This window comes from Terrabacter aerolatus, assembly GCF_007991735.1.
GTDB lineage: Bacteria > Actinomycetota > Actinomycetes > Actinomycetales > Dermatophilaceae > Terrabacter > Terrabacter aerolatus.
Map to the genome: position 1 here is coordinate 1 of NZ_BJYX01000013.1, position 57,671 is coordinate 57,671.

A 57,671-nucleotide genomic window follows, 5' to 3' on the forward strand; every position below is an offset into this window, starting at 1 on the left:
GGCTCCGGCGTCGTCGACGCCCGCCGCACCTGCGGCCCCCGCCGCCCGCGCGGCAGCTCCGTCGCCCGCCCGGGCGACTCCCGCACCCTCGGCTCCGGCCCCCAAGGCTCCGGCACCGGCTGCTCCGGCGCCGGCCGCCCCGGCACCGGCGGCTCCCGCCGCGCCGGCCGCCTCGGCTCCGAGCCGGGTGCAGTCCAGCCGTGACGGTGGTCAGCAGACCTCCGGCGTCCCGGCCTCCCCGCGTCCGGCTCCCCGTCCGGGGCAGCCGCGTCCGGGCAACAACCCGTTCGCCCCGAGCCAGGGCATGGGCCAGACCCGTGCTCCCCGTCCCGGTGGCGACGCCGGGCCGCGCCCGGGCAACAACCCGTTCAGCACGAGCCAGGGCATGCCGCGTCCGCAGCAGCGTCCCGGCGGCCAGGGTGGTCCCGGCGGCCAGCGTCCCGGCGCTCCCGGCGGCGCACCGCGTCCCGGTGCCGCTCCCGGCGGTCGTCCTGCTCCCGGTGGCGCACCGCGTCCCGGTGGTCCGCGTCCCAGCCCGGGCATGATGCCCGAGCGCAGCACCGTCGGTCGTCCGGGCCAGCGCCCGGCCGGCGGCCCGGGCCGTGGTGGCCCCGGTGGCGGTGGCCGCGGTGGTTTCGGTGGTGGCCCCGGTGGCGCCCCCGGCGGCCCCAACCGCGGTGGCTTCGGTGGCCCCCGTGGCGGTGGCGGCGGTCGCGGGTCGACGGCTGGTGCCTTCGGCCGCGGTGGCGGTCGTCCGGTGCGAGGCCGCAAGTCCAAGCGCGCCAAGCGCCAGGAGTTCGAGCAGATGCAGGCCCCGAGCCTGGGTGGCGTCACCGTCCCCCGTGGCGACGGCAAGACGACCATCCGCGTCCGTCGTGGCTCCTCGCTGACCGACTTCGCCGACAAGATCAACGCCAACCCGGCATCGCTCGTCACCGTGCTCTTCCACCTCGGTGAGATGGCCACGGCCACGCAGTCCCTCGACGAGGACACCTTCAAGGTGCTCGGCGCCGAGCTCGGCTACGACATCCAGGTCGTCTCCCCGGAGGAGGAGGAGAAGGAGCTCTTCGACGCCTTCAACATCGACCTGGAGACGGGTATCGAGGGCGAGGACGACGAGGACCTCGAGGCGCGCCCGCCGGTCGTCACGGTCGTGGGTCACGTCGACCACGGAAAGACGCGCCTGCTCGACGCGATCCGCAACGAGGACGTCGTCGCCGGCGAGGCCGGTGGCATCACCCAGCACATCGGTGCCTACCAGGTCCACCGCGAGCACGAGGGCGTGGAGCGCGCGATCACCTTCATCGACACCCCGGGTCACGAGGCGTTCACCGCCATGCGTGCCCGTGGTGCCAAGGTGACCGACATCGCGATCCTCGTCGTCGCCGCCGACGACGGCGTCATGCCGCAGACCATCGAGGCGCTCAACCACATGCAGGCCGCCGACGTGCCCATCGTCGTGGCCGTCAACAAGATCGACGTCGAGGGTGCCAACCCGGCCAAGGTGCGCCAGCAGCTGACCGAGTACAACCTCGTCGCCGAGGAGTACGGCGGCGAGACGATGTTCGTCGACGTGTCGGCCCGCCAGGGTCAGAACATCGACGGGCTCCTCGAGGCGGTCCTCCTCACGGCGGACGCAGCCCTCGACCTCCGGGCCAACCCGGAGAAGGAGGCCCGCGGTGTCGCGATCGAGGCCAACCTCGACCGCGGTCGAGGCGCCACGGCCACGGTGCTCGTCCAGACCGGAACGCTGCACGTCGGTGACTCCATCGTCGCCGGCTCGGCCCACGGTCGCGTCCGCGCCATGCTCGACGAGCACGGCCAGAACGTCGACGAGGCCGGTCCGTCCCGCCCGGTCCAGGTGCTCGGTCTCAGCTCGGTGCCGCGCGCCGGTGACACGTTCGTCGTGGCGCCGGACGACCGCACGGCCCGTCAGATCGCCGAGCGGCGTGAGGCTGCCGACCGTCAGGCCGTGCTCGCCAAGGCCCGCAAGCGCATCTCGCTCGAGGACCTCAACGAGGCCCTCGCGGCGGGCAAGGTCGAGACCCTCAACCTCATCCTCAAGGGTGACGTGTCGGGCTCGGTCGAGGCGCTCGAGGACGCGCTGCTCAAGATCGACGTCGGCGACGACGTGGACCTGCGCATCATCGACCGCGGTGTCGGCGCCATCACGATGAACAACATCAACCTCGCGATGGCCTCGAACGCCGTCATCATCGGCTACAACGTCCGGGCCGAGGGCCAGAACGCCGACTACGCCGAGCGCGAGGGCGTCGAGATCCGCTACTACTCGGTGATCTACCAGGCCATCGACGAGGTCGAGGCGGCGCTCAAGGGCATGCTCAAGCCGGAGTTCGAGGAGGTCGAGCTCGGCACGGCGGAGATCCGCGAGATCTTCCGTTCGAGCAAGTTCGGCAACATCGCCGGCTCGATCGTGCGCAGCGGCGAGATCAAGCGCGGCACCAAGGCGCGCATCACCCGCAACGGTGTCGTCGTGTCCGAGAACGTCGAGGTGGCCGGTCTGCGCCGCTTCAAGGACGACGTCACCGAGGTCCGTGAGGGCTTCGAGTGCGGTATCAACCTCGGGTCGTACAACGACCTGCAGCTCGGTGACCTCATCGCCACCTACGAGATGCGCGAGAAGCCGCGCGCCTGAGCACGGCTGCACGTACGCGACGGCGCCGGCCCCCACGGGGGTCGGCGCCGTCGCCGTCCGCAGGGACCACCCGACCTGCGACGCACCGGGCCGGGGAATGCAGCACGTCCCCGGCCCGCTACTAGGGTGAACACCACGCCGACCCGGCTCGACCCGGTCCGGCCGCACGACACACGAAAGCAGAGGTAGCCATGGCTGACCCCGCCCGCGCCCGCAAGATCGCCGACCGGATCAAGGTCATCGTCGCCGAGTACCTCGAGTTCCGGCTCAAGGACGAACGCCTCGGGTTCGTCACCATCACCGACGCCCGCGTCACGGGTGACCTGCAGCAGGCGTCCGTCTTCTACACCGTCTTCGGCAGCAACGAGGACCGTGCGGCCACGGCCGAGGTCCTCGAGGCCAACAAGGGGCGCATCCGCTCGGCCGTGGGCAAGGGCATCGGCATCCGCCTGACGCCGTCGATCGAGTTCATCGCCGACGCGCTGCCCGAGGGCGCCGCGCACCTCGAGGACCTCGTGGCGCAGACGCGTGCCCGCGACGAGGAGCTCGCCCGTGCCGCCGCCAACGCCAAGCCCGCGGGCGACGCCGACCCCTACCGCAAGCCGGTCGACCGCTCCGAGGACGAGGGTGACGGCAGCGACCTGACCGGTGCCGGGGTGGACGCCGACGTCGACGCACGATGACCGACCGTTCGGGAGGCCTGCTCGTCGTCGACAAGCCGGCCGGCTGGACGAGCCATGACGTCGTGGCGCGGGCACGCCGGCTCTGCGGCACCCGCCGCGTCGGTCACGCCGGCACCCTCGACCCCATGGCGACGGGCGTGCTCGTGCTCGGTGTCGAACGGGGCACGAAGCTGCTGACCTTCCTCGTCGGCTGCGACAAGTCGTATGCCGCCACGATCCGTCTCGGGATGGCCACCCTGACCGACGACGCCGAGGGGGAGACGACGCAGGCGCTCGGTGTCGACGACGTCCCTGCCCTCGAGGCGGCACTCCCGGCCGCCGTGGCCGCGCTGACCGGTGACATCGAGCAGGTCCCGAGCTCCGTCAGCGCCATCAAGGTCAAGGGCGTGCGCAGCTACACGCGGGTGCGCCAGGGCGACACGGTCGACCTGCCGGCCCGTCCGGTGACGGTGAGCCGCTTCGAGGTCCTGTCGGTGCGTCCGGCGTCCGAGACGCCCGAGGTCGGTCCGCCGATCGACGTCGTCGACGTGGACGTCGAGGTCGACGTGTCCTCGGGCACCTACGTCCGCGCGCTCGCCCGCGACCTCGGCGAGGCCCTCGGTGTCGGCGGGCACCTGACGGCGCTGCGGCGCACGCGCGTGGGACGCTTCGAGATCGGTGACGCGGTGTCGCTCGACGACCTGACGGCCACGTCCGAGACCGACGGGCCGGACGGCATATCCCTGCTCCCCATCGCCGCCGCGGCCCGCGCCCAGCTGCCCGTGCACGAGGTGTCGGCCCAGGAGGCCACCGCGCTCGGCTACGGCCAGCGCATCCCGAGCGCGGTGCGGGGCGCCGACGCCGTCGCGGCGATCGACCCGGACGGGCGTCTGGTCGCCGTGCTCGACGAGACCCGCGACACGGCACGGGCCAAGGTGGTCTTCGCCGCCTCCGGGACCGGCGCCTGATGTCCTCGGGCGGGCACACGGGCGGACCCTCGGGCGCCCGCTCGGACGCGGCCACTACAGTGGGCGCCGTGCAGCGCTGGTACGGACTCGACGACATCCCTGCCGACCTCGGGCCCACCGTCGTCACCCTCGGCAACTTCGACGGGGTGCACCGCGGGCACCGCGAGGTCCTGACGCGCGTCGTGCGCGAGGCCGCTGCCCGCGACGCCCTCCCGGTCGCGGTGACCTTCGAGCCGCACCCCATCGCGGTGCTCTACCCCGAGCGGGCGCCGGCCGCCGTCATGTCGTTGGCGCAGCGTCTCGACGCGCTCGAGGCCGTCGGCCTCTCGGCGGTGTTCGTCATCGAGTTCACGCACGAGTTCGCCCAGCAGACGCCGGAGCAGTTCGTCCGCAGCACCTTCGTCGACGCGCTCGGAGCGTGCGCCGTGGTCGTCGGCAAGGACACCCGGTTCGGGGTGCGCAACTCGGGCGACGTCGCCACGCTCCGTGAGCTGGGGGAGGCGCACGGCTTCGACGTCGTCGCGCTCGACGACATCGGCGAGGGCGCCGCGGAGGGGGCTCGCTGGAGCTCCACGCAGCTGCGGGCCGAGCTGCTCGGCGGCAACGTCGACCACGCCACCCAGATCCTCGGGCGCCCCCACCGCGTCACCGGTGCCGTCGTGCACGGCGACCACCGCGGCCGCGAGCTCGGCTACCCCACGGCGAACCTCTCCCAGGACCATGAGGGCCTCGTGCCCGCCGACGGGGTGTATGCCGGGTGGCTCGTCCGCTTGGACCTCGACGGGAGTGCCCCCGACCGCACGCTGCCGGCGGCGGTGTCGGTCGGCACCAACCCGACGTTCGACGGGCACCAGCGCCGGGTCGAGGCCTACGTCCTCGACCGCACCGACCTCGACCTCTACGGGGAGCGGGTCGCGGTCGAGTTCGTCTCGCACCTGCGGCCCACGCTGAGGTTCGACACGATCGACTCGCTCGTCGAGCAGATGGCCCAGGACGTGGCCCGGTGTCGCGAGATCCTCTCGGCGATCGTCCCGTCCTAGCGCGGACGGCGGTCCGACCCGCACGGAACGTCTCGCCGGTGAACTCCGGTGAGGGCATCAGGGGCGTCAGGGGCAGGGCCTCGACGTGGCTGCGCAACGACGTCGGGCTGCTCATCGGAGCCCTCGGGCTCTCCCTCGTGGGGGTCGTGCTCGTGTGGTCCGCGACGCGGGCCTCCTCAGGAGGCTCCGCGGCGCTCAAGCAGCTCGTCGCGCTCGCCGTGGGGATGGGCTGCGCGGCCGCCGTGACGCGCCTCGACGTGCGTACCGTGCGCGCCCTCGCCCCCGTCGTCTACGTGCTCGCCGTCCTCGGCCTGGCAGCCGTCGTCACACCGCTCGGCTCGACGGTCAACGGCTCGCGCTCCTGGATCCGGCTGCCGGGCGGCATGAGCCTGCAGCCGTCGGAGTTCATGAAGGTGGCCCTCGCGGTCGGGCTCGCCATGCTCCTGGCGGAGCGCGCCGAACGCGGGCTGCGCCAGCGCCACCGTGACGTCGTGCTCGCGTGGGTCGTGGCCGGCATACCCGTCCTGCTCGTCCTCGCCCAGCCCGACCTCGGCTCGGCGCTCGTGCTCGTGGCGATGTCCGTCGTCATCATCGCCGCGGCGGGCGCGCCGTGGCTCTGGACGGCGGCGGTGCTCGTCGCGGGGGCGGGGGCCGTGGCGGCGGCCTTCCTCACCCCGGTGCTCTCGGGCTACCAGCGCAACCGGCTCCGGGCCTTCCTCGACCCGACCCTCGACCCGCAGGGCATCGGCTACCAGACCCGGCAGGTGCGCATCGCGATCGGCTCGGGCGGCCTGGGCGGCCAGGGCCTGTTCGCGGGACGACAGACCCAGGGCGGGTTCATCCCCTTCCAGGAGAGCGACTTCGTCTTCTCCGTCGCCGGGGAGGAGCTCGGCTTCCTCGGGGCCGCGGGCGTGGTGCTGCTCATCGGGTTCATCGTCGTGCGCTGCCTCGTCGTGGCCCGGCGGGCCGATGCCTTCGGGCGCCTCGTCGCGATCGGCGTGGCCGTGTGGCTGGGGGTGCAGGCCTTCGAGAACGTCGGCATGAACCTCGGGCTCATGCCGGTGACGGGCCTTCCCCTGCCGTTCGTGTCGAGCGGGGGCTCCTCGCTCATCGCCTCGTGGGTCGCGGTGGGTCTCGTCGGCAACGTCGCGAGGGCGTCCGGTCGGGTGCGTCGCACCGTGCCGCGGCAGGCGACCGGCTGACCTCGGCAGGGACCTCGGCAGGGACCTCAACCGGGGCGCCGTGGCCCGACCTCGTGGGTTACCCGGCGGTCACGTTTCGATGAGGAACGTCGACAGTGCGTGACTGAGGAGGCGATTGTTGACATCATCCCGGCATGGCGGGCGCCCGCTGACGCCGATGACGGGCAGGCCCGCAGTGACGAAGGAGTCCACCATGCCTCTCCAGGCCCTTGCCGACCGGACCGTCGACCAGAACGTCCTCGACGGCCGCGCCCCGAGTGTGGGCGCGCTCTTCCGCAGCCGGGTCCGGGCCACGCCCGAGGCGCCCGCCTACCTCTACTTCGCCGAGGGATCGAGCGAGCTGACGACCCTGACCTGGGCGCAGACCCACGAGGTCGTCGAGCAGTGGGCAGCCGGACTCATCAGCCTCGGGATGCAGCTGGAGGACCGCGTCGCCATCGCGTCGACGACGCGCGTCGAGTGGATCCTCGCGGACCTCGCCGTCATCTGCGCCGGTGGCGCGACCACGACCGTCTACCCGACGACGATCGCCGAGGACGTCGCCTACATCCTGGCCGACTCGGGCAGCGGCATCGTGTTCGCCGAGAACGAGGAGCAGGTCGCCAAGCTCCAGCGCGTGCGCTCCGAGGTGCCCGGCGTGCGCCAGGTCATCGCCCTGACCGGCCCCGGCAGCGACGACGGCTGGGTCATCACGACCGACGAGCTCGCCGAGCGCGGGCGTGAGTGGCTCGCCGCGACCCCCGACCTCGTCGACTCGCGCATCGACCAGCTGACGCCCGAGTCCCTCGCCGTCGTCATCTACACCTCCGGCACGACCGGCCGACCCAAGGGCGTGCGGCTCGTCCAGGACAGCGTCGTCTACGAGGGTGCCGTCATCGACGCCATCGGCACGTTCACCAGGGACGACCTGCAGTACCTGTGGCTTCCCCTGTCGCACGTCTTCGGCAAGATGCTCCTCGCCACGGGGCTGCAGATCGGCTTCCCGACGGCCGTCGACGGCCGGGTCGACAAGATCGTCGAGAACATGGCGATCGTCAAGCCGACCTTCATGGCCGGTCCGCCGCGCATCTTCGAGAAGGCGTACGGCCGGATCGCGTTGATGTTCGCGGGGGAGACGGGCGTCAAGAAGCGGCTCATCGACTGGGCCCTCAAGGTCGGTGGCGAGATGCGCGATGTCCAGGCCCGGGGCGAGCAGCCCTCGTCGGGGCTGCAGCGTCGGCACGCCCTCGCGACGCGTCTCGTGCTGCACAAGGTCCAGGAGCGTTTCGGTGGCCGGGTCCGTTTCATGATCAGCGGCTCGGCCCCGCTCAACGCCGACGTCGCCCGCTGGTTCGGCTCGGTCGGCCTGCTCGTCCAGGAGGGCTACGGCCTCACCGAGACCTCGTCCGGCACGACCGTCAACGCCCCCGACCACGGCGCCTACCAGTACGGCTCGGTGGGCTGGCCGCTGCCAGGCACCGAGGTGCGCATCGCCGAGGAGGATGGCGAGATCCTCGTCAGGGGCCCGGGCGTCATGCGTGGCTACCACAACAACCCCGAGGCGACGGCCGAGGTGCTGACCGAGGACGGGTGGTTCCACACCGGCGACATCGGCCGCATCGACGAGCGCGGGTTCCTCTACGTCACCGACCGCAAGAAGGACGTCTTCAAGACCTCGGGCGGCAAGTACATCGCGCCGGCCGAGATCGAGGCGCGCTTCAAGGGCCTCTGCCCGTTCGTCAGCCAGTTCCTCGTGCACGGCGCCGGGCACAACTACGCCACGGCGCTCGTGACCCTCGACCCGGACGCGGTGACCGGCTGGGCGCCGACCGTCGGGCTGGCGGGCAAGCCGTATGCCGAGGTCGTGGCCTCGTCGCAGGCCCGCGCGCTCGTCCAGCGCTACGTCGACCAGCTCAACGACGGCCTGAACCGGTGGGAGACGATCAAGAAGTTCACGATCCTCGACGCGGACCTGACCGTGGAGGGTGGCGACCTCACCCCGAGCATGAAGCTGCGCCGCAAGGCCGTGACCGAGAAGCACCGCGCCGAGCTCGACGCGATGTACGACGGCGCCTGACCTCCGGCCTCAGGCCCGCGCCGGCAGGTCGACCACGACGCCGGAGTCGGCCCGGTCGGGCTGGGGGAAGACGACCCGGTGGCCGTGGGCCCGGACGAGCCCCGGGTCGGCCCAGCGCGCCGTGCGGGCGGTGCGGTAGTTGAAGCACAGCGTCGGCCCGGCCGGCGCGTCGAGCACGACCCGGGCGATGGCAGGGTCGTCCGGGTGGTGGAAGACGTCGCCGTTGGTCGAGACGAGGTAGTGACCGGCCGGCGCCGCGGCGAGGAGCGCCGCCACGACGTTGGCCTGGCTGCCGTGGTGCGGGAGCTTGATCGCGTCGACGGGGAGGCTCTGCTGACCCCGGGCCCGGGCCACACCGTGCAGTCCCGCCGCGAGCACGTCGCCGTAGGCGTCGGCCCCGAGCACGATGCTCGCGCCGCGGTGCTCGAGGAGCAGCGCGATGCTGCTGCCGTTGGGCACCGACGAGTCCGTGGGTGTTCGCTCGCCGGCGAGGTGGGGCAGGTCGTCGAGCGGTCCGAGCACGTCGACGGGCGGCGTGAGGCCCCGGTCGCGGGGTTGCAGCGCGGCGTGCAGGGTCGAGGTCCAGGTGGCGGCGAGCTTGGCGAGACCTGCTGGGGTGGGCGAGAGCACCGTGAGCGTGGGGCCGTCGGGAACCGTGACCGTGGTGGGTCCGCCGCTCGGTGCACCGGCCGGTGCGGCCTCGACGGGCCCGCCCCCGAAGGCGGTGTTCCACGGCAGGGGGTGATTGGGGGTCTGCGCGCCGGGCCTGCCGGACTTCGCGGTGCCGAGCGGTCCGAGCAGGGCGGTGACGAGGCTCTCGCCCTGCTCGATGCTGCGGGTCGCGCCGGGGGCGCTGGGGGACAGGTGCGTGCGGCCGTTGAACCAGAAGTCCCCGACGTCCGCCGCGAGGTCGCTCGAGAGGAAGGGGATCATGCCCCCGATGTGGTCGTTGTCGACGTGGGTGACGACCACGACGTCGATGTGGCGGTCGGCGGGGTCGAGGCGGCGCAGTCGCGCCTCGAGGAGGGGCCACGTGTCGGGGGGGCCGCCGTCGACGACCATCCGCCAGGTCGGGCCTCCGGGGCGTGGGCACTCGACGAGGAGGCAGTCGCCCAGGCGCGCGGGCAGCACCTCCACGTGGATCGCCGTCGGCACCGTCGCCACCCTTGCCTCCTCGGGCCCAGACTAGGACGGCCCGCGGTGCGTGTCCGGGGGTTCGTGCAGCCGGTGCGCTCTCTGGTGTTTTCGCACGCCCGGCGCCCCCACGTACGATGGTCCAATGCCCGGTGAGTCACTGTTCAACGCCCTCGAGCCCCTGCTGGAGCGGGTCAACAAGCCCATCCAGTACGTCGGTGGCGAGCTCAACTCGACGGTCAAGGACTGGCACGTCGGTGGCCACGGCCCCGGCGGCGAGGAGCTGACCACGCGGTGGGCGCTCATGTACCCCGACGCCTATGAGGTCGGTGTCCCCAACCAGGGCGTCATGATCCTCTACGAGGTCCTCAACGAGCGTGCCGACGCGCTCGCCGAGCGGACGTATGCCGTGTGGCCCGACATGGAGGCACAGCTGCGCGAGGCGGGCCTGCCGCAGTTCACCGTCGACGGGCACCGCTCCGTGCGGGACTTCGACCTCTTCGGGCTGAGCTTCTCGACCGAGCTCGGCTACACGAACATGCTCACGGCGCTCGACCTCGCGGGCATCCCGTTGCACTCGGGCGATCGCGACGTCGACGACCCGATCGTCATCGCGGGTGGCCACGCGGCGTTCAACCCCGAGCCGATCGCCTCGTTCATCGACGCCGCCATCGTCGGCGACGGCGAGCAGGCGGTGCTCACCGTCACCGACATCGTGGGGGAGTGGAAGGCCCAGCGCCGGCCCGGTGGTCGCCGCGAGGTGCTGCTGCGCCTCGCGCGGACCGGCGGTGTCTACGTGCCCGCCTTCTACGACGTGTCCTACCTGGCCGACGGCCGCATCCAGCGTGTCGCCCCCGCAGCCGATGCTCCCGGCGTGCCGTGGCGCGTGTCCAAGCACACCGTCATGGACCTCGACGCGTGGCCCTACCCGAAGCAGCCGCTCGTGCCGCTCGCCGAGTCCGTGCACGAGCGCATGTCGGTCGAGATCTTCCGCGGCTGCACGCGCGGCTGCCGTTTCTGCCAGGCGGGCATGATCACCCGTCCCGTGCGCGAGCGGTCGATCACCGGCATCGGCGAGATGGTCGAGCGCGGTCTCGCCGCAACGGGGTTCGAGGAGGTGGGTCTGCTCTCGCTGAGCTCGGCCGACCACTCCGAGATCGCCGACCTGGCCAAGGGCCTCGCCGACCGCTACGAGGGCACCCAGACGGGCCTGTCGCTGCCGTCGACGCGTGTCGACGCGTTCAACATCGACCTCGCCAACGAGCTGACCCGCAACGGTCGCCGCTCGGGCCTCACCTTCGCCCCCGAGGGCGGCTCCGAGCGCATCCGCAAGGTGATCAACAAGATGGTGTCCGAGGAGGACCTCATCAAGACCGTCGCCGCCGCCTACGGCGCGGGCTGGCGCCAGGTCAAGCTCTACTTCATGTGCGGCCTGCCCACCGAGACCGACGAGGACGTGCTCCAGATCGCCGAGCTCGCCAAGAAGGTCATCGAGACGGGCCGTCAGGTCTCGGGTCGCCGTGACATCCGGTGCACCGTGTCGATCGGTGGCTTCGTGCCCAAGCCGCACACGCCGTTCCAGTGGGCCTCCCAGCTCGGCGTCGAGGAGACCGATGCCCGGCTGCTCAAGCTGCGCGAGGCGATCCGCGCCGACAAGCGCTACGGCTCGTCCATCGGCTTCCGTTACCACGACGGCCAGCCGGGCATCGTCGAGGGACTGCTCTCGCGCGGTGACCGCCGGGTCGGCAAGGTCATCGAGGCCGTGTGGCGTGACGGAGGTCGGTTCGACGGGTGGAGCGAGCACTTCTCCTACGAGCGCTGGATGCGCTGCGCCGACGAGGCCTTCGCCGACGTGCCCGTCGACCTCGCCTGGTACACCACCCGTGAGCGTGGCGAGTCCGAGGTGCTGCCCTGGGACCACCTGGACTCGGGCCTCGACAAGGACTGGCTGTGGGAGGACTGGCAGGACGCGCTCGACGAGACCGAGGTCGACGACTGCCGCTGGACCCCGTGCTTCGACTGTGGCGTGTGTCCCCAGATGGGCACCGAGATCGAGATCGGCCCCACCGGCAAGACCCTGCTGCCGCTGACGGTCCTCGGCTCCGGCCGCCAGGACCTGCTCGAGCACCAGCACTGACGCGTCCGCCGCTCGCTCAGGACGGCCCGACCGGTGAACCGGTCGGGCCGTCCTGTTCCAGGTGGTGCTGCCTGCTGTGGTGGTCCGGCCGCCCCGTCGGCCGGTCCACGGGCTCTCAGTTGGTGATGGTGAGCTGAGTCGACTCGCAGTGGTTGCTGCCGGACACGAGGTCGTTGGTGCTCGTGAAGACCACCTTCCAGGACACGGTCTTGGACGTGCCGACCGAGACCGTGGTGTTGCTCGTCGACTTCGTCGCGGGCGAGGCCTGGTCGACCGGCACCGTCTCGGTGGCACGAAGGACGGTGCCCGTGCAGTCGGGGCTGTCGTACAACGTGAAGGCGATCGAGCCCTTGAGGGCGGTCCCGCCGACCGAGGTGATCGTGGCCGAGTCGTTCGGCAGCCACGTCTGCGCGGAGGTGGCTCCCGTGGTGTCACTCACCGTGAAGCACTCGCTGACCCTGGAGTCGCTCGAGTTGGTGTAGTTGTCGGTGCTCGACTTGTACTCGGCACGGAAGCACCAGGTTCCCACCACGTCGGCGACGACGGCGTTCGAGTCCGCCGTTGCCGTGTTGGTGCCCGTGACGGCTGACAGAGGCTTGCCGGGCTGCGCCGGCGTCGCGGTGCCACCGGTGTTGCAGGTGCCGCCGTTGGCCGTGACCTGGCTCGGGTTGCAGATGTAGAAGTCCACCGATCCAGCGGGTGCGCCGCCGGCAGCGGTGCCCGTGACCACGGCGTGGTCGGTGACGGACGTGTTGACTGCGACGTTGCCGGAGATGGGTGAGCCGGACACCTGAGGTGTGGTGACGGTGGTCGTGGAGTCAGGGTTGACCTTCACGCACTCTGTGGTGCTGCCGGTGTCGTCGGACGGATCGTAGGTGGAACCCGAGGGGACGTACGTGGCGCGGAAGCACCACACCCCGGCGATGCTGCCTGTGACGGCACCCGACACCGCTGCTGCGGCGGGCGGGCTGCTGCTCGCGACAGCCGACAGGGTCTTCGGGTTGCCGGTCACTGCGGTGCCGGTCCCTGCGGCGCAGGCTCCGCTGGTCAGCTGGTTCGGGTTGCAGACGAAGAAGTTGACTGCGCCTGTCGGAGTCCCGCCCACGGCGGTCCCCGTCACGACCGCACGGTCGAAGAGGGACGTCCCCAGGGGGACACCGGTCGTGGTGGGGTTGGGGATGGCGACCCCGGAGCTGTCGCTCGGCGTCGTGACGGTCGTCGTCGGGATGGTCCGCACGACGAAGCACTCGGCAGCCGAGTTGGTCTCGGTCAGGGCGTCAGGGTAGTTGCTGTCGCCCGCATAGCTCGCCCTGAAGCAGTACCGGCCGGGCACGAGGGCCTTGGTCGAGGTGTTCACCGCAGAGGACGTCGCCTGGACCTGGCCCGCGACCGGCGGACTGGCCGCAGCGAGCGCGACAGGGCTTCCGACCTGAGTGCCTGCTGGCGCGACGCAGTTCCCGGTGGCGATCGGCCCGCAGAGGAAGAACGTCACGTTGCCGGTGGGGAGCACGGTGGATCCCTTGAAGGCCACGACGGCCGTGTCGGTCACCGGTGTCCCGGGAGACACCGCTCCGCTCGGGGTCTCATCGGCGCTCGGCGTCGTCGTCATGGACGCGCTGCAGAGGGCGAACTGCCCCAGGACGAAGTCCTTGAGGGTCGCGGTGGTCGAGGTCGAGGATCGGGTCTCGGCCGCGAAGCTCGAGAAGCACTCGCCGCCGAGGTTGATCGCAGGATCGCTCAGGTTGACGCCGCCCTCGTAGAACTCGCCGTTGAGGTAGCTGCTGTTGCCGCTCTTGTCCTTGAAGGGCCAGGGTGCAGCGGTCGCGTTGTTCGGGTTGACCAGTCCGCAGAACACGTCGTTGGTCGACGTGCCGCACTCTGCGCTGGCGCTGCCGTTGAGCAGCGTGAGCGTCCCGCTGGAGGCGGATCCGGTCCACCGGTAGATGTTGATGGTCGACGTCGTGCCGCCGTTGCTGAAGTCGCTGAGGATCAGCAGGTCCCCGTCCTTGTGCTGCGCCGGGTTGCCCTTGCTGTCGACGAAGGCCCCGGTCGTGGGGTCGACCTTCACGGTGTTCTGGAAGAACCAGAAGCCCTGCTGGGCGTCTCCGCTGTTGTCGAAGCGGTCGGAGCCGAAGTAGAGCACCTCGCAGTTCGCAGCCGTTGCCGGGGCCTTGCAGGACGTGGTGTTCTTCGGGACGGAGTAGCGCGCAGCGAAGGCGTGCTGCAGGTTGTCCTTGTCCGGAAGACCACCGAGCTGGTCCTTCGAGGCCCACCCCGACAGCGGCAGGGGGTCCTTGGACCCTCCACCGGTGAAGATCGTGGCGTTCTGTGCGCCGTCGTCCGCCCAGGCAGCCGCCGTGTTGCTGGTCGCGAGCGCGCCGGCGGCGGTACAGAGCGGGGTCGCCGCCGTGGCGGTGACGGCCCTGCAGACCTCGTCCCAGTCGTCCGGTGCGTGAGTCGTGGCGTTCTGTGCCCCGTTGGTCACGGCGTTGCCGTCCAGCTCGAGGAGGTTCAGCTCGTGCACGGCCAAGGCGGAGGGCGCGAGGAAGAGAGCTCCTGAGAGGGCCAGTGCGGCCGAGGCGACCATGACGGTGGCTTTGCGGTGCGGCGTGGTGTTGCGTGGCCTCGACGAGGCCTTCCCCCGAGACACGTTCCATGAAAGGTGCATGTGTGTCTCCATGTGTGCAGGTGTGAACCCGTCCCCCCGCGCCGGGATGGAGAGCGCTGTCCGGCGATGTGACCGCGGCTCGCGGGACAAGGGGTCGACCACGAGAGATGCCGGTGTCACGAAGTCGCCCACACAGGGTCGGCCAACGCTCAGTTGTCGACGTTAGGCCCGTGCTCCGGGTCACACGGGCGATCCTCAGAAGCCGTCCCTTATGGGAGGCAAGTCCATGACCAAGTCACGAACTGTCCTGTCTTTCAGGCTATTCCAACCGGTAGGCGCCTTTAGACGGGGAAACCCACGTGCGCCAGGGCCTGGCGGACGAGGACGCCGTGGGAGCCCGGCATCTCACCCCGAGCCGCGAGCGACGCGGCCTCCTCCGGGGTGACCCAGGAGAGGTCGAGGGCGTCCTGCTGCGGACGGCAGTCGCCGCTGACCGCGATGACGAAGGCCAGCGACACGGCGTGCTGGCGCGGGTCGTGGAAGGGCGTCACGCCGGGGGTGGGGAAGAACTCGGCGACCGTGAACGGCTGCGGCGAGAGCGGGATGCGGGGGAGGGCCATCGGGCCGAGGTCGGACTCGACGTGACGCACGAGCGCGTCGCGGATCCGCTCGTGGTAGAGCACCCGACCCCCGACGACCTCCTGGCCGATGCCACCGTCGCTGTCGGCGCGCAGCAGCAGCCCGACGTGGGTCACGACGCCGCGGTCGTCGACGCGGACCGGGATCGCGTGGACGTAGAGGATCGGGAGTCGGTCACGGGCGTTGTCGAGGTCTTCGCGGCTCAGCCACGCACCCGTCGTGTCCACTTCGGTCATGACGTCATCCTGCCAAACGTGGGCGGGGACCTCGGGCGGGGTCCGTCCGCGGCGCGTCGCGCAGGTCCGCTCGGGCCGGCCCGGCGCGCCGAGAGGCTAGACTGACGCCCACAGGCGTTCGAGCCGTCATCAGCGGTGAGCCTCCGGAAGAACAGGGCGCAAGCTCCCACTAGACCCGGACGGGTGGGCCCGTCACAGCCTTCGACAAGAGCGGCCGTATGCCGTCTGCCCGAGCGGGTGGGAGCGTGCGGCAAGCGGGGTGGTACCGCGGCAGCCTCCGGCAGGAGACGTCGTCCTCGTGGCACGGATGAGTGACCAGCACGAGTGACCAACAGACGCGAACGCAGGAGACCACGAGCATGACCTACCCCAGGGTCACCACGAACGACGACGCCGACCGGCCCGCCACCGGCGGGGTCCCGTCCAACCCGCGCTTCCCCGAGATCGAGCAGCGGGTCCTCGCGTACTGGGCCGAGGACGGCACGTTCCTCGCGTCCGTCGAGGGCCGTGACGCGGGCACCGACGGCGACAACGAGTTCGTCTTCTACGACGGTCCGCCGTTCGCCAACGGACTGCCGCACTACGGCCACCTGCTCACCGGCTACGTCAAGGACATCGTGCCGCGCTACCAGACGATGCGCGGCAAGCGGGTCGAGCGCCGGTTCGGCTGGGACACCCACGGACTGCCGGCCGAGCTCGAGGCCCAGCGCCAGCTCGGCCTCAAGACGAAGCAGGACATCGTCGAGCTCGGGATCGACCGCTTCAACGACGCGTGCCGGAGCTCCGTGCTGAAGTACACCGGCGAGTGGCGCGACTACGTGACGCGCCAGGCCCGCTGGGTCGACTTCGACCACGACTACAAGACGCTCGAGCCCGACTACATGGAGTCGGTCATCTGGGCGTTCAAGCAGCTCCACGACAAGGGCCTCGTCTACGAGGGCTTCCGCGTGCTGCCGTACTGCTGGAACGACCAGACGCCGCTGTCCAACCACGAGCTGCGCATGGACGACGACGTCTACAAGATGCGCCAGGACCCGGCCGTCACCATCGGCCTGCGCCTCGAGACCGGCGAGCTCGCCCTCGTGTGGACGACGACGCCGTGGACCCTCCCGGCCAACCTCGGCATCATGGTCGGCCCCGACATCGACTACGTCGTCGTCGAGTCCGACGTCACGGGCACGACGGAACGCTACGTCATCGGCGAGGCCCGCCTCGCGGCATACGCCAAGGACCTCTTCGGCCCGGACGTCGACCGCGACACGCTCGACGAGCGGGTCGTCGAGCGCCTCAAGGGCTCCGACCTGCTGGGTCGCGCGTTCACCCCGCCGTTCTCCTACTACCGCGGCCACGAGCGCGCCCACCGCGTGTTCCCGGCCGACTTCGTCACCACCGAGGACGGCACGGGTCTCGTCCACACGGCCGGTGCCTTCGGTGAGGAGGACAAGATCGTCACCGACGCGGCGGGCATCGAGCCCGTCATCCCGGTCGGGGCCGACGGCCGGTTCCTCTGGCCCGTCACCGACTACGAGGGCATGCACGTCTTCGACGCGAACGCCCACATCATCGACCACCTCAAGGCCGCCACCCGTGGCGAGGGCGAGACCGGCTCCGTCACGCCCGGCACGGTGCTGCTGCGCCGCGAGACCTACGACCACAGCTACCCCCACTGCTGGCGCTGCCGCGAGCCCCTCATCTACATGGCCGTCTCGTCGTGGTTCGTCGAGGTCACGAAGATCAAGGAGCGGATGCTCGAGCTCAACCAGCAGATCGAGTGGACGCCCTCGCACATCAAGGACGGCCAGTTCGGCAAGTGGCTGGCCAACGCCCGCGACTGGTCCATCTCGCGGAACCGCTTCTGGGGCAGCCCGATCCCGGTGTGGAAGTCCGACAACCCCGAGTTCCCGCGCATCGACGTCTACGGCTCGTTCGAGGAGCTCGAGCGCGACTTCGGCGTCGAGGTGAAGGACCTGCACCGACCGTTCATCGACAGCCTCACCCGGCCCAACCCGGACGACCCGTCCGGGCGCTCCACCATGCGCCGTGTCGAGGACGTGCTCGACGTGTGGTTCGACTCCGGGTCGATGAGCTTCGCCCAGGTGCACTACCCGTTCGAGAACGCCGACTGGTTCGAGCACCACTTCCCGGGCGACTTCATCGTCGAGTACATCGGGCAGACCCGCGGCTGGTTCTACACGATGCACATCCTCGCGACGGCGCTCTTCGACCGGCCCGCGTTCAAGACGTGCGTCAGCCACGGCATCGTGCTCGGCTCCGACGGCCAGAAGATGAGCAAGTCGCTGCGCAACTACCCCGACGTCTCCGAGGTCTTCGACCGCGACGGCGCCGACGCGATGCGCTGGTTCCTCATGAGCAGCCCCATCCTGCGCGGTGGCAACCTCATCGTCACCGAGCAGGGCATCCGCGACGGCGTGCGCCAGGTGATGATCCCGCTGTGGAACGCGTGGTCGTTCTTCTCGCTCTACGCCAACACCGCCCGCGGCGGCGAGGGCTACGAGGCCAAGCGCTCGACGAGCTCCGCCGACGTGCTCGACCGCTACCTGCTCGCCAAGCTGCGCGAGTTCGTCGGCGACATGACCGAGCAGCTCGACACCTACGAGATCGCCGCCGCGTGCGACACGATGCGGGGCTTCCTCGACGTGCTCACCAACTGGTACATCCGGCGCTCCCGCGACCGGTTCTGGGGTGGTGAGACCGACGAGTCCCTCGCCGCCTTCGACACCCTGTGGACCGCGCTCGAGACCGTCACGCGGGCGACCGCCCCGCTGCTGCCGCTCGTCAACGAGGAGATCTGGCGCGGTCTGACGGGGGAGCGCTCGGTCCACCTGACCGACTACCCGACGACCGACGACCTGCCGGCGGACCACGAGCTCGTCGTGGCCATGGACCGGGCCCGTGAGATCTGCTCGACGGGATCGAGCCTGCGCAAGGCGCGCGGCCTGCGCGCGCGACTGCCCCTCGCGGAGCTCACGGTCGTGACCCCCGACCCGGCGAGCCTCGAGCCGTTCCGCGCGATCATCCAGGACGAGCTCAACGTCAAGGCTCTGACCCTCGTCGAGCTCGCCTCGGCGAGCGAGTCCGACTTCGGGGTCAGCCAGCGCCTGACCGTCAACGCCCGCGCGGCCGGTCCGCGCCTGGGCAAGGACGTCCAGCGCGCCATCAAGGGCAGCAAGTCCGGTGACTGGACCGTCGACACCGACGGCACGGTCACCGCGGGAGGCCTCGCCCTCGTAAAGGGCGAGTACACCCTCGAGACCGTCGTCGCTGGCGACGGTGGCTCCGGGGCCACGGCCATGCTGCCCTCGGGCGGCTTCGTCGTGCTCGACACGACGGTGACCCCGGCGCTGGCCTCCGAGGGGCTGGCCCGCGACCTCGTCCGTGCCGTTCAGCAGGCGCGGCGGGACTCCGGTCTGCACGTCAGCGACCGCATCAGCCTCACGGTCCTCGGCGGTGACGAGGTCTTCGAGGCCACGGTGACCCACCGCGACCTCATCGTCGGCGAGACGCTGGCCACGCAGTTCGCCGCGGCCGGTCCTGACCACGCCCTGCCGGCCGGACTGCCGGGCAGCACGACCGACGTCGTCGTCGGTGACAACCACGAGGCGACGATCCTGGTGGTGAAGCGATGATCGCCGGGAACCGAGAGCACGAGCTGGAGGCCGCTGACGTGAGCACCACCCCCCGACCACACGCTGACGAGGCACACGCCACCACCGTGGCCGGCGACGGGATCGTCATCCGGGGGGCCGTCGGCGACGACCTCTCGGGTGTCCTGTCGGTCGGTCACCGCACGTGGCTCGCGACGTACGAGCCCATCGCCGGCCCGGAGTACGTCGCCATGGGCCTGGCCAAGTGGTGGACCAGCGACGTCGTCACCGACTCGATCCGCAAGGGGCGCACCCTCGTGGCCGTCGAGGGCGACGACGTGGTCGGGGTCGCGACCTTCGGTCCGCAGGACGACGCCTTCGTCCTGTGGAAGCTCTACGTCCTGCCCGGGCACCACGGCCACGGGATCGGCTCGCGCCTCATGGATGCCGTCGTCGACCGGGCGCTCGAGAGCGAGCAGTCGCGCATCACGCTGTCCTACCTCGAGGGCAACCAGCAGGCGGCGCGCTTCTACGCCAGGCGCGGCTTCGTCGAGACGCACCGTGAGACGCCCGGCTCCGGGCTCCCGGAGAGCGTGTGGATGGTGCGCGAGCTCGACGGGGGTGACCGGGCATGAACGGACGTCCCGACGCCGCCGCGGTGGAGGCAGCGCGCAACCTCGAGGAGATGAAGCGGATGCGCGAGATCGAGGAGGAGATCCTCGGCCGCGCCCCGGAGAACGACATCGGCCCGTCGCTCGAGCGCATCCGTGCGGTCATGGAGCTTGCCGGCGACCCCCAGCGCAACTACCCCTCGATCCATCTGACCGGCACCAACGGCAAGACCTCGACGAGCCGGATGATCGACTCGATCCTCCGCGAGAGCGGTCTGTCGACCGGACGCTTCACCTCTCCACACCTGCACGACATCCGTGAGCGGATCACGCTGTCGGGCAAGCCGATCCCGCGCGAGAAGTTCATCGCCGCCTACGACGAGGTGGCCCCGCTCATCGAGCTCGTCGACGCCCGGTCGCTCGAGTCCGGCGGTCGGCGGATGAACTTCTTCGAGGTGCTCGTCGCGCTCGCCTACGCCGCCTTCGCCGACGCACCCGTCGACGTCGCCGTCATCGAGGTCGGGCTCGGCGGCTCGTGGGACGCGACGAACGTCGTCGACGCCCAGGTGGCCGTCGTGACACCCGTCGACCTCGACCACACCCAGATCCTCGGTGACGACGTCGTGTCGATCGCCGAGGAGAAGAGCGGCATCATCAAGGCCGACTCGGTCACCGTCTCCGGCGTCCAGGACGAGGACGTCGCACGCGTGCTGCTCGACCGGGTGGAGGAGGTCGGCGGCGCGCGGATCGTCTTCGAGGGCAACGACTTCGGAGTCCTTGCCCGTGAGGTCGCCATCGGCGGCCAGCAGGTCTCGATCCGCGGCCTCGCCGGGGAGTACGCCGACCTCTTCCTGCCGCTCCACGGCGCCCACCAGGCGAGCAACCTCGCAACCGCCATCGCAGCCGTCGAGTCCTTCGTCGGCGGTGGCGAGCAGCGCATCGAGCCCGAGGTGCTCACGGCGGCCGTCGCCTCGATGACGTCGCCCGGGCGGCTCGAGGTCGTCCGGCGGTCACCGACCGTCCTCGTCGACGCGGCCCACAACCCGCACGGTGCCCGGTCCCTCGTGGCCGCCCTCGACGAGGCCTTCTCCTTCACGCGGCTCGTCGGGCTCGTCGGCATCGTCGCCGACAAGGACGCCACCGGGATGCTGGAGGTGCTCGAGCCCGCGCTCGACCACATCGTCGTCACGCGCAGCTCGTCCCCGCGCGCGATGCGTCCGGACGACCTCGGCAAGCTCGCGGTCGAGCTCTTCGGCGAGTCGCGCGTGACCGTCGTCCGGGACCTGCCGGACGCGCTCGAGCAGGCCGTGACCCTGGCCGAGTCCGAGGGGATGGGCGGCGGGGTCGTGGCCACCGGCTCGGTCATCACCGCGGGCGAGGTCCGCATGCTGCTCGGCCTCACCGACGTCTGACCCGACCACCCCCTCGACCCCGATCTAGGCTGGCCCCCATGCCCCCCTTGGTGAAGCTCGTCCTCATCGTCATCGTCATCCTCGCGGCCGTCGTCCTCTGGGGTCGTGTCATGGGGCGCCGGGACCCCGACCGCGAGCTCGTCGGCCTCACCGACGGGGTGCGTGCCAGGGTGAGCCGCGAGATCAGCGCCGGGCACAAGATCAACGCCATCAAGATCTACCGGGAGGCCACCGGGGCGCCGCTGGCCGACGCCAAGCGTGCCGTCGACGGCTGGTTCGTCCCCGGCCAGGGCCCCGGGGTCCGTGACGCCGCGGCGTCCTACACCGAGGGGCGGCTCACCGACGAGGGCCGGGCACGCATCAGCCAGCTGATCCTCGCCGGGCGACGCGAGGACGCCATGACCCTCTACGCCGAGGCGACGGGGGCCAGTGGCTCCGAGGCGCGAGCCATCATCCGGACGTGGGACACGACCCAGGACTACTGAGCCACCAGCCGCCCACGACGGCACCGACCACCAGCAGCACGACAGCCGAGGCGACACCATCCCCATGAGCCCGACCATCTTCTACGGCCAGACCGGCAAGTTCACCTTCCGCATGCTCGCGACGGTGCTCGGCGGCCAGTCCATCTGCATCCTGCTCGGCGCCCTCGTGGCGCGGGCGATCGCGGCGGCCGACGAGGGCAGCAGGTCCGGCACGGCATACCTCGTCGTCGGCCTCGGCCTCGGTGCGCTCTGCATCGTGGCGGCAGGCCTGATGCGCCGCCCCTGGGGCGTGACCCTGGGCTGGGTCGTGCAGGCCCTGACGCTTCTCAGCGCCCTCGTCGTCCCGATGATGTTCGTCGTCGGGTTGTTCTTCCTCGCCCTGTGGGTGACCTGCCTCGTCAAGGGGGCCAAGGTCGACGCCGAGATGGCCCGCCGCGAGGCCGCCGCGGGCACGGGTGAAGCGGGCGCCGGCGCCGGCGACGCGGCCGATAGGGTGGACGGGTGAGCATCGAACGATCCCTCGTCCTCGTCAAGCCCGACGGTTTCCAGCGCGGCCTCACCGGTGAGGTCCTGCGCCGCATCGAGGGCAAGGGCTACCGCCTCGTCGCCCTCGCGGTGCTGACGCCCACCCGCGAGCAGCTGGCCGCGCACTACGCCGAGCACGAGGGCAAGCCGTTCTACGAGCCCCTCGTCGAGTTCATGAGCTCGGGTCCCGTCACGGCCGTCGTCGTCGAGGGCCAGGACTGCGTCAAGGGTTTCCGCAGCCTCGCCGGCGCCACCAACCCGACGGACGCCGCTCCCGGCACCATCCGCGGTGACCTCGGTCGCGACTGGGGGACCAAGGTCCAGCAGAACATCGTGCACGGATCGGACTCCCACGAGTCCGCCACACGCGAGATCGGCATCTGGTTCCCCGATCTCGAGGGCTGATCGGGGCACAATCCCTGCATGACCTCCCGACCGTGGCTGCGCCCCCTCGGGCGTGACCTCGCGATCGACCTCGGGACGGCCAACACCCTGATCCACGCCCGTGGGCACGGGCTCGTCATCGAGGAGCCGTCGGTCGTCGCCGTCGAGGTCGGCACCGGACGGCTCGTCGCCGCCGGCACGCGGGCCAAGGAGATGCTCGGGCGGGCGCCGGGCACGATCCGCGCGGTCCGGCCGCTGCGCGACGGCGTCGTCTCGGACGCCGACGAGACCGAGCGCATGCTGCGGTGGTTCATCGACCAGGTGCGCACCTCGCGTCTCGTCCGACCGCGCATGGTGCTCTGCGTGCCGAGCCAGGTGACGGGCGTCGAACGGCGTGCCCTCGAGGACGCCGCCACCCGCTGCGGTGCCCGTCGCGTCTACATGATCGAGGAGCCGATGGCGGCCGCGATCGGTGCCGGGCTGCCCGTCTACGAGACGGCCGCGAGCATGGTCGTCGACATCGGTGGCGGCACGACCGACGTCGCCGTCATCAGCCTCGGGGGCATCGTCACGTCGAGCTCGCTGCGCATCGCCGGCGACGAGATCGACGAGGCGCTGGTCAGCCACGTCAAGAGCGAGTACTCGCTCCTGCTCGGTGAGCGCAGCGCCGAGGACATCAAGGTCGCGGTCGGCTCGGTCTTCCCGCTGCGCGAGGAGCTGACGACCCGCGTGCGGGGCAGGGACCTCGTCACCGGCCTGCCCAAGACGGTGCAGGTCGGCTCGGTCGAGGTGCGCCGGGCCATCGAGACGCCGGTGCTGCAGATCATCGAGCTCGTGCGGGCCACGCTCGACGTCTGCCCGCCCGAGCTCGCGGGCGACATCCTCGACCGCGGCATCACCCTGACGGGCGGCGGCGCGCTCCTGCGAGGTCTCGACGAGCGCATGCGTCACGAGCTGGGCGTGCCGGTCCAGGTGGCCGACGACCCGCTGCGCGCCGTCGCCCGGGGCGCCGGTCGGTGCGTCGACGACTTCGACAGCCTCGAGCGCGTCCTCGTCGGGGACCACCGCCTCTAGCCGTATGCAGCCCTCCGCCCCCCGCCGTCTCCTCGTCGTCCTCGCGTCGCTGACCCTCGCGATCCTCCTCGCCGACCTGGCGGGCTGGGCGGGAGCGGACCGGGTCCGTGACGTGGGCGGACTCGTGCTGGGTCCGGTTCAGCGTGCCCTGTCGGGGGCGCCGCACGACGAGCTGGCGCGGGTCGAGGCCGAGAACGTCAGGCTGCGCACCCTCACGGCGGACCAGCAGCACCGCCTCGACGAGCTCGGCCGGGTCGAGGAGCTGCTCGGGTCCGCGTCCACGGTGGGTCGCAGGGTCATCCCGGCACGCGTCGTCGCCACCGACCTCAGCCCGCTCGGTGGCCGCAGCGTCACGATCGACGTCGGGTCGCGCGACGGCATCCGGACGGACTCGACCGTCGTGGCCGCCGACGGCCTCGTCGGTCGGGTCGTGGCCGTGTCGCCGTGGACGAGCGACGTCCAGGTCCTCGGCAGCGCGGACTCCGTGGTCGCTGTGCGCGTCGGGCCGGCCGGCGCCCTCGGCACCGTCTCGGCGCCGGCGCCCGGAGACTCGGAGTCGCGGCCCCGCGGCTCCCTCCGGCTCGAGCTCGTCGTCCCCTCCGCGCCCGTCGTCGGCGACCTCGTGCGCACCCTTGGCAGCATCGACGACACCCCGTATGCCGCGGGCCTCGTCGTGGGGACCGTGACCGCCGTCGACCCGGACCGCGGGCAGCAGACCCGCAGCGCCACGGTGCGCCCGGCGATCGACCCGGACGCCATCGACGTCGTCGCCGTCCTCGTGCCGACCGCACGCACGGCGCCACGGCAGGCCACGCCTGCGCGGGGGAGCGGTCGATGAGGCCGACGCTGCTCGGGGTGCTGCGGACGGCATACGTCGTCGTCGCGGCGCTGCTCGTGGCGACCCTGCTCCCGCGACTGGGCGTGCCACCCCCGTGGGTGCCCGACCTCGTGCTCGTCGGCGTCGTCGCGACCGCGGTCCTCCGCGGCCCGGTGCACGGCGCACTCGTCGGGCTGCTCGCCGGCTGGGTCGTCGAGCTCGTGCCGCCGGCCGGCAACCCGATCGGGCTGACCGCGCTCGTGACGATGGTCGCCGGCCTCGTCGCGGGGCTCTTCCGTCGCACCTCCTCCAGGTCCCGGCTCCGGGCCCCGGCGGCCCTGCTGGCGGCGTCCGCCGTCGTCCTCGCCGGCCACCTCGGCTCGGCCGTAGTCGCCGACGGCAGCGTCGAGGTCGTCGACGGACTCTCGCGCCTGCTCGTGACGGTGGCCGTCGGGGGTCTGCTGCTCCCGGCCTTCCTGGCGCTCGACCGCGCCCTCGTGCGCCGGAGGCTCGGGTGAGGCCGCGCCCACGTCGCCGGAGGGTCGGTGTCGCCGGCGTCGTCCTCGTCCTGCTCGTGACGCTCTTCGGGCTGCTGCTCGGCCGGCTCGGCCAGCTCCAGCTCGTCCAGGGGCCGGAGCTCGCCCGCGCGGCCGTCACGCTCAACACCCGGACGGTCACCGAGCAGGCGCTGCGTGGCCGCATCCTCGACCGCACGGGTGCGCCCTTCGTCGACAACACCTTCGAGACCGTCGTCACCGTGCAGCGCTCGGTGCTCGTCGACGCGGCGGACGGCGGCCGCGACCTCGTCACGCGGGTCGCTGCGGCGCTCGGGCTGCCCTTCGAGCGGCTGTGGGGCAAGACGATGCTGTGCGGCACGGTGGATGCCCCCGCGGCCCCGGCGTGCTTCAACGGCTCGCCCTACGTACCGATCCCGGTCGCCACGGGTGTCGACGCGCGCCGGGCCCTGACCCTGCTCGAGCAGCCGGAGAAGTTCCCCGGGGTTGGGGTCGCCGCCCAGCCCGTGCGCTCCTACCCCCACCCCGACGGTGCCCTCGCTCCGCACCTGCTCGGCTGGGTGGCGCGAGCCGACGCCGCGGAGGTCACCGGGAGCGGGGGCCGCATCGGCGCCGAGGACGTCGTGGGCCGCTCGGGCCTCGAGGCGCAGTACGACGCCGTGCTCCGTGGCACCAACGGCGCGACCGTGGTCTCCATCGACCCGCGCGGGATCGTCACGGGCACGGTCGGGTCCACCGCCCCGGTACCGGGCCGCGACGTCGTGACCCACCTCGACGCCCGCCTGCAGGCACGCACCGAGGCCGCGCTCGCCCGCGCCGTCGGCTCGGCCCGTGCGCAGAAGCTGCGCGCCGACACCGGCGCCGCCGTCGTCGTCGACGTGACGAACGGTGCCGTCGTCGCGGCCGCGAGCTACCCCTCCTACGACCCGTCCGTCTTCGCCGGCGGCATCAGCAGCGCCGACCTCGCGCGCCTCGACGACGAGCGGGCCGGCACCCCGCTGCGCTCGCGGCTCACGGCCGAGACCTTCCCGCCGGCGTCGACCTTCAAGGTCGTCTCGGTGCCGGCGGCGGTCAACGCGGGGGCCGACCTCAAGGGGACCTACGACTGCTCGCCGAACCTCTCGGTCGGCGGCCGCGTCTTCGACAACTACGAGTCCCGGGGCTACGGACCGATCGACCTCCACAAGACCCTCGTCATCTCGTGCGACACCGTCTTCTACCGCCTCGCGTATGCCGCCTGGCTCGCCCAGGGCGGTCTGGCCGCGCCCGTGACGACCCCCGACCCCTTCGTGTCGATGGCCAAGGCTTTCGGGCTCGGGCAGCGCACCGGGGTCGACCTGCCGGGTGAGGCCGCCGGGCGCGTCCCGGACCGCGCGTGGAAGCAGCAGTACTGGCTCGCGACCAAGGACGAGACGTGCCGGCGGGCGTCCTCCGGCTACCCCGAGGTCGCGCGCACCGACCCGGCCCGGGCCGCCTACCTCAAGGAGCTGGCGGTCGAGAACTGCTCCACCGGCTACCAGTACCGCGCGGGCGACGCCGTCAACTTCTCGATCGGCCAGGGCGACACGGCCGTGACGATCCTGCAGATGGCCGGGGTCTACGCCGCGATCGCCAACGGCGGCACCCTGTGGCAGCCGCAGGTGGCCGCCGCGTACCGGTCCCCGGCGGGCACGACGACGATCCCGCCCCACCGCCTCGCCACGGTGCCCCTGCGAGCCGACGTCGCGGCATACGTCCGGTCGGCACTCGGCGACGTGACGCGTCCCGGCGGGTCGGCAGGCACCGCCTTCAAGGGCTTCCCGCAGGACCGCTACCCGGTCGCCGGCAAGACCGGCACCGGTGAGGTGTTCGGCAAGCAGGCGACGGCGTGGTTCGCCGGCTTCGGCCCCACGACGAAGCCGAAGTATGCCGTCGTGGTCGTCGTCGGGCAGGGCGGCTCCGGTTCGAAGGTGGCAGCCCCTGCCGTTCGCCAGATCTTCGATGCGATCCTTGCCCTGGGCCTCTAGCCCGCACGCACGCCCGCCGGCACCTGCGGCGAGGCCCGACCGAGAGGCGCCCTCGTGGACGACTACCTGAGGAGCGACGCCCCGGTCGTCGAGGCGCTCGACCGCGCATGGGACCGGAGCCGGCTCAGCCTGCGCACGCGCCTCGACCGGCTGCGCTCGCGGATCTTCCTCCTCGTCCAGTGCGCCGTCTCCGCGGGAGTCGCCTGGTGGCTCGCGACCGACGTCTTCGACCACCGGTCACCGTTCTTCGCGCCGGTCGTCGCCGTGGTCTGCCTCGGGATGTCCTACGGCCAGCGGCTGCGCCGGGTCTTCGAGGTCGCGGTCGGCGTCGCCGTCGGGGTGTTCACCGCCGACGTCTTCGTCCACGTCGCCGGCAGCGGCCCGTGGCAGATCTCCGCGGTCGTGCTCGTCTCCATGGGGATCGCGACGCTCCTCGACGGCAGCGCGGTCATCGTCACGCAGTCGGCCGTGCAGGGGATCGTCATCGCCGCGCTCGTCGCGAGCCCGGGGCAGGCCTTCGGGCGCTGGACCGACGCCCTCATCGGCGGGGCGATCGCCCTCGTCGCAGCGACCGTCGTCCCGCAGGCTCCGCTGCGCCGGCCCCGGGTCGCCGCCGCCGAGGCGGTGCGCAAGATCGGGGAGCTGCTGCGCCGGGCCGCTGCCAGCGCGCGCGACGACGACGTGGAGGGCGCGGCAGAGGTGCTCGCGTCGGCCCGTGGCACCGAGTCGCTCCTGCGGGACCTCCGGTCCGCCGCCGACGAGGGCCTCTCGGTCATCACGTCGTCGCCCTTCAAGCGGCACCACCGCGCCGGCGTGCGCAAGATGGTCGACCTCGTCGAGCCGCTCGACCGGGCCATGCGCAGCACGCGCGTGCTCGTGCGCCGGGTCACCGTCGCGGTCGGACGCGGCGAGGCGCTGCCGCCCGGCTACGAGGCGCTCCTGCTCGAGCTGGCCGAGGCCACCGACATCATCGGACGTGCGCTGTCCGAGAACGCGTCGCCCGAGATCGGGAGACCGGCGCTCCTCGCGGTCGCCACGGCGACGGGCTCGGTGCCGCGCACGTCGAGCCTGGCGACCGAGACGGTGCTGGCGCAGGTCCGCTCGACGATCGTCGACCTGCTCCAGGTCACGGGGCTCGACGTCGACCAGGCCATCGCGGCCCTCCCTCCGGAGAGCCCTCGCGGCCCCTGACGGGTCGTCTGGGGCCGGGGCGCCCCCGGTGTCGTCGGGATCCGTACGTCCGCGGGGCCTCTCGACGGGGGAGCGGACGTGCGCAGGGCCGGGTCCTCGTGGACCCGGCCCTGCGTCCTACCTGCGTCGACGGGTCAGGCGGACGGCGTCGACTCGTGCGGTCCGACGGCGAGCTTCTCCACCCGGGGGTCACCCGCGTCGGCGAAGTAGTCGGCCGGGATCGTCTCGTCCTTGCCCTCCGGAGCCTTGGCGGCCCGCAGGACGAGGGTGAGCACCGCTGCGAGGATGACGTTGATCGCGAAGGCTGTCACGGCGATGTAGCCGAGCTGGCCGATGACCGGGATGCTGGCCACCGAGCCGGCGAACGGGGACCCGTTCGACTTGTTCGTCACGTTGTAGGCGGCGACGGTGCCGTAGACCATGCCGACGGCCCAGCCCGCGAGCAGCGCCCACCGGTGGAACCAGCGCGTGTAGAGGTAGAACACCAGCGCGGGGAACGTCTGCAGGATCCAGATGCCGCCGAGGAGCTGGAAGTTGATCGCGTTGCTCTTGTCGAGGGTCAGCACGAAGATCAGTGCGAAGCCCTTGACGACGAGCGAGGTGACCTTGCTGACCTTGGCCTCCTGCGCCGTCGTCGCGTCGGGCTTGATCCACGCCTTGTAGATGTTGCGCGTGAAGGTGTTGGCCGCGGCGATCGACATGATCGCCGCCGGCACGAGCGCGCCGATCGCGATGGCCGCGAAGGCGACTCCCGCGAACCACGCCGGGAACATGTCCTCGAAGAGCTGCGGGATGACGAGCTGCCCGTTGACCTTGCCGTCGAGGCCGACCGGCTTGGTGCCGGCGGCGATCGCGACCCACCCGAGGAGCGCCAGCAGGCCGAGGAGGAAGGAGTATGCCGGCAGGATCGAGGCGTTCTTGCGGATCGTGTTGCGGCTCTTGGCCGACAGCGTGGCCGTGACCGAGTGCGGGTACATGAACAGCGCCATCGCCGAACCGAGCGCCAGCGTCGCGTAGGCCCAGTAGGCGCCGGCACCGGGGATGAAGACGTTGGGCTTGCCGGTGGCCGCGTTGGTCGTCGTCTTCATCTTGTGCTCGGCCGCGTCGAAGACGTGGCCCCACCCGCCCACCTTCGAGGGGAGGTAGATGACCGCGACGATGATGACGATGTAGATGAGGATGTCCTTGACGAACGCGATGATCGCCGGCGCGCGCAGACCCGAGGTGTAGGTGTAGAGCGCCAGGACGAGGAAGGCGATGAAGAGGGGCAGGTCCTTGGCGACCCAGTTGCCGCCGCCACCGACGCCCGCGACCTCGAGGACGGCCTGGATGCCGACGAGCTGGAGGGCGATGTAGGGCATCGTCGCGAGGAACCCGGTGACGGCCACGGCGAGGGACAGGCCACGCGAGCCGGACCGGCCGTGGACGAAGTCGGCGGGGGTGACGTAGCCGTGACGGTGCGAGACCGACCACAGGCGCGACATGAAGATGAAGATGATGGGGTAGAGGATGATCGTGTAGGGCACGGCGAAGAACCCGTTGACGGCGCCGAAGGCCCACATCGCGGCCGGCACGGCGACGAACGTGTAGGCCGTGTAGAGGTCGCCGCCGAGCAGGAACCACGTGATCCACGTGCCGAACGACCGGCCGCCGAGCCCCCACTCCTCGAGGCTCTCCATGCTCGCGGGCCGACGCCAGCGCGCCGCCCAGAAGCCGGCCGCCGCGACGACGACGAAGAAGAAGATGAGCACGGCGAGCGCGACGCCGTTGACGCCGCCGGTGTCGGCGGCCGGGGCGATGGCGAGGCTGCGGGCGGTCATCGGGTGCCGTCCTCTCGGGGAGCTCGACCGGACGGGTCGTCGTCGAGGTAGGAGTCGCCCTCGGGGTTCATCGGCACGTGCGGGCGCGCCCTGAGCACGATGCGGTAGGCCGAGTAGGTCAGCACCGAGCAGAGGATGACCCAGAGGAACTGGTACCAGATGAAGAACGGGAAGCCCCCGAGGCGGGGCTCGTCCTTGGCGTAGGTGCCGACGAGGAGCAGGGCGACGATGGGGATGGCGAGGAGCACGCCGGCGAGGACCAGCAGGCCCTTGTTCGCCGGGGGCGCCTCGTGGCGGTGCGGAGTGGTGCTCACTCGGGTGACCTCCGTTGGTCGGGCCGGATTGTTCGGCCGTGCGTCGCGGAAACTTACTCTCGCGGCACGCCGCCATGTGGCCTGCGACACCGGCAATTGCCCGGTTCTGTGCAGATCGTGACGTGGTGCCGGGACGCCGTCCCGAGGCGCTCGCGTGCACGGATAGGGTGGACACATGGCTGATTTCGATGTCGTTGTGCTCGGTGCCGGTCCTGGTGGCTACGTCGCGGCGATCCGCGCGTCGCAGCTCGGCAAGAAGGTCGCCGTCGTGGAGAAGCAGTACTGGGGCGGCGTCTGCCTCAACGTCGGCTGCATCCCGAGCAAGGCCCTGCTCAAGAACGCCGAGCTCGCGCACACCCTGACCCACGAGAAGGCGAAGTACGGCATCGAGGGTGACGCCACGATGAGCTTCGGCCCGACGCACGCCCGCAGCCGCAAGGTGTCCGAGGGCATCGTCAAGGGCGTCCACTTCCTCATGAAGAAGAACAAGATCGAGGAGATCGACGGCTGGGGCACGCTGACCTCGCCGACCTCGATGGACGTCGCCCTCAACTCCGGCGAGCAGCGCTCGATCACCTTTGACAACCTCATCCTCGCGACCGGCTCGGTCACCCGCATGATCCCCGGCGTCGAGGTCAGCAAGAACGTCGTCACCTACGAGGAGCAGATCCTCGACCCCGAGCTGCCCGGCTCGATCATCATCGCCGGCTCGGGCGCCATCGGCGTCGAGTTCGCCTACGTCATGAAGAACTTCGGCGTCGACGTGACCATCGTCGAGTTCCTCGACCGCATGGTTCCGACCGAGGACGCCGACGTGTCCAAGGAGCTGCTCAAGCACTACAAGAAGCTGGGCGTCAAGGTCATGCTCGGCACCAAGGTCGAGTCCGTCCAGGACACCGGCTCCGGCGTCAAGGTCACGGTCAGCCCCGCGGCCGGCGGCGACCAGCAGGTCCTTGAGGCGGACCGTCTGCTCTCGGCGATCGGCTTCGCCCCGCGCACCCAGGGCTTCGGTCTCGAGGCCACCGGCGTCGAGCTGACCGAGCGCGGCGCCATCGCCATCGACGCGTACGGCCGCACCAACGTGCCGGGCGTCTACGCGATCGGCGACGTGACGGCCAAGCTCATGCTCGCCCACGTCGCCGAGGCCATGGGCATCGTCGCCGCCGAGACGATCGCCGGCGTCGAGACGATGGCCATCGACTTCGCCTTCATCCCGCGAGCCACCTACTGCCAGCCGCAGATCGGCTCGATGGGCCTGTCGGAGGCGCAGGCCAAGGAGGCCGGGCACGACGTCAAGACGGCGACGTTCCCGTTCTCGGCCAACGGCAAGGCCATGGGCCTCGGCGAGCCGGTCGGCTTCGTCAAGGTCATCGCCGACGCGGAGCACAACGAGATCCTCGGCGCAGCGATGATCGGCCCCGACGTCACCGAGCTGCTCCCGGTCCTCAACCTCGCGCAGACGTGGGACCTCACGGCCGACGAGGTCTCGCGCACCGTCTTCGCGCACCCGACCCTCGGCGAGGCCGTCAAGGAGGCCGTCCACGGCATCGCGGGGCACATGATCAACTTCTGAGCACCGCGCACCACCCCCACGACGTATGCCGTCCGCTCGACTCGAGCGGACGGCATACGGCATGAACGGGTGACGGCCCGGCCGGGAACGGCAAGACGCCCCCGCGGAGTCCGCGGGGGCGTCTGGCTGTGTGGTCGGTGGCCGAGACCGATCAGTACCAGTGCTTACGGCCGCCGATGGCGCGACCCGTCGCGCCGAGCACGAAGAGCACGATGCCGATGACCAGGATGATGGCGCCGATGGTCACAAGGATGCTGAGGGACTTCACGAGAAGTCCGATGATCAGCAAGATGAGTCCGAGAACGATCATGGTGTCGCTTAGCTCCTTCAAGATGGATTCCCCGAGCAGTCAGGTCGTACCCAGCGGGCCGAGGTCCCCAAACGTCCTGTCGGTCACGAAACGGTCACGCGCCGCCGGACCCGGCCCGGTCTACGGTCCGCGCTGCACGCCCGGGCCGATTAGGACGGCCGGAGGGCCGCTGTTACGCTTGGAGACGCCGTAGATCGGCCGCGGATCGATAGCGCCCAGGTGGACATGCCCTGGAGCACCGCGCAACGAGAATGAGAAGGAGTCGGTGCATCCATGCCTTTGGAAGCTGACGTGAAGAAGCAGATCATGACCGAGTACGCCACGGTCGAGGGCGACACCGGCTCTCCCGAGGTCCAGATCGCGATGCTGACGCAGCGCATCAAGGACCTGACCGAGCACGCTCGGGCCCACAAGCACGACCACCACAGCCGTCGTGGTCTCCTCCTGCTGGTCGGCCGCCGCAAGCGCATGCTGCGCTACCTCGAGGCGACCGACATCGAGCGCTACCGTTCGCTGATCAAGCGACTCGGCCTGCGTCGATGAGTTCGTGACGAAAGGCGGTCACCGCGTCCTGCGGGGACCGCCTTTCGTCGTAGGTGCAGGCAGCCGACGCCCGTCGTAGCCGCACCAGGGCCAGCCGGCCCGAAGAAGAAACCACGCACACAACGACGATGTGCGCGGGCACTTGAGAAAAAGAAAGCGAGGGCCCACATGGAGGGTCCAGACATCACCTTCGCCGAGGCCGTCATCGACAACGGCAGCTTCGGCACCCGCACGGTCCGGTTCGAGACCGGCCGCCTCGCCCGACAGGCCGGCGGCGCCGTCACGGCCTACCTCGACGACGACACGATGCTCCTGTCGACGACGTCCGCGGGCAAGTCCCCCAAGGACCAGTTCGACTTCTTCCCGCTGACGGTCGACGTCGAAGAGCGCATGTACGCGATCGGCAAGATCCCCGGCAGCTTCTTCCGCCGCGAGGGCCGCCCGTCCACCGAGGCGATCCTCACCTGCCGCCTCATCGACCGCCCGCTGCGCCCGACCTTCAAGAAGGGTCTGCGCAACGAGGTCCAGGTCATCATCTCGGTGTTCTCGCTGAACCCCGACCACCAGTACGACGTGCTCGCCATCAACGCGGCCAGCGCCTCGACGCAGATCTCCGGCCTCCCGTTCTCGGGCCCCATCGGTGGCGTGCGCGTCTCGCTCATCGACGGCCAGTGGGTCGCCTTCCCGAACTTCTCCGACATCGAGCGCTCGGTCTTCGACATGGTCGTCGCCGGTCGCGTCGTCAAGCACGCCGACGGCAGCGACGACGTCGCGATCATGATGGTCGAGGCCGAGTCCACCGAGTCGACGTGGGACCTCGTCAAGAACGAGGGCAAGCAGGCGCCGACCGAGGAGGTCGTCTCCGAGGGCCTCGAGGCCTCCAAGAAGTTCATCAAGCAGCTCTGCGAGGCCCAGGCCCAGCTCGCTGCCGAGGCCGCCAAGCCGGTCCAGGACTTCCCGATCTTCCTCGACTACGAGGACGACGTCTACGCCGCCGTCGAGTCCGCCGTCGAGGCCGACACGACCGCTGCCCTCACGATCGCGGGCAAGCAGGAGCGCGAGGAGCGCCTCGACGAGATCAAGGCCGCCGCCAAGGCGCAGCTCGCCGAGCAGTTCGAGGGGCGTGACAAGGAGGTCTCGGCCGCCTTCCGCTCCGTGCAGAAGAAGCTCATCCGCCAGCGCATCCTGCGCGACAAGGTCCGCATCGACGGCCGTGGCCTCGCCGACATCCGCGCCCTGGGCGCCGAGGTCGAGGTCCTGCCGCGCGTGCACGGTTCGGCGATCTTCGAGCGTGGCGAGACCCAGATCATGGGCGTCACGACGCTCAACATGCTCAAGATGGAGCAGCAGCTCGACACGCTGAGCCCCGTCACGCGCAAGCGGTACATGCACAACTACAACTTCCCGCCCTACAGCACCGGTGAGACCGGCCGCGTCGGTTCGCCGAAGCGCCGCGAGATCGGTCACGGCGCCCTGGCCGAGCGTGCGCTCATGCCCGTCCTGCCGACGCGCGAGGAGTTCCCGTACGCGATCCGTCAGGTGTCCGAGGCGCTCGGCTCCAACGGTTCGACGTCGATGGGCTCGGTCTGCGCCTCGACCCTGTCGCTGCTCAACGCCGGTGTGCCGCTGCGCGCCCCGGTCGCCGGCATCGCGATGGGCCTCGTGTCCGACACCGTCGACGGCGAGACGCAGTACGCCGCGCTCACCGACATCCTCGGTGCCGAGGACGCCTTCGGCGACATGGACTTCAAGGTCGCCGGCACCAAGGAGTTCGTCACGGCCATCCAGCTCGACACGAAGCTCGACGGCATCCCCGCCTCGGTCCTCGCCGGCGCGCTGACCCAGGCCCGCGACGCACGTCTGCACATCCTCGACGTCATGGCCGAGTCCATCGACGTGCCCGACGAGATGAGCCCCTACGCGCCGCGGATCATCACGGTGAAGGTCCCCGTCGACAAGATCGGTGAGGTCATCGGCCCGAAGGGCAAGATGATCAACCAGATCCAGGACGACACGGGCGCCGACATCTCCATCGAGGACGACGGCACCGTGTTCATCGGTGCGGTCGACGGCCCCTCGGCCGAGGCGGCTCGCGCGGCGATCAACGCCATCGCGAACCCGACGATGCCCGAGGTCGGCGAGCGCTTCCTCGGCACCGTCGTCAAGACGACGACCTTCGGTGCGTTCGTCTCGCTGCTGCCCGGCAAGGACGGCCTGCTGCACATCTCCGAGGTGCGCAAGCTCGTCGGCGGCAAGCGGATCGACAGCGTCGACGACGTCGTCAAGATCGGCCAGAAGATCCAGGTGGAGCTCAAGGAGATCGACCCGCGCGGCAAGCTCAGCCTCGCAGCGGTCCTCGCCGAGGGCGACAACGGTGACTCGGCCGCCGAGGCCGACGCTCCGGCCACGGAGTCCGCTGACGCCTGACCGGTCCCGGATCCACACGGACGGCCCGCCACCCCACCGGGGTGGCGGGCCGTTCGCCGTCCCCGACCTCGAGTCCGGGGGATCGCGGTTGCGCGGGCGTCGTCCTCCGACAGGCGCGCCCGGCCCGGGAGGCAGGGGAGGAACGGCGGTGGCGACAGCCGTGGGTCAGTCGCGGCGACCGAAGCGGCCGGAGAGCCGCGGGTCGGTCTCCCACCACAGACCCGATGCGGCGGGCGCCTCGCTGCCCTGCTCGCCGTCCGCAGCGTCCACCTGGGCCCCGTCGACCTGAGCCGCCGGCCCGGACCGCGACCCAGACTGCACGACCCCGACCGGCGCGCCAGGGCGCGAGGTGGCGGGTCGGTTGGTGACGTCGCGCTGCTCGGCCTCGAGCTGCTCGTCGATGGCGCGCGCGTCCCGCTCGTCGCTGCGCACCCACTCCATGAAGACGGCACCGATGACCGGGAGCCCCACGGACTCCGCGACCGCGAGCAGCGCCCCGCCGCCGAGCTTCTGGTCGAGCGCCGGGTCGATTCCGCTGACGGGGCTGGAGAAGCCGGGGAAGTGCGGTGCCAGCAGCGTCGAGGAGGTCATGACGAGGATGCCGGGGATCGCGTCGAGCAGCCCGTCGACGAAGGCGAGGAAGGCGCGGACCGGAGGCGTGGCCCAGCGCGGCAGCAGCTCCTCGACGAGCAGCGGCAGCACGAAGAGCAGGCCCGAGCCGAGCAGCACGACGTAGAGCAGGGCGGCCACGGCCTCGGACTGCACCGACCGCTCGAACCAGGGGGTGTAGAAGACCGCCAGCAGCGTGCCCACCGCGAGCAGGGTGCTGACGGCCGGGAACATCAGGGCCCGTGCGAGCCGGCTGTCGAGGAGCCGCAGCAGCCAGTGCCCGGACCCGGAGGAGGTGGCCTTCAGCAGGCGCACGGGGTCGCCGAGCGCCAGCCCGACCGGGGTGAGCGACGCCAGCACCCCGACCTGCAGCGCACCGATCCAGAAGACCTGCGTGCGGTAGACCGCGAGGGGTCCGCACACGGCATACGCCAGCGTCCCCACCCCGAGACCGAGGTAGAGGGCGGGCCGCCACCACGACCAGGGCACCCCGCCGCGGCGCGCACGCCGCAGCCACACCGCATAGGGCACCACCGCGAGGGCCACGAGGGCCAGCCCGACCGGTGCCGGGGTCCACGCGGTGAGCAGGGACGTCGGGGTGAACACGGGCACGACCGGCATCGTCGCGCCCGGTCCTGAGTGTCCGGTGGGAACGGGGCGCCGCGGGGAGCGTGGCCGTCGCCGGCTCACCGTCGCGGGTCCGTATGCCGTGGGCGGCCGCCCACGCCCGAGCGCGCTCGTTAGGGTGGCCGGGTGAGCGACACGACAGGCAGGCAGTCCCGCGACACCAAGGTCGCCGTCATCGGGGCCAGCGGCCGGATGGGGTCCGAGGCGGTGCGTGCCGTCGAGACGGCCTCGGGGCTGTCCCTCGTCGGGGCCTACGGGTCCGGCGACGACCTGGGCGACCTCGGGGGTGCCGAGGTCGCCGTCGAGCTGACCGTGCCCGGCGCCTCGCCCGCCAACGTCGCCCACTGCGTGGAGCGCGGCGTCCACGTCGTCGTCGGCACCACCGGCTGGGACGACGAGCGGCTCGAGACGCTCCGTGGGCAGCTGACGCAGGCCCCGCCGGCGGCCTCCGGGACCGGGGTCGGCGTGCTCATCGCGCCGAACTTCGCCATCGGGGCGCTGCTCATGATGTCGTTCGCCGCCAAGGCCGCCCCCTTCTTCGAGTCCGTCGAGGTCATCGAGCTGCACCACCCGGCCAAGGTCGACGCGCCGTCCGGCACGGCCGCGCGCACCGCGGCGATGATCGGGCGGGCCCGCTCCGAGGCCGGGTGCGCTCCCGTGCCCGACGCGACGACGCACGACCCCGACGGCGCCCGCGGCGCCCGGGTGGACGGCATCCCCGTGCACTCCGTGCGGCTGCGGGGACTGACCGCCCACCAGGAGGTGCTGCTCGGCAACGCGGGCGAGATGCTCACGCTGCGTCACGACTCCTTCGACCGGGACAGCTTCATGCCCGGTGTCATCGCAGCGGTGCGCGCGGTCGCCGACCACCCCGGCCTGACCGTCGGGCTCGAGCACTACCTCGGTCTGGCCTGACCGGCGCCGCCGAACGATCCTGCTGAACGAGCCTGCCGTGGCCATCCCCAAGGTCGTCCTCTTCTACGCGTTCCGGCCGCTCGCCGACCCCGACGCGCTCCGACTGTGGCAGCGTGACCTCTGCGAGGGCCTCGGGCTGCGCGGTCGGATCCTGCTGTCCCCGCACGGGATCAACGCGACGGTCGGCGGCGACGTGACCGTGCTCAAGACCTACGTGCGCAAGACCCGCGAGTACGCCCCCTTCCACGACATCGACGTGAAGTGGAGTGACGGGACCGGGCTCGACGGCGCCGGGCGCAGCCTCGACTTCCCGCGTCTCGTGGTCAAGGTCCGCGACGAGATCGTCTCGTTCGGGGTGCCCGACGAGATCGTCGTCGACGAGAGCGGTGTCGTCGGCGGCGGCACCCGGCTGCGTCCCGACGAGCTCGACGCCCTCGTGGCCGAGCGCGGGGACGACGTCGTGCTCTTCGACGGACGCAACGCCGTCGAGGCGCAGGTGGGGCACTTCCGCGGCGCGGTCGTGCCCGACATCGGGCACACGAGCGACTTCGTGCGCGAGCTCGACGCCGGCCGGTGGGACGCGCTCAAGGGCCGCCCCGTCGTCACCTACTGCACGGGCGGCATCCGGTGCGAGGTGCTGACCAGCATCATGCGCTCGCGCGGCTTCGAGGAGGTCTACCAGCTGGACGGGGGCATCGTGCGCTACGGCGAGGAGCGCGGTGACCGCGGCCTGTGGGAGGGCCACCTCTACGTCTTCGACGAACGGATGGCCGTGCCCTTCACCGACGAGGCCGTGCACCTGGCCGCGTGCCACGTGTGCGGCACGCCGACGAGTCGCCTGCACAACCGCGAGGACCTGCCCGGGCGTCCGCTCCAGCCGGTCTGCGACGCCCACGCCTGATCTGCCTCAGGGGCCTGGCTGCTCCTCGGGAGCACGCATGCGCCAGGCGTCCGTCACGAGCTCCTCGAGCCGAGTGGTGTCGACGCTCTCGAGCCGCAGCATGACGAGCGGGGCGCCGTCATAGCCCGGCGTCGTGAAGAAGAGGTCGGGCTCACCGAGGAGCAGCGCCTGCTTCTCGGCCTCGTCGCCGACGTAGAGCACGGCGACGTCGGTCCGGATGACGCGTCTCTGCCCCGGCACCCGCTCGGGCCAGGACCAGATGAAGCCCTTGTCGCCGACCCGGAAGTCGAAGCCCTGGCTCGGGTTCTCCTCCACCCCGGGCAGCGCGAGGGCCAGTCGGCGCACGTCGTCGGCGTCGGCCACCGGATCAGGCCCAGCCCAGCGCGCGCAGGACGGCCGCCGTGGCGGCGCCCAGCACGACGACGACGATGAACGGCGCGCGGAGCAGGAGCGCGACGACGGCGACGGCGACGGCGGCTGCCCGGGCGTCGAGCACGAACGAGCCGCCGGGACCCGTGAAGGCCTGCGTCGCGACGAGGGCTGCGAGCAGTGCGATGGGCAGGGCGGCCGTGATCCGGCGGACGCGCGGGGCGTCGAGCAGGTGAGCGGGCACGAGGTGTCCGGCGAGCTTGAGGCCGAAGGCGATCGCGGCTGCGACGAGGATGGCGGTCCACAGGCTCACGGCTGCTCCCGCCGGGGAGTGTGCCACGCGAGCAGCGATGCCGCGGCGGCCGTCACGACGGGTATGCCGGGTGGCAACGTCGGTGACAGCACGATGGCCACGACGGCGCCCACGACCGCGATGGCGACCGCGTCCCGGTTGCGCAGTCGCGGCCAGAGCAGGGCGGTGAACGCGGCGCAGGCGGCCGCGTCGAGACCATAGGTGCGCGGGTCGCCGATGAGGTTGCCGATGAGGGCCCCGGCGAGCGTCGTGAGGTTCCACAGCACGAAGACGGTCAGGCCGGTGACCCAGAAACCCAGCCGGGAGGTGCGCTCGTCGTCCTGGGCCACGGCCACGGCGGTCGACTCGTCGATGGTCAGGTGGGCTGCCGCGACCCGGACGGGCCCGCGCGCGCCGAGCAGGTGGGTCAGCTCGAGGGCGTAGAGCCCGTTGCGGATGCCGAGCATCGACGAGGCCGCGATCGCTGCAGGCGCGGCGTGGAGGCCGTTCGCGATGATGCCGACGAAGGCGAACTGCGAACCGCCGGTGAACATCAGCAGCGACAGCGCCATCGCCTGCCACGTGTCGAGCCCGGCCGCGACGGCCAGCGCACCGAAGCTGATGCCGTAGGCGCCGGTGGCGACTCCCACCGACAGGGCCTGGCGCACGACGGCGCGGCGGGCCCCCGAGGCGGCGGCAGCTCCCGCCGGGCTCACGCCTGCTCCGCGCCCTCGCTGTCGACGACGGCCGCCGACAGGCGGATCTCACCGGTGGTGTTGCCGTCCTGGGACACGACCCGCTCGCGGTGCGCGCCGTCGGCGAGCATGCCGGCGGCGGTGAGGAAGCCCCTGGTGGCCTCGTCGGCTGCGAGCACCCAGGCTGCGAGCTCGGACCGGCCGCGACCGCGCGTCGTGTCGACCACGGCGTGCAGCAGGCGTGACCCGTGGCCCTGGCGGCGGGCGTCCGGGTGCACCCCGAGCACGAGCAGCTCGGCCGTGCCGGCGTGCGCGTCGGCGTCGTCCGAGGCCCCGACGGCGGCGAACCCGACGACCTGCTCACCGGCGCAGGCCACGAGCAGCACGCCGTCGCCGGACTGGTCGCCCTCGAGCGTCGCGCGCCAGGCGTTCGCGAACGCCCGCGGCTCGAAGGTGGCGAGGACCTCGGGAGCGAGCACCGCGGCATACGCCTCCCGGAAGACGACGGCCTGCACGAAGCCGACCGCGGGGGCGTCGGAGGCCCGCGCGACCCGCACCGACGCGTCGGCGACCGGCCCGCGCTCGTGCCCGTGGTCGTGCCCGTGGTCGTGCCCGTGTGCGTTCTCGTCCTCGTGTGCCACCACGGCATCCTCTCAGGCCGGAGCTCGCCCCCGGACACTCGCCGACGCCCCCGAGCACCCCGGCTTTGGACGCCCCCGGCCGCATCTCGCATACTGGACTCATGTATGGCAACGACGTCATCGACCCGAACGAACCGCTGAACGCGGCCGAGACCGACGCGTACGACGCGGCGACGGCGCACGAGGACCAGCGGGACGCCGTCGGGGATGACTTCGAGGCCCTCATCGCCGCCGACCAGCGCATCGAGCCGCGCGACGCGATGCCGGACACCTACCGCGAGACGCTGATCCGCCAGATCGCCCAGCACGCGCACTCCGAGATCATCGGCATGCAGCCCGAGGGCAACTGGATCACGCGGGCGCCCTCGCTGCGCCGCAAGGCCATCCTCATCGCGAAGGTCCAGGACGAGGCCGGCCACGGGCTCTACCTCTACTCCGCGGCCGAGACGCTCGGCATCGACCGGCAGGAGCTGCTCGACCGGCTCCACGACGGCAAGCAGAAGTACTCCTCGATCTTCAACTACCCGACGCTGACGTGGGCCGACTGCGGAGCCATCGGCTGGCTCGTCGACGGTGCGGCCATCATGAACCAGGTGCCGCTCTGCCGGTGCTCCTACGGCCCGTACGCCCGGGCCATGATCCGCGTGTGCAAGGAGGAGTCCTTCCACCAGCGGCAGGGGTTCGAGATCCTCTGGAACCTCATGCGCGGCACCGAGTCCCAGAGGGCCATGGCCCAGGACGCCGCCGACCGCTGGTGGTGGCCGGCGCTCGCGATGTTCGGACCGCCCGACACGGGCGAGGCCGCCAAGGGTGGCCACACCGCGCAGTCGATGGCGTGGGGCATCAAGCGGTTCAGCAACGACGACCTCCGCCAGAAGTTCGTCGACATGATGGTGCCGCAGGCCGAGAAGCTCGGCATCGTGCTGCCCGACCCCGACCTGCGCTGGAACCCCGAGCGCGGCCACTACGACTTCGGCGAGGTCGACTGGGACGAGTTCTGGCGGGTGCTGCGCGGCGACGGCGCCTGCAACGCCGAGCGCATCGCCCACCGACGCCGGGCCCACGAGGAGGGCGCGTGGGTGCGCGAGGCCGCCAACGCGTACGCCGCCAAGCAGGCCACCCGCGAGCAGCAGCAGCAGCAGAAGGAGAGTGCCGCGTGAGCGGAGCCACCACCGCGTCCACGAGTGCCGGGGCGCCGTCCGAGCCTGCCCCGGCCGCACCGGGGGAGCGGAGCTGGCCGCTCTGGGAGGTCTTCGTCCGGGGCAAGCGCGGCCTGTCGCACGTGCACGTCGGCTCGCTCCACGCGCCCGACGCCGAGCTGGCGCTGCGCAACGCCCGCGACGTCTACACCCGTCGTCAGGAGGGTGTCTCGATCTGGGTCGTCAAGGCCGACGACGTCACGGCGAGCAGCCCGTCCGAGAAGGACTCCTTCTTCGACCCGGCCGGCGACAAGATCTACCGGCACCCGACGTTCTACGACGTGCCCGAGGATGTCGAGTACCTGTGAGCGACCACGTGACCTCAGCGGCCCCCTCGGCCTCGGAGTCCGCCGAGCGCGAGTCGCTGCCCGGCGCCGCCGAGAACACCGGCGCCGCCCCGGGCGCCAAGCCGTACGCCACCTACCTCCTCGGCCTCGCCGACGACGCGATGGTCTACGCCCAGCGCCTCGGTGAGTGGATGACGAACGCCCCCCAGATCGAGGAGGACATGGCGCTCGGCAACATCGCCCTCGACCTGCTCGGTCAGGCGCGCGGCCTCTACCCCTACATCGGCTCGATCGACGGCACCGGCCGCGGCGAGGACGACTACGCCATGCTGCGCGACGAGCGGCGGTGGCACAACGTCCACCTCGTCGAGCAGGAGCGGGGCGACTTCGCCGACGAGATGGCCCGGCTCCTGTGGTTCTCGGCCTACCAGGTCGAGCTGCACACGGCCCTGACCGCATCCGCCGACGATGTCGTCGCCGGCGTCGCGGGCAAGGCGCTCAAGGAGGTGCGCTACCACCTCGACCACGCGTCACTCTGGGTCGTGCGACTCGGGGACGGCACCGAGGAGTCCCACCGGCGCATGCAGGCAGCCCTCGAACACGTGCTGCCGCACCTGGCCGAGCTCTTCGACCACGACGAGGCCTCGGTGCTCGCGGCCGACCTCGAGGTCGGGGTGCTGCCCTCGACCCTGCACGACGCGGTCGTGGCCCGGGTCGCACGCGTCGTCGAGCAGGCGACGCTGACCCTTCCCGACGGCTCCCGGTGGCGCTCGCGAGGAGGTCGTGCGGGCATCCACTCGCGGCCCATGGGCTCGCTCCTGGCCGAGATGCAGCACATCGCGCGGTCCCATCCCGGCGCGACGTGGTGACTGTGGTGGCCGTGGGTTCAGCTCTCGCAGAGGCGATCTCGCGCATCCCCGACCCCGAGGTCCCCGTCATCAGCATCGCCGACCTCGGCATCCTGCGGGACGTCGACGTCGACGAGCAGGCGCACACCGTCGCGGTGACGATCACCCCGACCTACAGCGGGTGCCCTGCCATGGAGGCCATCGCGTCGCGCATCGTCTTCGAGGCAGGCCGCCAGGGGTATGCCGCCGACGTGCGCACACAGCTGTCGCCGGCGTGGACCACGGACTGGATGAGCGACGCTGGACGAGAAGCCCTGCGGCGCTTCGGGATCGCGCCCCCGGGGGCCGTGCCGACGGGGGAGGGGAAGGGCCCGGTGGCCGTGACGCTCAGCCGCCACGTCGTCACCTGTCCGCTCTGCGGCTCCACCGACACCACCGAGATCGCCCATTTCGGCTCGACCGCGTGCAAGGCCCTGCGTCGCTGCAACGCGTGCCTCGAGCCCTTCGACGAGTTCAAGGCCATCTGACATGACCGACGTCACCACCCCCGGCGCAGTGCCCGCTCCGGCCTCCGTCCCTGCGACCGGATCAGCCGAGACCGGGTCGTCCGGGACCGGGTCGTCCGGGACCGGGTCGTCCGGGACCGGGTCGGCCGGGACCGGCGGTGCCCGACACCGTGCGCGCTTCCATCCGCTCACCGTCTCGTCGGTCGAGCGCCTGACCGAGGACGCCGTCGCCGTGACCTTCACCGTGCCGGATGAGCTCGTCGACGAGTTCGCCTTCGAGCCGGGCCAGCACCTGACGCTCCGGGCCACCATCCGCGGCGAGGACGTGCGCCAGTCCTACTCGATCTGCCAGTCGCGCCGGGCCGACCCCGCGGGGCGCCGGCTCCGCGTTGCAGCCGCCCGCGTGCCGGAGGGGCGGATGTCGAACTGGCTCAACGACGGCGTGTCCCCGGGGGACGTCGTCGAGGTCATGACCCCCCAGGGGTCGTTCACGTGCGCGACCCGGCCCGACGGCATACGCCATCACGTCGCGATCGCCGCGGGATCGGGCATCACGCCCGTCCTCTCGCTCCTGACGACGGCGCTCGAGGAGGAGCCGGGCTCGCGCGCGACGCTGCTCTTCGGCAACCGCCGCACGAGCTCGATCATGTTCCTCGAGGAGCTCGAGGACCTCAAGAACCGCTTCCCGGGGCGTTTCCACCTCGTCAACGTGCTCTCGCGCGAGGCCCAGGACGTCGAGCTGTTCCACGGCCGGCTCGACTCCGAGCGGCTCGCGGCGATCTTCGGCTCGCTGCTGCCGGTCGGGTCGGTCGACGAGTGGTACCTCTGCGGGCCGTTCGCCATGGTGACCGGTGCCGAGGCGCTGCTCACGGGCCGCGGCGTCGATGCCCGGCACATCCACCACGAGATCTTCCACGTCGACGACGGGACCGAGCCCAGGCGCAAGGTCGTCGTCGACGCCGGCGCACCGCCCGAGGCCACCGTCACCGTCAACCTCGACGGGCGCACGACGGTCATCCCCATGCCGAGTCGCGAGGAGACGATCCTCGACGCGACCCTGCGCGCCCGGCCCGACGCGCCCTACTCGTGCACCGGGGGAGTCTGCGGCACCTGCCGGGCCAGGCTCGTGTCGGGTGAGGTGCGGATGGACCGCAACTACGCGCTCGAGCCCGAGGAGGTCGCGGCCGGCATCGTGCTCGCGTGCCAGAGCCACCCGGTGACCGACGCCGTCAGCCTCGACTACGACGCCTGACCCTCGGGACCACCTCGCTGTGTGCATTAGGCGTCGTTCAGGCACCGCTGACTGCACACGGCACCGGGTCAGGCCGCAGCTGACAGCGTCGAGGAGCACCGCCGTCTGCGGCACGGCTTCACCGACCCTCGCCAACCGCGCACGCGCAGGAGGTCGCCGACCTCCGCTGCCAGCGCGCAAGGAGTGACGGCCACGTCTGTCCAGAACACCCGCACGGTGACCCGCCCCAGCCGCGCCGAGCCTCGATCGCGTATGCCGTCGCGGACCCGCGCGGCCCATCCGTCGTGCCCGAGCCTCCCGTCCACCTCGAGCACGACCTGCTCCGCCTCGTAGAGGTTGTCGCAGCGACGGCCCGAGCCGATGTGGTGCTGCCGGAGGGCGAGCGGCAGACCGTGGGCGCGCTCGACGTCGCGGATGTAGCGCACCTCGGCGGCGCTCTCGGCGCCGGCGCCCACGTCGGTGAGGCACTCGCGGAGCAGGGCGCGGTGCGTCTGGTCCGGTCGAGCCGCGAGGGCCTCCGCGAGACGGCCCTCGTCCGTGAGGCGCCGTTGGCACGCGCGAGCGGCGAGGGCCAGCACCCGATCGAGCGGTGAGCGCATGCCGAGGTCGAGAACGGTGTGCTCGACTGTGGTCCGGTGCGGCCACGCCCAGTCGTCGAGACGTTCGTCGAAGCGCCTCGACCGCGTGACCTGTATGCCGTCGCGGATGCTGGCCCGCCGACCGGCCGGGACGATGACGTGGACCGACTCAGGCTCGCGCCGTTCCAGCCCCCAGGCCAGGGCAGCGCTCGGTCCGGCGAGGGCAGCGGGGCGCCCGACGAAGAGCAAGGCCGCCACGGCCCGGACCTCCCAGTCGTCCCGGCCCGGGGTCGTGAGGTAGACCCCCGGATGCACGGCGACCCATCGACCGGACGCGACGGCCCACCGGATGGCCTCGTCGCCGATGCCTGCCGCCAGGGCCTGCCCGCGGCTGATGAGCCCCGCCTGACCGGACACCCTGGCTCGGAGACGCGGTGACTCCTCCAGAACGCGGTCGGCCAGCACGTGACCATGCTGCCGACCAGCTGCGCTGTACCGCTCCCACCGTGCACAGGTGGGAGTCTCGCGGGGCTGGTGTGTGCATGAATCGGGGTCCTGACCCCGAGCGGTGCACACAGCGCGGTGCGTCGGCGGCGGCATGTGGTCGTGGGGTCGGGGGGCAGGGTTAGGCTGCGGAGCGTGCGTCAGTACCTCGACCTCCTCGACCACGTCCTGACCCACGGTCAGGAGAAGTCCGACCGGACCGGCACCGGGACGCTCAGCGTGTTCGGCCACCAAATGCGCTTCGACCTCGCCGACGGCTTCCCGGCCCTGACGACGAAGAAGCTGCACCTGCGCTCGATCATCGGCGAGCTGCTGTGGTTCCTGCGCGGTGACACCAACGTGCGCTGGCTCCAGGAGCGCGGCATCAGCATCTGGGACGAGTGGGCCGACCCCGCCACGGGCGACCTCGGTCCCATCTACGGCTACCAGTGGCGGTCCTGGCCCACCCCCGACGGCCGGCGCGTCGACCAGATCGCCAAGGTCATCGAGCAGATCCGCACCAACCCCGACAGCCGCCGGCTCATCGTCTCGGCGTGGAACGTCGCCGACGTCGACGACATGGCGCTGCCGCCCTGCCACACGATGTTCCAGTTCTACGTCTCGCCCCCCGGAGCCGACGGCCGGCGGCGCCTGTCGTGCCAGCTCTACCAGCGCAGCGCCGACATCTTCCTCGGCGTGCCGTTCAACATCGCCAGCTACGCCCTGCTCACGCAGATGGTGGCGCAGCTGACCGACCTCGAGCCGGGGGAGTTCGTGCACACGCTCGGCGACGCCCACCTCTACCTCAACCACCTCGACCAGGCCCGTCTCCAGCTGACCCGCACGCCGCACCCGCTCCCGACGATGCGGATCAACCCCGACAAGAAGGCGATCGACGACTTCGACCTCGAGGACTTCGAGCTGGTCGACTACGTCGCCGACCCCGGCATCAAGGCCCCCATCGCCGTCTGAGGCCGGACGTCTGGGAGCCTTGGCGCCATGACCACCGTGCTGCCGAACGTCACCCTGATCGCTGCCGTCGGGCGCAACGGGATCATCGGCGACGGCCTGACGATGCCGTGGCACATCTCCGAGGACCTGAAGTTCTTCAAGCGCACCACGATGGGTCACCCGATGGTCATGGGCCGCCGGACCTTCGACTCCATGGGCGCGCTGCCCGGCCGTCGCAGCGTCGTCGTGACCCGGCAGGCCGACTGGAGTGCGCCCGGGGTCGAGGTCGCGCACTCCCTGCCCGACGCGCTCGCGCTCGTCGCGGACGACGAGCAGGTCTTCGTCGTCGGCGGGGGAGAGATCTACCGCCAGGCGATGGCGTATGCCGCCCGCCTCCTCGTCACCGAGGTCGATCAGTCCCCGGAAGGCTCCGTCACCTTCCCCCCGATCGATGCCGCGGACTGGGCCGAGACGGCGCGAGAGGAGCGCTCCGGCTTCGCCTGGGTCACCTACGAGCGACGCGGCTGACGCGGCATACGTTCTCTTCGGGAAAGAAGGTCGGATCGGGCTGTGACGCCTCGCCGACCCGACCGATGTAGGGGGTGGCGAGGCACTACTCGGACCCCCGAGCGAGTAGTGCCTCGCCTCTCTCGTGCTCGTGGCGAGGTGGCGCGTGCGGCGGGCGTGGGCGTGGCGTCGGGCGGGCAGGTGTGAGCGCTAACCTTGGGCCCATGGCTGACGCACCCGCCCTCGGACGTGTTCTCTCGGCGATGGTCACCCCCATGAGGTCTGACGGTTCCATCGACCTCGACGCCGCTCAGCGCGTCGCGACCCACCTCGTCGACGCAGGCCACGACGGCCTCGTCGTCTCGGGGACCACCGGCGAGTCGCCGACGACCTCCTCCGAGGAGAAGGACGAGCTGCTCCGCGCCGTCATCGACGCCGTGGGGGAGCGGTGCGTCGTCATCGCCGGTGCCGGCAGCAACGACACCGCCAAGAGCGTCGAGTCGGTGCGCCTGGCCCAGAAGGCCGGTGCCCACGCCGTCCTGGCGGTGACGCCCTACTACAACAAGCCTCCGCAGGCCGGCCTCGTCGCGCACTTCCGGGCGATCGCCGACGCGAGCGACCTGCCCGTCATGGTCTACGACATCCCCGGCCGGTCCGGCATCGCCATCGCGCGCGAGACCTACCTCCGCATCGCCGAGCACGAGCGCATCACAGCCGTCAAGGACGCGCGTGGTGACCTCTGGTTCGCCGGCGAGATGATGGAGCAGACGGGGCTGGACTGGTACTCCGGCGACGACGCGATGAACCTCGCGCACTTCGTCAACGGCGCGGTCGGTTTCGTCGGCGTCACCTCTCAGGTGGCCCCGGTGGCCTACCGCGAGATGGCCGACGCCGTGGTCGAGGGCCGCTGGGACGACGCACGCGCCGTGCACCACCGGCTCGTCCCGCTCGTCAACGCCGTCATGAACGTCACGCAGGGCGCGATCATGGCCAAGGCCGGCCTCGCGCTCCAGGGCGTCATCGGGTCCCCGACCCTGCGCCTGCCGCTCGTCGAGGCCGACGACGCCGAGACGGCCCTGCTCCGCGAAGCACTCTCGGCGGTCGGATGACCGCCCCCTGACCAGTGACCGGAGCCCACGACGGCCCGGCAGCACCACCGAATGACAGGACACCTGTGAGCCATCCCCACCCCGAGCTGACCACGCCACCAGCCCTTCCCGACAACGGCCTGCGGGTCGTCGCGCTCGGCGGGCTCGGCGAGGTCGGGCGCAACATGGCCGTCCTCGAGACGAAGGGCAAGCTCCTCGTCATCGACTGCGGCGTGCTCTTCCCCGAGGACCACCACCCCGGCGTCGACCTCATCCTCCCGGACTTCAGCTACATCGCCGACCGGCTCGACGACATCGTCGCCATCGTGCTGACGCACGGCCACGAGGACCACATCGGCGCGGTGCCCTACCTGCTCAAGCTCAAGGGCGACATCCCGCTCATCGGCTCCACGCTGACCCTCGCCCTCATCGAGGCCAAGCTCAAGGAGCACCGCATCCGGCCGTACTCCATGGCCGTCAAGGAGGGCCAGCGCGAGAAGCTCGGCGTCTTCGACCTCGAGTTCGTCGCGGTCAACCACTCGATCCCCGACGCGCTCGCCGTCTTCGTGCGCACCGAGGCAGGCACGCTGCTGCACACCGGTGACTTCAAGATGGACCAGCTGCCGCTCGACGGTCGCCTCACCGACCTGCGCGCCTTCGCCCGGCTCGGCGAGGAGGGTGTCGACCTCTTCCTCACCGACTCGACGAACGCCGACGTCCCCGGCTTCACGACGCCCGAGCTCGAGATCGCGCCGGCCATCGACAAGGTCTTCCGGCACGCCGAGCGCCGGATCATCGTCGCCTGCTTCAGCAGCCACGTCCACCGGGTGCAACAGGTGCTCGACGCCGCCGAGAAGGCCGGGCGCAAGGTCGCCATGGTGGGCCGCTCGATGGTGCGCAACATGGGCATCGCCGCCGACCTCGGCTACCTCAGGGTGCCCGACGGCATCCTCGTCGACATCAAGAAGATCGACGGGCTGCGCGACGACGAGCTCGTCCTCATCTGCACCGGCTCCCAGGGCGAGCCGATGGCTGCGCTGTCGCGGATGGCCAACCGCGAGCACCGGATCGACGTCGGCCCCGGCGACACCGTGCTGCTCGCGAGCAGCCTCATCCCCGGCAACGAGAACGCCGTCTACCGCATCATCAACGGCCTCATGCGGCTCGGTGCCAACGTCGTGCACAAGGGCAACGCCAAGGTGCACGTCTCGGGGCACGCCAGCGCGGGCGAGCTGCTCTACTGCTACAACATCGTCAAGCCCGGCAACGTCCTGCCCGTCCACGGCGAGTGGCGCCACATGTACGCCAACGCCCAGCTCGCGATCCAGTCCGGCGTGCCGGAGGAGAACGTCGTGCTCGCCGAGGACGGCGTCGTCGTCGACCTCGTGGACGGCGTGGCCCGGGTCGTCGGGGTCGTCGAGTGCGGCTACGTCTACGTCGACGGCAGCAGCGTGGGCGGTGCCGACGAGGCGCTGCTCAAGGACCGCCGGATCCTGCGCGACGAGGGTTTCATCACCTGCGTCGTCGTCCTCGACGCAGCCACCGGCAAGATCGCGAGCGGGCCGGAGATCACGGCCCGCGGGTTCGTCGAGGACGACGAGATCTTCCAGCAGGTCATCCCCAAGGTCGAGCGCGCCATCGAGGAGGCCGTCGCCAAGGGCGTCCGCGACGACCAGCAGCTCCAGCAGGTCATCCGCCGGGCCGTCGGATCGTGGGTCGGCGGCAAGATCCGCCGCCGCCCCATGATCATCCCGGTCGTGCTGCAGGCCTGAGGTGACGGTGCACGAGGTCGAGAAGGGCACCGGCCGGCCCGGTGACGACCTCGCCGCGACGGACGTCGAGGACAACGAGCAGGCCGCGCCGGCCCGGGAGGCGGCACGACGCCGTGTGCCGGCCCGCCGGTGGCTCGACGTCGCCATCGGTGTGGTCCTGGTCGGCCTGGGCGCGGTCGGTGCGCTCCGGTGGTGGGACTCGACGGCATACGTCGTCGTGGTGCTCCAGACGGCGGGTCCCTTCGTCGTCGTGGGCCTCGGGCTGCTCGCCGTCGCCACCCTCCTGCTGCGCCGGTGGTGGATGCTGGTTCCGGTCGTCGCCGTGCTCGTCGTCGCGTCCGCGGTGGCGGCGCCGGCCTTCCGGGCGTCGACGTCGCCCAAGGCCGACCGCGACCTCACCGTCATGTCGGCCAACGTGTGGATCGGCTCGGCCAACGCCGCGCAGCTGATGGACGCCGTGCGCTTCCACTCCGTCGACGTGCTCGTCGTCACCGAGGCGACGCCCGAGTTCGTGCGCAGGCTCGACTCCGAGGGAGCCACCGACTACTTCAACCACCGGGAGGGCGTCGCGCGATCCGAGACGTACACCGGCACCATGGTGCTCTCGCGCTACCCGCTCTCGGTCCGCAGCCTCGGCACGGACCCCGCCGTCGAGGGCACCCGGAGCATCCAGCCGGAGCTCGACGTGACGGTGCCCAACGGCACGGTCCGCCTCAAGGTCGCCCACCCGACGGCGCCCCTGCAGGGCGACACCGCCGAGTGGCGTGCCGGTCTTCGGGCGCTCCAGACGTGGAAGGAGCGGCTCGACGGCGACGAGCCGCTCGTCATGGCCGGCGACTTCAACGCGGGCTTCGGCCACCCGGGCTTCCGTGACCTCGCCGACGGCCTCGACGACGCCCAGCGCACCGACGGCCAGGGCTGGGTGCGCACGTGGCCCTTCGCGGGCCACCGCCTGCCGGCGTTCGTCCAGCTGGACCACCTGCTGAGCCGCGGCCTGACGGTCGTCGAGGCCGGGCAGGTCGCGTTCAACCGTGCCGACCACGCGGCGGTCTGGGCGAGCTACCACCTGCCGGCCCGCTGAGCAGGAGGCGACGGACCCAGCGCGCGGGCGGGGTCACCAGGGGCGCTCGACCTCGACGTCCCGGGGGTCGGTGCCCTCGACCGTCCAGCCGCTGTCGGTGAGCGTCCACGTCGCGTCGGTGCCGCGCTCCACGAGCCGCGCGACGGCGGCGACGAGACGCTCGACGCCCTCGAGGGTGCTGCCGAGGCCGATGCTCGCGCGGACCGCCGTGGAGGCGCGCTCGCCCCACGGGTCCTCGAGCAGCTCGTCGACGAGCAGGTGGGCGCAGAACTTGCCGTCGCGGACGCCGATGCCGTGCTCGACGGACAGGACCTGCGAGACGAGCGAGGAGTCCCAACCGTCGACCGTGAAGGCGACGACGCCGACACGGTCGCTGTCGTCCCCGAAGATCGAGAGGACCTCGACACCCGGCACCTCGTCGAGCCCGGCGCGCAGGCGCTCGAGCAGGAGCGTCTCGTGCTCCTCGATGGCGTCGCGGTGGCGGTTGATCGTCGCGCAGGCGGCCGCCAGGGCGATGGCACCGATGACGTTGGGGCTGCCGCCCTCGTGGCGGGCCGGTCCGGTCGCCCACGTCGTGCCGTCCTCGGTGACCGAGCGCGTCGCTCCGCCGCCCAGCAGGTAGGGGTTGCCCGAGTCGAGCCAGTCGGAGCGCCCGGCGAGGACGCCGGTGCCGTAGGGGGCATACGTCTTGTGGCCCGAGAAGGCGACGTAGTCGGCGTCCCAGGCGGCGAGGTCGATGGTGCGGTGAGCCGAGAGCTGGGCGGCGTCGACGGCGATCCGCGCGCCGTGCTCGTGCGCGAGGGCCGCGAAGCGCTCGACCGGCCACACCTCGCCCGTGACGTTCGAGGCCGCCGCGACGACGACGAGACGGTGGCGCGACGGGTGGTCGACCAGGGCCTCCTCGAGGAGCGCGTGGGCGTCCTCGAGCGTCTGCGGGACGGGGAGGCGCACCGTGCGGAAACGTCCCCACGGCAGCAGGGTCGAGTGGTGCTCGGTGTCGAAGACGAAGACGGTGGTGCGGCTCGGCAGGGCCTTGCTCAGCAGCGACCACGAGTCGGTGGTCGTGCGGGTGAAGACGACCGTGTCGTCCTCGCGCGCGCCGACGAAGGCCGCCACCTCGTGCCGTGCCTGCTCGTACCACGCGCTCGTCAGGCGCGAGGCGAAGCCGGCGCCGCGGTGCACGGACGAGTAGGTCTCCAGCGCGCGGTCGACCGCCGCCTTGACCGTCTCGAGCGCGGGCGTCGACGCCGCGTGGTCGAGGTTGGCGTATGCCGTGTCGCCGCGGAGCGTGGGCACGTGCAGTCCCGCGCCGACGACGGCGGGCAGCTCACGCCCCTCGGGTACGACGTGCAGCGCCCGGGTGCGGACGGCCGGGGCCGAGGAGCCGCCACAGAGCGAGGCGGACGGTGAGGCGTCCGGGCTGGCCGGGGGGCGGTTCGAGGGGTGCGCCGAGACGTGCGCCGCCGGACGGGTCGAGGGACGGCTCGAGGGACGGGTCGAGGAAAGGACCGACATGCCAGTGCTCCTGGGTCAAGGGACCCACCCGGTGCGGGTCCGCGCTTGCCGACCTCGATGACGCGTTCGGACCGAGGGCGGCCCGGTCGTCACCCGGAGCACCCCACCGCGGAGGAGGGTTGCTGGCCAGCGAGCCGGGGCTTGTCACTGGCACTCATGACCTGTCGAGGACGATAGGGGAGCCCGTCCGCGACTGTCCACCGGTCGGTCTCCGGGTGTCGCGATCTGAGACGGAGGGCGGGGCGAGGGGTGTGGCTCGGCGGTCCCGCGTGCCTCCCGGAGGGCGAGATCCCCACAGACCCATCGGTCGTGGTGCGCGTGTGACGCGTGAGTTCACCGGTGCGTTGACGTACGGTGCGAGCATGGCGTCACGTCCGTCCAGCACCCAGCGCTCGAGCACCTCCGCGGCCACCCGCGCCAAGGGGTCCTCGACGAGCGCCACGTCGCGCCCTCCCGCAGCCCGGTCGACCCGGCCCGCGCAGCGCAAGCCCGCGGCCCGCAAGCCGGCGGCCAAGTCCGGCTCGCGGACGCCGTCCAAGGCCCGCGGTGGTGGACTCCCGTTCCCTCTGGGGGCGATGCGCAACACGTGGATGGGCGTCTCGCACATGGCCGGGGGAGCGGTGCGCCGCGTCGGGCACAGTGCCGCGGACCTCGAGCCGGAGCACAAGCGTGACGGCCTCGGCTTCGCCCTCATCGCCCTGGCGGTCGTCGTCGCGGCCCGTGAGTGGTGGGGTGTCTCGGGCACCTTCGGCCAGGTCGTGCACGCCGTCTTCGCCGGCACGTTCGGCCGCGTCGCGTATGCCGTCCCGCTCGTCCTGCTGGCCCTCGGCCTGCGCATGCTGCGCGCCCCCCAGGACGACGCCGCCACCAACCGCATCGTCGTCGGCACCATCGCGCTGACCTTCGCGGCGTGCGGACTCGCGCACCTCGCCGACGGCATCCCCAACCCGCCCGACGGCGCCGACGGCATGCGCGCCGCCGGCGGCATCCTCGGCTTCCTCGCGTCGAGCCCGCTCGCCGCCGCCGTCTCGACGTACGGCGCCCTCGCGCTGCTCATCCTGCTCGGGCTCTTCGGCCTGCTCGTCATCACCGCCACGCCGGTCAACATGATCCCGACCCGGATGCGCCAGCTGCGGTCCCTCGTCATCGACCGCGGCCACGAGGCCTACGACGACCACGACGCGGGCGAGCCCGACGACGCACCGGCCGCAGCGGTCAAGCGGGCTCGTCGCAAGCCCGTCGACCTTGCCGACCGGGACGGCGACGAGGCGTTCCGGCAGGCCGCGCAGAAGGCGCTGGAGGACGAGACCGGGTCACGTCCACGACCGGGTGAGAAGCGTCCGACGCCTCCCGGGCTCGTCGTCCCCCGACCCGGCGGCGAGAAGACCGAGAAGGTCATCGACGCGACCGACCCGAAGACGCTCGGTGCCCCCGACACGAGCAAGGTCGGGCCCAAGGCCGAACTCATCCCGCCGCCCATGTCGGACCTCCCCGCCCGCGTCGAGCAGCTGAGCCTCGGCGGCGACATCACCTACCGACTGCCCGACCCCGGGATGCTGACGCCGGGACCCCCGCACAAGACGCGCAGCGAGACCAACGACCGCGTCGTCGAGTCGCTGACCAACGTCTTCGACCAGTTCGACATCGACGCCGCCGTGACCGGCTTCACGCGTGGCCCGACGGTCACCCGCTACGAGGTCGAGCTGGGCTCGGGCACCAAGGTCGAGCGCGTCACCGCGCTGTCGAAGAACATCGCGTATGCCGTCGCCTCGGCCGACGTGCGCATCCTCAGCCCGATCCCCGGCAAGTCCGCGATCGGCATCGAGATCCCCAACCTCGACCGCGAGAACGTCTCGCTCGGTGACGTGCTGCGCAGCAACACGGCGCGTGCCAACGAGCACCCGATGGTCATGGGCGTCGGCAAGGACGTCGAGGGCGCCTACGTCATCGCCAACCTCGCGAAGATGCCCCACCTGCTCGTCGCCGGCGCCACGGGCTCGGGCAAGTCGAGCTTCGTCAACTCGATGATCACCTCGATCCTCATGCGCTCGACGCCGGAGGAGGTGCGCCTCATCCTCGTGGATCCCAAGCGCGTCGAGCTCACGGCATACGAAGGCATCCCGCACCTCATCACCCCGATCATCACCAACCCCAAGAAGGCCGCCGAGGCCCTCGCCTGGGTCGTCAAGGAGATGGACCAGCGCTACGACGACCTCGCCGCGTTCGGCTTCAAGCACGTCGACGACTTCAACAAGGCGGTCCGCGCGGGCAAGGTCAAGCCCCTGCCGGGCTCCGAGCGCCAGCTGACGACCTACCCGTACCTGCTCGTCGTCGTCGACGAGCTCGCCGACCTCATGATGGTCGCCCCGCGCGACGTCGAGGAGTCGGTGGTCCGCATCACCCAGCTCGCCCGCGCCGCGGGCATCCACCTCGTGCTGGCGACGCAGCGGCCCTCGGTCGACGTCGTCACGGGCCTCATCAAGGCCAACGTGCCCTCGCGCATGGCCTTCGCGACGAGCTCCCTCGCGGACTCCCGGGTCGTGCTCGACCAGCCGGGTGCCGAGAAGCTCATCGGCCAGGGTGACGCGCTCTTCCTGCCCATGGGGGCGAGCAAGCCGATGCGTGTGCAGGGCGCCTGGGTCAACGAGTCCGAGATCCACGAGGTCGTCAAGTTCGTGACGACCCAGCTCAAGCCCAACTACGTCGAGGACGTCACCGTCGCGGCGCCGAAGAAGCAGATCGACGACGACATCGGCGACGACCTCGACGTGCTGCTGCAGGCGACCGAGCTCGTCGTCACGACGCAGTTCGGCTCGACCTCGATGCTCCAGCGCAAGCTGCGCGTCGGCTTCGCCAAGGCCGGCCGCCTCATGGACCTGCTCGAGTCGCGCGGCGTCGTCGGACCGAGCGAGGGCTCCAAGGCCCGCGACGTCCTCGTGCGCCCGGACGACCTCGAGCAGACCCTCGCGCTGCTGCGCGGCGACGACGTGCCGCACCCGAACGAGCCCGTCGACGACGACGACCTCGCCGGGATCATCGAGGCCGCCGAGCCGTATGCCGCGCCGCCCGTCGACATCGAGCCCCCCGAGGTCTCGGCGCACTACGCCGCCGAGGAGGAGGCGGACGCCGCTCCCCAGCGGACCGCCGCCCTCGTGGCCCAGCGCGGTGAGCAGCGGCTCGCCGACGACGAGACGACGGCCGTGCCGACGGCCCGGTGGACGCCCGGCGACATGACGCGCACGGTCGACGAGGACGACGACGAGGAGTCCGAGGACGCCTGGAACCTCACCGACCGCGGAGCGCGCGGCTACCGCGAGCGCGACTGACCCCCGCCACCGTCGAGAGGCCCAGAGTTCGTGGGTGCACGAGGGCTCAGGGGTTGAAGCGGTAGCCGAGCCCGGGCTCGGTGACGAGGTGGCGGGGGTTGGCCGGGTCGGGCTCGAGCTTGCGGCGCAGCTGGTTGGCGTAGACGCGCAGGTAGTTCGACTCCCTGCCGTACGACGGGCCCCACACCGCACGCAGCAGGTCCTGCTGCTGCACGAGGTGTCCCGGCTCGCGGCACAGCGCCTCGAGCAGTCGCCACTCGGTCGGTGTGAGCCGGACCTCCTCGCCCTCCACGGTGGCCCGCCGCTCTGCGAAGTCGAGGGCGAAGTGACCGGTGACGACGGGACCGAGCTGGCGGCCGAGATCGCTGCCGCGACGCACCGCAGCTCGCACCCGGGCGAGCAGCTCCTCCACCCCGAAGGGCTTGGTCACGTAGTCGTCGGCCCCGAGGTCGAGCGCCTCGATCTTGTCGTCGGACTCGTGCCGGGCCGACAGGACGATGACCGGCACGACGGACGTCGCCCGGATGCGGCGGAGCACCTCGGTGCCGTCGATGTCGGGCAGGCCGAGGTCGAGGATGACGAGGTCCGGGGCGTCCTCGCTCACCGACTGCACCGCCGTGCGACCGTCGGCGGCGGTGACGACCTCGTTGCCGTGGGCGCGCAGCGCGATGGCCAGGGTGCGCTGGAGCCGGGGGTCGTCGTCGACGACGAGCACTCGTGTCACGCGTCCTCCTGGGCGGTGGGGTGGGCGGCAGCCGGGGTCAGTGGCAGCTCGATGACCATGGTCAGGCCACCGCCGGGGGTGTCCTCGGGCACGAGTGAGCCTCCCATGACGGTCATCAGCCCGCGGGCGACCGCGAGGCCCAGACCGAGGCCGTCTCCCTGGGGTGCGTCGCCCGCTCGCTGGAAGGCGGCGAAGATCCGCTCCTTGTCCGGGTCGGCCACGCCCGGTCCACGGTCGATGACGCGCAGCTGCACCGTCGCGCCGATGCGGCCGGCGGTGATGCGCACGTCGGCGTCGCCGCTGTGCCGCAGGGCGTTCTCGACGATGTTGGCGAGCACGCGATCGAGGAGCCCGAGGTCGGCCCGGACGAGGGGGAGGTCGGGCTCGAGGGCGATCTCGACGCGCTCGGGGGCCGAGGTGGTGCGCACCGTCGACACCACGGCGTCGAGCAGGTCGATGGAGTGGTGGTGGGCCCGGACCGCTCCGGTCTCGAGGCGCGAGAGGTCGAGCAGGTTGCCGATGAGGGCGTCGAGGCGGTCGGCACTCTCCTCGACCGACTCGAGCAGCTCGGCCTCGTCCTCGGTCGACAGGGCGAGGCCCGACTGCCGCAGCGTCGACACGCCCGCCTTGATGCTGGCCAGGGGTGTGCGGAGGTCGTGCGAGACGGCGGCGAGCAGGGTCGTTCTCGCGGCGTTGTCGCGGGCGAGACCGGCGGCCTCCCGCGCGGCCCGGACGAGCTGCTCACGCCCGCGCAGGATCGAGGCGTGCGCCGCGTAGACCCCGACGACCCGCTGGTCCTCGGCGGCCACCGGTGGTCCGTCGAGGAGCAGGTGCAGTCCGTCCTCGACGGTGACGTCGAGCGCCCACGTCGCCCCCGCAGGGAGCAGGCTGCCGGTGGGCAGGGCCGGGTCGGTGGAGGCGATGACCCTAGAGGGCTGGTCGGGTCGGGCCTCGGAGAGCACGGCCGCGCGCATCCCGAGGTCGTCGCGGGCCCGGACGAGCAGGGCCGGCAGCGGCCGCGGCTCGGCGAGCAGGTCGCGGCTCATGGCCGCCAGCGCCGACGACTCGCGCTCGGCCGAGACGGCCTGCTCGGTCCGGCGGGCCGCGACGTTGACGACCGACGACACCGCCATGGCGACGAGGACGAAGACGGCGAGGGCCAGGGCGTTCGGCGGGTCGCTGATCGTCAGCGTCCCGCGCGGCTCGGTGAAGAACCAGTTGACGACGAGCGACCCGACGACGGCGCAGAAGAGCGCGGGCCAGATGCCGCCGACGAGGGCGCACACGACGGTGAGGGCCAGGTAGAGCAGCAGGTCGAGCGAGAGCGTGTGGCCCTCGCGCGTCGCGACGAGCACGCCGGTCAGGGCCACGAGGGCGACGACCGCGAGCAGCAGCCCGGTGACGACCCTGCGGAGCGGGAGACCGGTGGCGCGGGGTCGACGGTGACCCACGCGTGAGCCCTCGTGCGGCACGAGGTGCACGTCGATGTCGCCCGAGCCGTCGGCCACCTCGGAGGCGATGCTGGGACGCAAGGTCTGCTGCCAGCGGCTGCGCC

Annotated in this window: 49 protein-coding genes and 1 riboswitch (1 of these 50 running past the window's edge); of the genes, 34 read left to right on the forward strand and 15 right to left on the reverse strand. The window is 71.6% G+C overall.

Annotated elements, in window-relative coordinates:
• The 6 genes from infB to TAE01_RS12625 form a co-directional block, all read left to right on the forward strand.
• A partial coding sequence (infB, locus tag TAE01_RS12600; RefSeq protein WP_147066958.1) for a translation initiation factor IF-2 occupies positions 1-2,656 on the forward strand: 2,656 nt, incomplete at its 5' end.
• A gap of 191 nt (positions 2,657-2,847) precedes the next feature.
• Complete coding sequence (gene rbfA, locus TAE01_RS12605) at positions 2,848-3,339, forward strand: 30S ribosome-binding factor RbfA (protein WP_147066960.1); 492 nt, start codon at positions 2,848-2,850, stop codon at positions 3,337-3,339.
• Positions 3,336-4,286: a tRNA pseudouridine(55) synthase TruB gene (gene truB / locus TAE01_RS12610; protein WP_147066963.1), complete on the forward strand. Its 951-nt coding sequence runs from the start codon at positions 3,336-3,338 to the stop codon at positions 4,284-4,286. The genes rbfA and truB overlap by 4 nt, the downstream gene beginning before the upstream one ends.
• A gap of 68 nt (positions 4,287-4,354) precedes the next feature.
• A complete protein-coding gene (locus TAE01_RS12615) occupies positions 4,355-5,326 on the forward strand; it encodes a bifunctional riboflavin kinase/FAD synthetase (RefSeq protein ID WP_246111318.1) in 972 nt (323 codons plus the stop codon).
• A 38-nt stretch (positions 5,327-5,364) separates the two neighbouring features.
• Positions 5,365-6,528: a rod shape-determining protein RodA gene (rodA, locus tag TAE01_RS12620; RefSeq protein WP_246111319.1), complete on the forward strand. Its 1,164-nt coding sequence runs from the start codon at positions 5,365-5,367 to the stop codon at positions 6,526-6,528.
• Positions 6,529-6,721: 193 nt separating this feature from the next.
• Positions 6,722-8,584 carry an AMP-dependent synthetase/ligase gene (locus TAE01_RS12625; protein WP_147066964.1) on the forward strand — a complete coding sequence of 621 codons (1,863 nt, stop codon included), beginning with the start codon at positions 6,722-6,724 and terminating at the stop codon, positions 8,582-8,584.
• A 9-nt stretch (positions 8,585-8,593) separates the two neighbouring features.
• On the opposite strand, the gene TAE01_RS12630 is transcribed toward TAE01_RS12625, so the two are convergent.
• Positions 8,594-9,748, reverse strand: coding sequence for an MBL fold metallo-hydrolase (locus TAE01_RS12630; protein ID WP_147066966.1), 1,155 nt, complete (start codon positions 9,746-9,748; stop codon positions 8,594-8,596).
• 115 nt (positions 9,749-9,863) lie between these two features.
• Here TAE01_RS12630 and TAE01_RS12635 point away from each other — a divergent pair, with 115 nt between their 5' ends.
• Entirely contained in the window at positions 9,864-11,855 is a 1,992-nt protein-coding gene (locus TAE01_RS12635) for a TIGR03960 family B12-binding radical SAM protein (RefSeq protein ID WP_147066968.1), read from the forward strand.
• Positions 11,856-11,970: 115 nt separating this feature from the next.
• Here TAE01_RS12635 and TAE01_RS12640 read toward each other — a convergent pair whose 3' ends face one another.
• Both TAE01_RS12640 and TAE01_RS12645 read right to left on the reverse strand, forming a co-directional pair.
• Positions 11,971-14,442: a hypothetical protein gene (locus TAE01_RS12640; protein ID WP_147066970.1), complete on the reverse strand. Its 2,472-nt coding sequence runs from the start codon at positions 14,440-14,442 to the stop codon at positions 11,971-11,973.
• Positions 14,443-14,804: 362 nt separating this feature from the next.
• Positions 14,805-15,338, reverse strand: a complete 534-nt coding sequence (locus tag TAE01_RS12645; RefSeq protein ID WP_147066972.1) for an NUDIX hydrolase family protein — start codon at positions 15,336-15,338, stop codon at positions 14,805-14,807.
• 359 nt (positions 15,339-15,697) lie between these two features.
• On the opposite strand from TAE01_RS12645, the gene ileS reads away from it, so the two are divergent.
• The 11 genes from ileS to TAE01_RS12700 all read left to right on the forward strand — a co-directional run bounded on the left by ileS (position 15,698) and on the right by TAE01_RS12700 (position 27,963).
• Entirely contained in the window at positions 15,698-18,985 is a 3,288-nt protein-coding gene (ileS, locus tag TAE01_RS12650) for an isoleucine--tRNA ligase (RefSeq protein ID WP_147066974.1), read from the forward strand.
• Positions 18,986-19,023: 38 nt separating this feature from the next.
• Positions 19,024-19,578, forward strand: a complete 555-nt coding sequence (locus TAE01_RS12655; protein ID WP_246111320.1) for a GNAT family N-acetyltransferase — start codon at positions 19,024-19,026, stop codon at positions 19,576-19,578.
• Positions 19,575-20,966, forward strand: coding sequence for a bifunctional folylpolyglutamate synthase/dihydrofolate synthase (locus TAE01_RS12660; protein ID WP_147066978.1), 1,392 nt, complete (start codon positions 19,575-19,577; stop codon positions 20,964-20,966). Before TAE01_RS12655 ends, TAE01_RS12660 begins: the two co-directional genes overlap by 4 nt.
• A 38-nt stretch (positions 20,967-21,004) precedes the next feature.
• Positions 21,005-21,451 (forward strand): hypothetical protein, encoded by a 447-nt coding sequence (locus TAE01_RS12665; RefSeq protein WP_147066980.1) that lies wholly within the window; start codon positions 21,005-21,007, stop codon positions 21,449-21,451.
• Positions 21,452-21,515: 64 nt separating this feature from the next.
• Entirely contained in the window at positions 21,516-21,956 is a 441-nt protein-coding gene (locus TAE01_RS12670) for a DUF4233 domain-containing protein (protein WP_147066982.1), read from the forward strand.
• The gene (gene ndk / locus TAE01_RS12675; protein ID WP_147066984.1) at positions 21,953-22,381 is read left to right on the forward strand and encodes a nucleoside-diphosphate kinase; all 429 of its coding nucleotides are present in this window, start codon (positions 21,953-21,955) and stop codon (positions 22,379-22,381) included. The genes TAE01_RS12670 and ndk overlap by 4 nt, the downstream gene beginning before the upstream one ends.
• Before the next feature lie 18 nt (positions 22,382-22,399).
• Positions 22,400-23,434 (forward strand): rod shape-determining protein, encoded by a 1,035-nt coding sequence (locus TAE01_RS12680; protein WP_147066986.1) that lies wholly within the window; start codon positions 22,400-22,402, stop codon positions 23,432-23,434.
• A gap of 4 nt (positions 23,435-23,438) precedes the next feature.
• Positions 23,439-24,272 carry a rod shape-determining protein MreC gene (gene mreC / locus TAE01_RS12685; RefSeq protein ID WP_147066988.1) on the forward strand — a complete coding sequence of 278 codons (834 nt, stop codon included), beginning with the start codon at positions 23,439-23,441 and terminating at the stop codon, positions 24,270-24,272.
• Complete coding sequence (locus TAE01_RS12690) at positions 24,269-24,769, forward strand: rod shape-determining protein MreD (protein WP_246111321.1); 501 nt, start codon at positions 24,269-24,271, stop codon at positions 24,767-24,769. Before mreC ends, TAE01_RS12690 begins: the two co-directional genes overlap by 4 nt.
• The gene (locus tag TAE01_RS12695; RefSeq protein ID WP_147066990.1) at positions 24,766-26,772 is read left to right on the forward strand and encodes a peptidoglycan D,D-transpeptidase FtsI family protein; all 2,007 of its coding nucleotides are present in this window, start codon (positions 24,766-24,768) and stop codon (positions 26,770-26,772) included. Before TAE01_RS12690 ends, TAE01_RS12695 begins: the two co-directional genes overlap by 4 nt.
• 54 nt (positions 26,773-26,826) lie before the next feature.
• Entirely contained in the window at positions 26,827-27,963 is a 1,137-nt protein-coding gene (locus TAE01_RS12700; protein WP_147066992.1) for an FUSC family protein, read from the forward strand.
• 134 nt (positions 27,964-28,097) lie between these two features.
• Here the strand turns inward: TAE01_RS12700 and mctP are convergent, their stop codons facing one another.
• Positions 28,098-29,783 (reverse strand): monocarboxylate uptake permease MctP, encoded by a 1,686-nt coding sequence (gene mctP, locus TAE01_RS12705; protein WP_147066993.1) that lies wholly within the window; start codon positions 29,781-29,783, stop codon positions 28,098-28,100.
• Positions 29,780-30,097, reverse strand: a complete 318-nt coding sequence (locus TAE01_RS20705) for a DUF3311 domain-containing protein (protein WP_222594124.1) — start codon at positions 30,095-30,097, stop codon at positions 29,780-29,782. Before TAE01_RS20705 ends, mctP begins: the two co-directional genes overlap by 4 nt.
• A gap of 175 nt (positions 30,098-30,272) precedes the next feature.
• On the opposite strand from TAE01_RS20705, the gene lpdA reads away from it, so the two are divergent.
• The gene (lpdA, locus tag TAE01_RS12715) at positions 30,273-31,670 is read left to right on the forward strand and encodes a dihydrolipoyl dehydrogenase (protein ID WP_147066997.1); all 1,398 of its coding nucleotides are present in this window, start codon (positions 30,273-30,275) and stop codon (positions 31,668-31,670) included.
• A gap of 151 nt (positions 31,671-31,821) precedes the next feature.
• On the opposite strand, the gene TAE01_RS20545 is transcribed toward lpdA, so the two are convergent.
• Positions 31,822-31,980 carry a DUF6131 family protein gene (locus TAE01_RS20545; protein ID WP_186815187.1) on the reverse strand — a complete coding sequence of 53 codons (159 nt, stop codon included), beginning with the start codon at positions 31,978-31,980 and terminating at the stop codon, positions 31,822-31,824.
• A 273-nt stretch (positions 31,981-32,253) separates the two neighbouring features.
• Between TAE01_RS20545 and rpsO the strand changes: the two genes are divergently transcribed.
• Positions 32,254-32,523 carry a 30S ribosomal protein S15 gene (gene rpsO, locus TAE01_RS12720; protein ID WP_147066999.1) on the forward strand — a complete coding sequence of 90 codons (270 nt, stop codon included), beginning with the start codon at positions 32,254-32,256 and terminating at the stop codon, positions 32,521-32,523.
• A 168-nt stretch (positions 32,524-32,691) separates the two neighbouring features.
• Positions 32,692-34,950, forward strand: a complete 2,259-nt coding sequence (locus TAE01_RS12725) for a polyribonucleotide nucleotidyltransferase (RefSeq protein ID WP_147067002.1) — start codon at positions 32,692-32,694, stop codon at positions 34,948-34,950.
• 165 nt (positions 34,951-35,115) lie between these two features.
• Here TAE01_RS12725 and TAE01_RS12730 read toward each other — a convergent pair whose 3' ends face one another.
• Complete coding sequence (locus TAE01_RS12730) at positions 35,116-36,171, reverse strand: cytochrome c oxidase assembly protein (RefSeq protein WP_186815188.1); 1,056 nt, start codon at positions 36,169-36,171, stop codon at positions 35,116-35,118.
• A gap of 141 nt (positions 36,172-36,312) precedes the next feature.
• Between TAE01_RS12730 and dapB the strand changes: the two genes are divergently transcribed.
• Complete coding sequence (gene dapB, locus TAE01_RS12735; protein WP_147067005.1) at positions 36,313-37,101, forward strand: 4-hydroxy-tetrahydrodipicolinate reductase; 789 nt, start codon at positions 36,313-36,315, stop codon at positions 37,099-37,101.
• Between the two features lie 37 nt (positions 37,102-37,138).
• The gene (gene trhO / locus TAE01_RS12740; RefSeq protein ID WP_147067010.1) at positions 37,139-38,002 is read left to right on the forward strand and encodes an oxygen-dependent tRNA uridine(34) hydroxylase TrhO; all 864 of its coding nucleotides are present in this window, start codon (positions 37,139-37,141) and stop codon (positions 38,000-38,002) included.
• Positions 38,003-38,008: 6 nt separating this feature from the next.
• Here the strand turns inward: trhO and TAE01_RS12745 are convergent, their stop codons facing one another.
• Genes TAE01_RS12745 through TAE01_RS12760 form a run of 4 tightly spaced genes read right to left on the reverse strand, consistent with a single transcriptional unit; the run spans position 38,009 to position 39,999 of the window.
• Positions 38,009-38,365, reverse strand: a complete 357-nt coding sequence (locus tag TAE01_RS12745) for an MmcQ/YjbR family DNA-binding protein (RefSeq protein ID WP_147067013.1) — start codon at positions 38,363-38,365, stop codon at positions 38,009-38,011.
• 4 nt (positions 38,366-38,369) lie between these two features.
• Positions 38,370-38,684 (reverse strand): AzlD domain-containing protein, encoded by a 315-nt coding sequence (locus TAE01_RS12750; RefSeq protein ID WP_147067015.1) that lies wholly within the window; start codon positions 38,682-38,684, stop codon positions 38,370-38,372.
• The gene (locus tag TAE01_RS12755; protein ID WP_147067017.1) at positions 38,681-39,379 is read right to left on the reverse strand and encodes an AzlC family ABC transporter permease; all 699 of its coding nucleotides are present in this window, start codon (positions 39,377-39,379) and stop codon (positions 38,681-38,683) included. The genes TAE01_RS12750 and TAE01_RS12755 overlap by 4 nt, the downstream gene beginning before the upstream one ends.
• Positions 39,376-39,999: a GNAT family N-acetyltransferase gene (locus TAE01_RS12760; protein WP_147067018.1), complete on the reverse strand. Its 624-nt coding sequence runs from the start codon at positions 39,997-39,999 to the stop codon at positions 39,376-39,378. Before TAE01_RS12760 ends, TAE01_RS12755 begins: the two co-directional genes overlap by 4 nt.
• 101 nt (positions 40,000-40,100) lie before the next feature.
• On the opposite strand from TAE01_RS12760, the gene paaA reads away from it, so the two are divergent.
• The 5 genes from paaA to paaE are packed head-to-tail and all read left to right on the forward strand — an operon-like array spanning position 40,101 to position 44,091.
• Positions 40,101-41,159 carry a 1,2-phenylacetyl-CoA epoxidase subunit PaaA gene (gene paaA, locus TAE01_RS12765; RefSeq protein WP_147067020.1) on the forward strand — a complete coding sequence of 353 codons (1,059 nt, stop codon included), beginning with the start codon at positions 40,101-40,103 and terminating at the stop codon, positions 41,157-41,159.
• Positions 41,156-41,506, forward strand: coding sequence for a 1,2-phenylacetyl-CoA epoxidase subunit PaaB (gene paaB, locus TAE01_RS12770; protein ID WP_147067022.1), 351 nt, complete (start codon positions 41,156-41,158; stop codon positions 41,504-41,506). The genes paaA and paaB overlap by 4 nt, the downstream gene beginning before the upstream one ends.
• On the forward strand, positions 41,503-42,354 hold the full coding sequence (gene paaC, locus TAE01_RS12775; protein WP_147067024.1) for a 1,2-phenylacetyl-CoA epoxidase subunit PaaC: 852 nt from the start codon (positions 41,503-41,505) through the stop codon (positions 42,352-42,354). The genes paaB and paaC overlap by 4 nt, the downstream gene beginning before the upstream one ends.
• 11 nt (positions 42,355-42,365) lie before the next feature.
• Entirely contained in the window at positions 42,366-42,860 is a 495-nt protein-coding gene (paaD, locus tag TAE01_RS12780) for a 1,2-phenylacetyl-CoA epoxidase subunit PaaD (protein ID WP_371860835.1), read from the forward strand.
• Position 42,861: 1 nt separating this feature from the next.
• Positions 42,862-44,091 carry a 1,2-phenylacetyl-CoA epoxidase subunit PaaE gene (paaE, locus tag TAE01_RS12785; RefSeq protein WP_246111322.1) on the forward strand — a complete coding sequence of 410 codons (1,230 nt, stop codon included), beginning with the start codon at positions 42,862-42,864 and terminating at the stop codon, positions 44,089-44,091.
• 68 nt (positions 44,092-44,159) lie between these two features.
• Here the strand turns inward: paaE and TAE01_RS12790 are convergent, their stop codons facing one another.
• A complete protein-coding gene (locus TAE01_RS12790; protein WP_186815189.1) occupies positions 44,160-45,134 on the reverse strand; it encodes a type IV toxin-antitoxin system AbiEi family antitoxin domain-containing protein in 975 nt (324 codons plus the stop codon).
• Positions 45,135-45,308: 174 nt separating this feature from the next.
• Between TAE01_RS12790 and TAE01_RS12795 the strand changes: the two genes are divergently transcribed.
• The 5 genes from TAE01_RS12795 (at position 45,309) to TAE01_RS12815 (ending at position 50,551) form a co-directional block, all read left to right on the forward strand.
• Positions 45,309-46,124 carry a thymidylate synthase gene (locus tag TAE01_RS12795; RefSeq protein ID WP_147067030.1) on the forward strand — a complete coding sequence of 272 codons (816 nt, stop codon included), beginning with the start codon at positions 45,309-45,311 and terminating at the stop codon, positions 46,122-46,124.
• Between the two features lie 27 nt (positions 46,125-46,151).
• Positions 46,152-46,631 carry a dihydrofolate reductase gene (locus tag TAE01_RS12800; protein WP_147067032.1) on the forward strand — a complete coding sequence of 160 codons (480 nt, stop codon included), beginning with the start codon at positions 46,152-46,154 and terminating at the stop codon, positions 46,629-46,631.
• Between the two features lie 203 nt (positions 46,632-46,834).
• On the forward strand, positions 46,835-47,719 hold the full coding sequence (dapA, locus tag TAE01_RS12805) for a 4-hydroxy-tetrahydrodipicolinate synthase (RefSeq protein ID WP_147067034.1): 885 nt from the start codon (positions 46,835-46,837) through the stop codon (positions 47,717-47,719).
• A gap of 65 nt (positions 47,720-47,784) precedes the next feature.
• Positions 47,785-49,470: a ribonuclease J gene (locus tag TAE01_RS12810; RefSeq protein WP_147067036.1), complete on the forward strand. Its 1,686-nt coding sequence runs from the start codon at positions 47,785-47,787 to the stop codon at positions 49,468-49,470.
• Position 49,471: 1 nt separating this feature from the next.
• Positions 49,472-50,551: an endonuclease/exonuclease/phosphatase family protein gene (locus tag TAE01_RS12815; protein ID WP_147067038.1), complete on the forward strand. Its 1,080-nt coding sequence runs from the start codon at positions 49,472-49,474 to the stop codon at positions 50,549-50,551.
• A gap of 33 nt (positions 50,552-50,584) precedes the next feature.
• On the opposite strand, the gene TAE01_RS12820 is transcribed toward TAE01_RS12815, so the two are convergent.
• Complete coding sequence (locus TAE01_RS12820; RefSeq protein WP_147067040.1) at positions 50,585-52,066, reverse strand: aminotransferase class V-fold PLP-dependent enzyme; 1,482 nt, start codon at positions 52,064-52,066, stop codon at positions 50,585-50,587.
• Between the two features lie 36 nt (positions 52,067-52,102).
• Positions 52,103-52,228: riboswitch (SAM riboswitch) on the reverse strand.
• Positions 52,229-52,428: 200 nt separating this feature from the next.
• On the opposite strand from TAE01_RS12820, the gene TAE01_RS12825 reads away from it, so the two are divergent.
• Positions 52,429-55,392 carry an FtsK/SpoIIIE family DNA translocase gene (locus TAE01_RS12825; RefSeq protein WP_246111323.1) on the forward strand — a complete coding sequence of 988 codons (2,964 nt, stop codon included), beginning with the start codon at positions 52,429-52,431 and terminating at the stop codon, positions 55,390-55,392.
• A 46-nt stretch (positions 55,393-55,438) separates the two neighbouring features.
• Here TAE01_RS12825 and TAE01_RS12830 read toward each other — a convergent pair whose 3' ends face one another.
• Complete coding sequence (locus TAE01_RS12830; RefSeq protein ID WP_147067044.1) at positions 55,439-56,116, reverse strand: response regulator transcription factor; 678 nt, start codon at positions 56,114-56,116, stop codon at positions 55,439-55,441.
• Positions 56,113-57,671, reverse strand: the 3' portion of a protein-coding gene (locus TAE01_RS12835) for a DUF4118 domain-containing protein (protein ID WP_147067046.1). 976 nt of this gene lie beyond the right edge of the window; only the last 1,559 of its 2,535 coding nucleotides appear in the window; its start codon lies off the right edge, out of view — the gene reads right to left on this strand; it ends in the stop codon at positions 56,113-56,115. The genes TAE01_RS12830 and TAE01_RS12835 overlap by 4 nt, the downstream gene beginning before the upstream one ends.

Coding starts and splice junctions, on each gene's coding strand:
- paaA (WP_147067020.1), top strand. CDS start 40,101: ATGTATGGCAACGACGTCATCGACCCGAACGAACCGCTGAACGCGGCC.
- dapA (WP_147067034.1), top strand. CDS start 46,835: ATGGCTGACGCACCCGCCCTCGGACGTGTTCTCTCGGCGATGGTCACC.
- TAE01_RS12825 (WP_246111323.1), top strand. CDS start 52,429: ATGGCGTCACGTCCGTCCAGCACCCAGCGCTCGAGCACCTCCGCGGCC.
- TAE01_RS12635 (WP_147066968.1), top strand. CDS start 9,864: ATGCCCGGTGAGTCACTGTTCAACGCCCTCGAGCCCCTGCTGGAGCGG.
- TAE01_RS12660 (WP_147066978.1), top strand. CDS start 19,575: ATGAACGGACGTCCCGACGCCGCCGCGGTGGAGGCAGCGCGCAACCTC.
- TAE01_RS20545 (WP_186815187.1), bottom strand. CDS start 31,980: ATGATCGTTCTCGGACTCATCTTGCTGATCATCGGACTTCTCGTGAAG.
- TAE01_RS12690 (WP_246111321.1), top strand. CDS start 24,269: ATGAGGCCGACGCTGCTCGGGGTGCTGCGGACGGCATACGTCGTCGTC.
- truB (WP_147066963.1), top strand. CDS start 3,336: ATGACCGACCGTTCGGGAGGCCTGCTCGTCGTCGACAAGCCGGCCGGC.
- ileS (WP_147066974.1), top strand. CDS start 15,698: ATGACCTACCCCAGGGTCACCACGAACGACGACGCCGACCGGCCCGCC.
- TAE01_RS12820 (WP_147067040.1), bottom strand. CDS start 52,066: ATGTCGGTCCTTTCCTCGACCCGTCCCTCGAGCCGTCCCTCGACCCGT.
- mreC (WP_147066988.1), top strand. CDS start 23,439: ATGCAGCCCTCCGCCCCCCGCCGTCTCCTCGTCGTCCTCGCGTCGCTG.
- TAE01_RS12640 (WP_147066970.1), bottom strand. CDS start 14,442: ATGGTCGCCTCGGCCGCACTGGCCCTCTCAGGAGCTCTCTTCCTCGCG.
- lpdA (WP_147066997.1), top strand. CDS start 30,273: ATGGCTGATTTCGATGTCGTTGTGCTCGGTGCCGGTCCTGGTGGCTAC.
- TAE01_RS12665 (WP_147066980.1), top strand. CDS start 21,005: ATGCCCCCCTTGGTGAAGCTCGTCCTCATCGTCATCGTCATCCTCGCG.
- TAE01_RS12725 (WP_147067002.1), top strand. CDS start 32,692: ATGGAGGGTCCAGACATCACCTTCGCCGAGGCCGTCATCGACAACGGC.
- TAE01_RS12670 (WP_147066982.1), top strand. CDS start 21,516: ATGAGCCCGACCATCTTCTACGGCCAGACCGGCAAGTTCACCTTCCGC.
- paaE (WP_246111322.1), top strand. CDS start 42,862: ATGACCGACGTCACCACCCCCGGCGCAGTGCCCGCTCCGGCCTCCGTC.
- TAE01_RS12645 (WP_147066972.1), bottom strand. CDS start 15,338: ATGACCGAAGTGGACACGACGGGTGCGTGGCTGAGCCGCGAAGACCTC.
- mctP (WP_147066993.1), bottom strand. CDS start 29,783: ATGACCGCCCGCAGCCTCGCCATCGCCCCGGCCGCCGACACCGGCGGC.
- TAE01_RS12680 (WP_147066986.1), top strand. CDS start 22,400: ATGACCTCCCGACCGTGGCTGCGCCCCCTCGGGCGTGACCTCGCGATC.
- rbfA (WP_147066960.1), top strand. CDS start 2,848: ATGGCTGACCCCGCCCGCGCCCGCAAGATCGCCGACCGGATCAAGGTC.
- TAE01_RS12625 (WP_147066964.1), top strand. CDS start 6,722: ATGCCTCTCCAGGCCCTTGCCGACCGGACCGTCGACCAGAACGTCCTC.
- rpsO (WP_147066999.1), top strand. CDS start 32,254: ATGCCTTTGGAAGCTGACGTGAAGAAGCAGATCATGACCGAGTACGCC.
- TAE01_RS12800 (WP_147067032.1), top strand. CDS start 46,152: ATGACCACCGTGCTGCCGAACGTCACCCTGATCGCTGCCGTCGGGCGC.